We start from the raw sequence: 56264 nt of genomic DNA on the forward strand, positions 1-56264 counted from the left end.
ACCTGTGGGACAAATTCCGTCCACAACAACTGCGCTTCGTGCCGGGGGCTCTACTGGGCGTAGGCCTGGCAACGGTGACGAGCCTGGTGCTGGCCTTGCAGGTCAAACGAGTGGAAGTGCCGGAAAACCTGGCCGACGCCATCGATTGGCTGCGCCCCAGCGACCTGCTCAACCTGGCTGACCCGCAGCTGCTGATCGCCGCATTTGCCGTCGCCTTTATCGCCAGTGCCGAAACGCTGCTGTCCGCCGCAGCGGTCGACCGCATGCACAGCGGCCAGCGTTCGGATTTCGATAAGGAATTGTCCGCTCAAGGCGTAGGCAACATGCTGTGCGGATTGGTCGGCGCCCTGCCGATGACCGGCGTGATTGTCCGCAGTTCGGCCAACGTCCAGGCGGGTGCCACCACGCGCTTGTCAGCGATGTTCCACGGCCTGTGGCTGCTGGGCTTCGTGTTGTTGCTGTCGAGTGTGCTGCAGAGCATCCCGGTGGCGAGCCTGGCGGGCGTGCTGGTGTATACCGGGATCAAGCTGGTGGACGTGAAGGCGTTCAAGGCATTGGGGCGTTATGGCCGCATGCCGATGTTCACCTACGCGGCTACGGCGCTGGCGATCATCTTCACCGACCTGCTGACCGGTGTACTGGTGGGCTTCGGGCTGACGCTGGTCAAGCTGGCCTTCAAGGCCTCACGGCTGAAAATCAGCCTGATCGACTTGCCTCAGGACGGCGAGATGGAGTTGCGACTGATCGGTGCCGCGACGTTCCTGAAAGTGCCGGCGTTGACCCAGGTGCTGTCGACGGTGCCGATGGGAACCACCGTGCATGTGCCGCTCAATAACCTGAGTTATATCGACCATTCGTGCCTGGAGCTGCTGGAGGAATGGGGCCGGGCCAATGCGGCCAAGGGCTCGAAACTGGTGATCGAGGCGCGCGGGTTGAAGCGCCGGTTGGAAGGTCGGATAAGGACCACCACGGGGATAGGTTCGGCGCCCTCAATCGGCTGACGGAGCCGGTTCAAAATGTGGGAGGGAGCAAGCCCCCTCCCACATTTGTTTTGTGTCCAATTTGGGATTAAGTCGGCTGATCCAGCGCCAACTCCACCCCAAGCTGGCGCGACAGGCACGGCCAGCGCTTCCACGCCGCTTCCGTGTCCGGGCTTTTCAACTGTTCGCGGTATGTCTCGACCGACTCCAGCGCAAAGCTCTCTTCGTTAAGCATCTCATCCACAGCCATGTGCACCGCTTCATCCAGCTGGTTGGCGAAGTCTTCACCGATCAATTGGTGGGCGATCAGGTTGGCGACCGTAGTGTCCGCCGGGATCAGCGGCTGGCCGAAATGCTTGATATACAGGTCGTTGACCTCCTCTACCAGGCGATGGGCCAGGTAGGCTTCGTCCAGCAAACCGTCCAGGCCTTCGTGGCCCGCCAGAATTGCCGGCGGCTGCAGGAAGAAGTGCTCGGCAATCTTCAGCACAGGCTTGATCTGGCTTTCGATTCCGGCTTCGCGTGCTACGTCGTTGGCGGCTTCGAGCAAATCCGGGACGAGGTCGATGTACGCGGTGACAAAGCGGGTCATGACAATGTTGCGATCACCGTCAACCAGGGAAATGGCCGAATGCAGGTGCGGCAATTGCTTTTCCAATTGCTGGGCAAGCTGGCCCGTGGTTGCTTCGTGTTGATGGGCACGGGAAATCTGCTCGCGCAATGCGGCGGTGTTCATGAAGGCTCCGGTCAGGCGTAGGAAAAGAGAGAGGATAAGGTAGCTCGGTTATACGAGCACCTAAGACGCATTTGTCATAATTATTTCATGGTTATACGCACACGTTATATCGAATTGCCATCGCTCGTCGGATAAACGATTCCGCCGCCCGTTTTATTGGGCCCGTCTGTCTGTTTTCACTCATTTGCCCCTACACATTGCGGGGTCGCTGCGGCTGTCTATACTCGGATTTGTAGGCAATTGGCTGATGACGCCCGACTGCATGACGCAGCAAGGCTTGGCGGTGGTAAGCAGTTTGGAAGCCGCTCCCTTCGCCGCAGGTGCAAACCGGCGGGATAACAAGAAACATAAAAGGGGAACCCGCAATGACGCGACATCCACACGTTTGGATGGGCTTAGTGTTGTCGTCGGTATTCGGCCAGGCCCACGCCGCCTGGACAACGAATATGGCGCCAGGTGCTACTGAAGTCAGTCACGCTGTGTTTGACCTGCACATGACCATTTTCTGGATTTGTGTAGTGATCGGCATCGTTGTGTTTGGCGCGATGTTCTGGTCGATGATCCTGCACCGCAGGTCCACCGGCCAGGTAGCGGCCAAGTTCCACGAAAGCACCACGGTGGAAATTCTCTGGACCGTGGTGCCGTTGCTGATCCTGGTGGCCATGGCCATTCCCGCGACCAAGACGTTGATCAACATCTACGACAGCAGTGAGTCGGATATCGATATCCAGGTCACCGGCTATCAGTGGAAGTGGCATTACAAATACCTGGGCCAGGACGTGGAGTTCTTCAGCAACCTGGCCACACCCGCCGAGCAAATCCATAACCAGGCCACCAAGGGCGAGCACTACCTTCTCGAAGTCGACCAGCCGCTGGTGTTGCCGGTGGGGGCGAAAGTGCGCTTTCTGGTCACCGCCGCCGACGTGATCCACTCCTGGTGGGTGCCGGCCTTTGCGGTCAAGCGTGACGCCATTCCAGGCTTCGTCAATGAAGCCTGGACCCGAGTCGAGAAACCCGGCATCTATCGCGGCCAGTGCGCCGAGCTATGCGGCAAGGACCACGGGTTCATGCCCATCGTGGTCGAGGTCAAGTCCAGGGCCGACTACGACACCTGGCTCGGCGAGCGCAAGCAAGAGGCGGCCAAGCTCAAGGAACTGACCTCCAAGGAATGGACACTCGACGAACTGGTGGCCCGCGGCGACAAGGTCTACCACACCACCTGCGTGGCCTGTCACCAGGCTGAAGGCCAGGGCCTGCCGCCCATGTTCCCGGCGCTCAAGGGCTCGAAAATCGCCACCGGGCCTGCCGCCGATCACCTGAACCTGGTGTTTCACGGCAAGCCAGGTACCGCGATGGCCGCGTTCGGCAAACAACTCTCGGAAGTCGATATCGCTGCGGTCGTGACCTACGAACGCAATGCCTGGGGCAATAACAAAGGCGACATGGTCACGCCAAAAGACGTGCTGGCCATCAAACAGGCGCAAAGTAAATGACAGCCTTCCTTGCCACCGTCCAGACCCGCCCCGCCCACTCGCTTGCAGGAGAACGGTCATGAGCACTGTGATCGATGACCATGGTCACGCCGACCACGCCCACGGCCCCGCGAAGGGGTTGATGCGCTGGGTGTTGACCACCAACCATAAAGACATCGGCACGATGTACCTGTGGTTTGCCTTCACCATGTTCCTGCTGGGCGGTTCATTCGCCATGGTGATTCGCGCCGAACTGTTCCAGCCCGGCCTGCAGATCGTGCAGCCGGCGTTCTTCAACCAGATGACCACCATGCATGGCCTCATCATGGTGTTCGGTGCGGTGATGCCGGCCTTTGTCGGCCTGGCGAACTGGATGATCCCGTTGATGATCGGTGCACCGGACATGGCCCTGCCGCGCATGAACAACTTCAGTTTCTGGCTGCTGCCGGCGGCGTTCCTGTTGCTGGTCTCGACCCTGTTCAGCCCGGGCGGCGGGCCGAATTTCGGCTGGACGTTCTATGCCCCGCTCTCGACCACCTATGCGCCGGAAAGCGTGACCTTCTTCATCTTTGCCATCCACCTGATGGGCATCAGTTCGATCATGGGTGCGATCAACGTGGTGGCGACCATCCTCAACTTGCGCGCGCCGGGCATGACCCTGATGAAAATGCCGCTGTTCGTGTGGACCTGGCTGATCACCGCGTTCCTGCTGATTGCGGTGATGCCGGTGCTGGCCGGTTGCGTGACCATGATGCTGATGGATATCCACTTCGGCACCAGCTTTTTCAGCGCGTCGGGCGGTGGTGATCCGGTGCTGTTCCAGCACGTGTTCTGGTTTTTTGGCCACCCTGAGGTGTACATCATGATCCTGCCGGCGTTCGGGGCCGTCAGCTCGATCATTCCGACCTTCTCGCGCAAGCCGTTGTTTGGCTACACCTCGATGGTCTACGCCACGGCCAGCATCGCGTTCCTGTCGTTCATCGTGTGGGCGCACCATATGTTCGTGGTCGGTATTCCGCTGGTAGGCGAACTGTTCTTCATGTACGCCACCCTGCTGATCGCGGTGCCCACCGGAGTCAAGGTGTTCAACTGGGTCAGCACCATGTGGCAAGGTTCGCTGACCTTCGAGACGCCGATGCTGTTCGCGGTGGCCTTCGTGATCCTGTTTACCATCGGCGGTTTTTCCGGGCTGATGCTGGCGATCGCGCCGGCGGACTTCCAGTACCACGACACCTACTTCGTGGTGGCGCATTTCCATTACGTGCTGGTGCCCGGCGCGATCTTCGGCATCTTCGCCTCGGCCTACTACTGGCTGCCGAAATGGACCGGCCACATGTACGACGAAACCCTGGGCAAGCTGCACTTCTGGCTGTCCTTCGTGGGCATGAACATGGCGTTCTTCCCGATGCACTTCGTGGGCCTGGCCGGCATGCCGCGCCGGGTGCCGGACTACAACCTGCAGTTCGCCGACTTCAACATGGTCTCGTCGATTGGCGCGTTCATGTTCGGCGCCACGCAGATTTTCTTCCTGTTTATCGTGATCAAGTGCATCCGCGGCGGCCCGCCCGCGCCGGCCAAACCGTGGGATGGCGCCGAAGGCCTGGAGTGGAGCGTGCCCTCGCCCGCGCCGTACCACACCTTCACCACGCCGCCGGAGGTGAAATGAATAAGTCACCCTCGATTCCTTGTGGGAGGGGGCTTGCCCCCGATTGCTATCTCACAGCCAAAGGTAGTGTCGACTGGTACACCGCCATCGGGGGCAAGCCCCCTCCCACATTGATTGTGTCCGCTTTGGGTGGGCGTTATGGCTGACTCCATACCGATCAAACGCCTGGTCACGCGCCTGCTTATCCTGGTGCTGGCGATGTTCGCCTTCGGCTTCGCCCTGGTGCCGATCTATGACGTGATGTGCAAGGCATTCGGCATCAACGGCAAGACCGGCGGGCAGTACGAGGGCGAGCAGGTCGTCGACCCGTCGCGCCAGGTGCGGGTGCAGTTCCTGTCCACCAACGCCATCGATATGGTTTGGGATTTTTATGCCAAGGCCGACGAGGTGGTGGTCAACCCGGGCGCTGTGACCGAGATGCTGTTCGTCGCGTACAACCCGACTGACAAACCGATGACCGCCCAGGCGGTGCCGAGCATTTCCCCGGCCGAAGCGGCGATGTACTTCCACAAGACCGAGTGTTTTTGCTTCACCCAGCAAGTGTTGCAGCCAGGCGAACGTATCGAGATGCCAGTGCGCTTCATCGTCGATCGCGCCATGCCTAAGGATGTGAAGCATTTGACCTTGGCCTACACGCTGTTCGATATCACTGCGCGCCAGCCGCCCGTGGCGGCCCACAGCGGCGGCTAGCTACTGTTTGCCCGCTCAATCAGGAGAGCGAATACATGTCGACTCATGATACGTACTACGTACCAGCGCAAAGCAAATGGCCGATCATTGCCACGATTGGCCTGTTGGTCACCGTGTATGGGCTGGCCGTGTGGTTCAACGATCTCAAGGCGTTGCGCCCGGAATCCCACGGCCCGTGGATCTTCTTCGTCGGTGGCCTGTTGCTGGCCTACATGCTGTTCGGCTGGTTCGGTGCGGTGATCAAGGAAAGCCGCGCCGGCTTGTACAGTGCGCAGATGGACCGTTCGTTTCGCTGGGGCATGACTTGGTTCATCTTTTCCGAAGTGATGTTTTTCATCGCGTTTTTCGGCGCTTTGTTTTACGTGCGTGTCTGGGCAGGACCCTGGCTGGCAGGTGAGGGCCCCAAGGGCATCGCGCATATGCTGTGGCCGAATTTCGAATTCGCCTGGCCATTGCTGAACAACCCGGACCCCACGTTGTACCCGGCACCCAAAGGCACGATCAGCCCCTGGGGCCTGCCGTTGGTAAACACTATCCTGCTGGTGAGTTCCAGCGTGACCATCACCATCGCCCACCATGCCTTGCGCAAAGGGCATCGCGGCGCGCTGAAGATCTGGCTGGCGCTCACCGTGCTACTGGGCCTGGCGTTTCTCGGGTTCCAGGCCGAGGAGTACATCCACGCCTATAGAGAGCTGGGCCTGACGCTGGGTTCGGGCGTATACGGCGCGACGTTCTTCATGCTCACCGGGTTTCACGGTGCCCACGTGACCATCGGCACGATCATTCTGTTTGTGATGCTGATGCGCATCCTGAAGGGGCATTTCAATGCCGAACACCAGTTCGGTTTCGAGGCGGCCAGTTGGTATTGGCACTTCGTGGACGTGGTGTGGATCGGGCTGTTTTTCTTTGTGTATGTGCTGTGAACCGTTCTACCACGGCGCATGCGAGACCAACTGGCCACTGAAAAAGCCCCAGGCGATCAGCCCGACGGTGATGGCGGCCAACACGACACGCACGGTCAGGGCAGTGACGAGGCGGTTGGAACGGCCCTCGTCCTTGACCAGGAAGAACAAGCCACTGAACAGGCTCGCGACGGTCGCGATCAGCATCAGGGCAATGGCGGCTTTGAGCATGGTCTGGCTCCGGGCTTCAGGGGGAGGGGGCAATGAGATTCAGTATAGCCAGTGCCAGGCAGCGCCTGCGGCCCGGCATCGCGCCGACGTTGGTGGTGCTGTTGTTGCTGCCGTTGATGGTCGGCCTGGGGTTCTGGCAACTGTCGCGCGGTCAGGAAAAACAGCGCTTGGTCGACACTTACGCAGAGCGGCGTGCGGCCGCGCCCATGGGCAGCGAGCAGCTTGAAGCCAGTGCCGACCCAGCCTTTCGCCGAGTTCATCTGCGCGGCAATTTCGATGCCGAACACAGTGTGCTGCTCGACAACCGTATGCGCGACGGCAGGGCCGGGGTTGAGCTGTTACAACCCTTCCATGATCAGGCCAGCGGCGTGTGGTTGTTGCTCAATCGTGGTTGGCTGCCTTGGCCGGACCGGCGCACGCCACCGGTGTTCACCACCCCGGATCAACCGGTGAGTCTCGTTGCCTGGGTGTACGTCGCCCCCGGCGAAACCTTCCAATTGCGCGTCGACCCCACAACCGCGCAGTGGCCGCGCCTGTTGACCGCGTTGCATCCCGTCGCGCTGTGGGCTGAATTGCGCCGCAGCGGGTTCGCCTACGAGCTGCGCGCCGAAGCCGGCCCCGGTACCTACGACACCACCTGGCCGGTGGTCGCCATGGGCCCGGAAAAACACCTGGGGTATGCCGTGCAGTGGTTTGCCATGTCATTGGCGCTGCTGGCGCTTTACCTCTACCTCGGATGGCACAACGCAAAGGAGAAGCACCATGGGAGCCGCCATGAATCCACTCAACATGTCTGAGGCGCCGGACCGGCGTAAAGGCCGCTTTCAGCTGATCCTGATCCTGCTGATGGTGGTGGGCCCGATGGTGCTGGCGACCTTTATGTACAAGCTGCAGTTCTGGGTGCCGGACAATCGCAGTTATCACGGTGAAATGATCGGTAACGGCCAGACCCGCGCCGACATCGGCGTGCAGGCCGATGAGGAGCGCTGGCAACTGTTGGTCACCGCGCCTGCCGCCTGCGCCGCCGAGTGCCAGCAACTGGTGTATCTGGCGCGCCAGCTGCAGATCGGCCTAGGTCGCGATGCGTCCCGCGCCAGCCACGCGCTGGCCAGTGCGCAGCCGGTCGCTACCGACTACGACGCCAAGCTCAAGGCCGAGTACCCGCAATTGCAACGCTACTCACTGGACCTGTCGACCTTCAACCGCAATGCCGCCGCGCCGGGGGATGCGCACCTGTGGATCGTCGACCCCCACGGTAATCTGGTGCTGCGCTACGACGCCAAGGTCAACGGCAAGGATTTGCTCAACGACCTGCGCCTGCTGTTGAAACTGTCGAACATCGGATAAGGGCATCATCATGGCCAAGCCTGGATTTCGCCTCGCGTTGTTTGCCACCTTGCTGGCGCTGATCGTCGTGTTGCTGGGCGCCTATACCCGCCTGACCCATGCCGGCCTTGGGTGCCCGGACTGGCCGGGTTGCTACGGCTTTATCAGCGTGCCGCAAAGTGCAGCCCAGTTGGCCCATGCCGAGCTGCATTATCCGGATACGCCGGTGGAGGCCGACAAAGGCTGGGCCGAGATGACTCACCGCTACTTTGCCGGCACCCTCGCCCTGCTGATCGCGCTGCTGGCGGCGCGTGCGTGGAGCCACCGCCGCGACCCCGGCCAGCCGGTGAAATTGCCGCTGTTCGTGTTGATGGTGGTGATCGCCCAGGCGGCGTTCGGCATGTGGACGGTGACGCTCAAGCTGTGGCCGCAAGTCGTGACGGGGCACCTGTTGGGCGGTTTTGCCACCTTGAGCCTGCTGTTCCTGTTGACCCTGCGCTTGTCCGGTGTGTTGCCCGCATTGATCGTGCCCAGGCGCCTGCAATATTGGGCAACGGCGGGGTTGGTGCTGGTGATCGGGCAGATTGCGTTGGGTGGTTGGGTCAGCTCCAACTATGCGGCGGTGGCCTGTGTGGACTTGCCGACGTGTCACGGGCAATGGTGGCCGGCAGCGGACTTTGCCAACGGCTTTCACCTGACCCAGCATATCGGCCCTAACTACCTCGGTGGTCAGCTGGACAGCGATGCGCGCACGGCCATTCACCTCACCCATCGCGTCGGGGCGGTGCTGGTCACGCTGGTGCTGCTGGGCCTGGCCTGGCAACTGCGCGCGGTGGGCATGACGCGCTTGGCGGGCTTGCTGTTGATCGCCCTGGCGGCGCAAATCAGCCTGGGCCTGAGCAATGTGGCGTTCGGCTTGCCGCTGCCGGTGGCGGTGGCTCACAACGCCGGGGGCGCAGCGCTATTGCTGAGCCTGGTACTGGTCAATTATCACGCGCGTACCAGCCTGGTCCGGGTGCGCGTTCCACGTCCGATTGCCTGGCGGTTTATTCCGCGCAAACAGGTATCGGGCCTGATAACCCTTAAAGGAGAGATGCCATGGCGTCCTTGATCGGCGCGGGTCACGGCCAGGCTATCTGGCGCGACTATCTGGAGCTGACCAAGCCGAAGGTGGTGGTGCTGATGCTGATCACCTCGCTGGTGGGCATGTTCCTCGCCACCCGCGCTGGAGTGCCGTGGACGGTGCTGGTTTTCGGCAACCTGGGCATCGCCTTGTGTGCGGGCGCGGCGGCTGCGGTCAACCATGTGGTGGACCGGCGTATTGATGCACTGATGGCGCGTACGCACAAACGACCATTGGCCGAGGGGCGCGTCTCGCCGGCTGCGGCACTGGCCTTTGCGTTGTTGCTGGCGGTGGCGGGCCTGGCGCTGTTGCTGGCCTTTACCAACCCACTGGCGGCATGGCTGACGTTGGCTTCGTTGCTGGGCTATGCGGTGATCTACACTGGCTTTCTCAAGCGTGCGACGCCGCAGAACATCGTCATCGGTGGCCTGGCCGGCGCCGCGCCGCCGCTGTTGGGCTGGGTCGCGGTAACCGGGCATATCAGTGCCGAACCCCTGCTGCTGGTGCTGATCATCTTTGCCTGGACGCCGCCGCACTTCTGGGCGCTGGCCATTCACCGCAAGGAGGAGTACGCCAAGGCTGACATCCCGATGCTGCCGGTCACCCACGGCGAGCATTACACCAAGGTGCATATCCTGCTCTACACCTTTGCCCTGCTGGCGGTGAGCCTGATGCCCTATGTGATCCATATGAGCGGGTTGCTGTACCTGGCCTGTGCGCTGGTATTGGGCGGGCGCTTTCTGCAATGGGCCTGGGTGCTGTACCGTGGCAGCCAGCCGCACGCGGCGATCAACACCTTCAAGTACTCCATCTGGTACCTGCTGCTACTGTTTATCGCCCTGCTCGTCGACCACTACCTACTGTTGAACCTATGACTCGAACTCAGAAAACTGTCTTCATTCTCGTGGCCCTGGTGGCGTTGATCATGGGCCTGACCGTCAATAAGGTGCTATCGGGCAAAGGCCAGGGCGATCCCACCGCGCTGATCGACGCCGGCATTATCCTGCTGCCGCAAAGTCGCCAGCTGCCTGCGGTGAGCATGACCAACCAGGACGGCCAGCCGGTGCTGGTCGATGAGCTGAAAGGCAAGTGGAGCCTGCTGTTCTTCGGCTACACCTTCTGCCCGGATATCTGCCCGACCACCCTCGCCCAACTGCGCCAGATCAAGAGCGAACTGCCCAAGGACGCGGTGGATAAGTTGCAAGTGATCCTGGTCAGCGTCGACCCGAACCGCGACACCCCAGCCCAGCTCAAGCAGTACCTGGGCTATTTCGATCCGCAGTTCCAGGGGCTGACCGGTGCGAATGTGCAGGAGGTGCAGACGGTCTCGAATGCGGTGAGCATTCCGTTCATCCCGGCGGACACCAGCAAGCCCAACTACACCGTCGATCACAGCGGCAACCTGGCGCTGATCGGGCCGGACGGTACCCAGCGTGGGTTCATTCGCGCGCCGTTGAATAACCAGAAGCTGGTGGCGCAGTTGCCGGGGCTGTTGCAGCGTAAATAGCTCACGACACAAAACAAATGTGGGAGGGGGCTTGCCCCCGATAGCAGGGTGTCAGTCGATGAAGAGGTTGACTGACCTGGCGCTATCGGGGGCAAGCCCCCTCCCACATTTTTGATCTCCAGTGTGCTGGATCAGAACGCTGGCTTGATCGCGCCTTTGTACTTCTCTTCGATAAATTGCTTCACTTCAGGTGTGTGCAGGGCGGCTACCAGCTTCTTCACCGCGTCCGAATCCTTGTTGTCTTCACGGGTCACCAGGATGTTCACGTAAGGCGAGTCGCTGCCTTCGATCACCAGGGCGTCCTTGGACGGGTCCAGCTTGGCTTCCAGCGCGTAGTTGGTATTGATCAGCGCCAGGTCGACCTGGGTCAGTACGCGCGGCAGGGTGGCGGCTTCCAGCTCACGGAACTTGAGGTTTTTCGGGTTGGCGGTGATGTCCTTGATGGTCGACAGGATGTTGGTCGGGTCCTTCAGGGTAATCAGGCCGTTGTTGGCCAGCAGCAACAGGGCGCGGCCACCGTTGGTGGCGTCGTTCGGGATCACCACATTGGCGCCGTCCGGCAGCTCGTCCAGCTTCTTGTATTTGCTCGAGTACGCGCCCAGCGGTTCCAGGTGCACGCCGCCGACGCTCACCAGGTGAGTGCCCTTGGCCTTGTTGAATTCATCCAGGTACGGCTGGTGCTGGAAGAAGTTGGCGTCCAGGCGCTTTTCAGCCACCTGTACGTTCGGCTGCACATAGTCGGTGAAGACTTTGATCTGCAGGTCCACGCCTTCTTTGGCCAGCGCAGGTTTCACGAATTCCAGAATTTGCGCATGCGGCACTGGCGAGGCAGCGACCTTGAGGGTCTCGGCGTGGGCGGAAAACGCGGCAACGGCGGCGAAGGCAACCAGTAGTTTTTTCATCCAGCAAGCTCCATGTTCGGGCATCTGCCGGCACCAGGCCGGCCATGGCCGTTATTTTCGAGAAAAGTGCACCACCAGCTTGTCGCCGACGGTTTGCAGAATTTGCACCAGGATCACCAGCATCACCACGGTGACCACCATCACATTGTCCTGGAAACGCTGGTAACCGAAACGGATCGCCAGGTCGCCCAGGCCACCGGCACCGACCACGCCGGCCATCGCCGTGTAGGACACCAGTGTAATCGCCGTTACGGTAATTGCCGCGAAAATGCCGGGGCGTGCTTCGGGCAGTAAGGCGTTGGTGATGATCTGGCGCGTGCTGGCACCCATCGACTGCGTGGCCTCGATGATGCCGCGGTCCACTTCACGCAGGGCGGTTTCCACCAGGCGTGCAAAGAACGGTGTGGCGCCGATAACCAGCGGCGGAATCGCGCCCGCGACGCCCAGCGAGGTGGGCTCGTCCATATAGATGCCAGTGATCAGCTTGGTTAATGGAATCATCACGATCAGCAGGATGATGAACGGCAGCGAACGCAGGATGTTCACGATCAGCGACATAAAGGCGTACAAGCCTTTCTGCTCGAACAGCTGACGTGGGCTGGTCAAGAACAGCAGCACACCCACGGGCAGGCCCAGTACGACCGTGAAGAACAGCGAACCGAACAGCATGGTCATGGTATCGCCGGTGGCGAGCCAGATTTCGGACCAGTCGATGTCGGCGAAGAAATTCAGGAACAGATCCATTAGCGCAGCACCTCCATATGAACGTCAGCGGCGGTGAAGCGCGCAAACGCGGCTTCCATGTCACCGCCAGTGACGGCGAGGGTCAATTGCCCGTAGGGGATGTCTTTGATGCGGTCGATACGACCGGCCAGGATGCTGTAGTCCACCCCCGTTTCACGGGCGACGGTACCCAGCAATGGCGCGTAGGTCGCGTCCCCTTGGAACGTCAGGCGCACGATACGGCCCGGTACGTGGGCGAAGTCATCGTGCTGTTCGCCTTCATCGACCTGTTCGGCTTCCTGGACGAAGCGCTTGGTGGTCGGATGCTTGGGATGCAGGAACACATCAGCCACCGAGCCTTGCTCGACGATCACGCCAGCGTCCATCACGGCCACCTGGTCGCACACGCGGCGAATCACATCCATTTCATGGGTGATCAACACGATGGTCAGCTTCAGCTCACGGTTGATTTCAGCCAGTAATTGCAGGACCGACGCGGTGGTTTGCGGGTCGAGGGCGCTGGTGGCTTCATCGCACAGCAGAATCTTGGGTTTGGTCGCCAGGGCGCGAGCGATGCCGACGCGCTGTTTCTGGCCGCCGGACAATTGCGCCGGATACTTGCGGGCGTGGTCCGACAGGCCAACGCGGGCGAGCAGCTCGGCCACGCGCAGCTCGATTTCCTTGCGCGACAATTCGCCGGCCAGTGTCAGCGGCAGCGCCACGTTGTCTGCAACGGTCTTGGACGCCAGCAGGTTGAAGTGCTGGAAGATCATGCCGACCTGCTGGCGGAAACGGCGCAGGCCGTTGGCGTCCAGTGCGGTGACTTCTTCGCCGTCGACACTGATCTGCCCGCCACTGGGCTCTTCAAGGCGATTGATCAGGCGCAGCAGGGTACTTTTTCCCGCACCCGAGTGGCCAATCAGGCCAAACACCTGGCCGTTTTCGACGCGCAGGCTGGTGGGGTGCAGGGCGGGAATATCCTTACCGGTGACGCGGTAGGTTTTATGGACGTTTTGAAACTCGATCACGTAGCGAACCTTGTGGGGCGCATGGAAAAGGGATCAGCGGTTAGCCGGGCGCGCATTTTAGCCTGTCCATCCAGTGATTCTTAGCATTTATTTCGTATCCATCCTGCGATTTGGCAATAACGAGACCGAAGGTCATAAAAAGGGAACGGCTCATAACGCTGTCAGTCACTACTTAAGCAATGCGATGTTCCGGGTGCCGTGCCCGGGGCTTCATTCAAACGAGCCGGGGACCGCTCTGGCCACTTTGACTAAGGAGTTTTGACTGATGAGTACCAAGAAGCCAGGCACCCCGCCGAAGAGTGAACTCGCGGGTACCGATACCCTGGACCGAGGCAATACCAACACCAAATTGCAGGCGTTGGAAGAATTCCGTTCCGATGCGACCGGCCAAGCCCTGCGCACTAACCAGGGCGTGAAGATCTCCGACAACCAGAACACCTTGAAGGTCGGTGCCCGTGGCCCTTCGCTGCTGGAAGACTTCATCATGCGTGAAAAAATCACGCACTTTGACCATGAACGCATCCCGGAGCGCATCGTGCATGCCCGCGGTACCGGCGCCCATGGTTATTTCCAGAGCTACGGCGACCATTCGGCGCTGACCAAGGCTGGTTTCCTACGTACTCCGGAGCATAAAACGCCGGTATTCGCGCGTTTTTCCACGGTGCAGGGGCCACGCGGTTCCGGTGACACCGTACGTGACGTGCGCGGTTTTGCCGTGAAGTTTTTCACCGACGAAGGCAACTTCGACCTGGTGGGCAACAACATGCCGGTATTCTTCATTCAGGACGCGATCAAGTTTCCTGATTTCGTGCACGCCGTTAAGCCTGAACCGCACAACGAGATCCCTACAGGCGGCTCGGCCCACGATACGTTCTGGGACTTTGTCTCGCTGGTACCGGAGTCGGCCCATATGGTGGTGTGGGCGATGTCTGACCGCGCCATTCCGAAAAGCCTGCGTGCAATGCAGGGTTTCGGCGTGCATACCTTCCGTCTGATCAACACCGAAGGCAAATCGAGCTTTGTGAAGTTTCACTGGCGGCCAAAGGTCGGTACCTGCTCGCTTGTGTGGGACGAAGCGCAAAAGCTGGCCGGTAAAGATACCGATTACCACCGTCGCGACCTATGGGAATCGATTGAAAGCGGCGACTACCCCGAGTGGGAACTGGGCGTTCAGATCGTTGCAGAAGAAGACGAGCATAAGTTCGACTTCGACCTGCTCGACCCGACCAAGATCATCCCCGAAGAGTTGGTGCCGATCACCCCGCTGGGCAAGATGGTGCTTAACCGCAACCCGGACAATTTCTTTGCCGAGGTCGAGCAGGTTGCGTTCTGCCCAGGCCATATCGTACCGGGCATCGACTTCACCAACGACCCGCTGCTGCAAGGTCGTCTGTTTTCCTACACGGATACCCAGATCAGCCGTCTCGGCGGGCCGAACTTCCATGAGATCCCGATCAATCGCCCGGTCGCACCGAACCACAACAACCAGCGCGATGCCCTGCATCGCAGCGTGATCGATAAGGGCCGCGCAGCCTATGAGCCGAACTCCATCGACAGCGGCTGGCCGAAGGAAACGCCTGCGGGTCCGACCGACGGCGGTTTTGAGACCTACTACGAGCGCATCGATGCGAACAAGGTCCGCGAGCGCAGTGAGTCGTTTGGCGACCATTTCTCCCAGGCCACGCTGTTTTTCAACAGCATGAGCCACCACGAGAAAGAGCACATCATCGCCGCCTACAGCTTCGAGTTGGGCAAGGTCGAGCGCGAACATATTCGTGCCCGCCAGGTGAATGAGATCCTGGCTAACATCGACCTGGAACTGGCCAAGCGCGTGGCGCAGAACCTGGGCCTGCCAGCGCCGACCAAAGGCACGGTGCCTGTACGTGAAACATCGTTGAAGCAATCGCCGGCATTGAGCCAGGTGAATTTGCTGTCTGGCGACATCAAGACGCGCAAAGTGGCGATTCTGGCGGCTAACGGCGTAGACGGTGCAGCGATTGATGCACTCAAAGCTGCACTTGAGGCTGAAGGTGCGCACGCCAAGTTGCTGGGGCCGACTTCGGCGCCTGTGACCACTGCCGATGGCAAGTCACTGCCGGTGGATGCGTCGATGGAAGGCATGCCGTCCATTGCGTTTGACGCAGTGTTTATCCCTGGCGGTAAAGAGTCGGTCAAAGCGCTGAGCGGCGACGGTGTGGCGCTGCACTACGTGCTGGAAGCGTACAAGCACTTGAAGGCTATCGCGGTGGCCAGTGACGTGAAGCCTTTGTTGGATCTGCTGAAGCTGGAGGCGGATGCGGGGTTGATCGTGGGTGCGGATGCCAAGGCGTTCAAGGCGTTCTTTGCCGCGATTGCCCAGCATCGGGTCTGGGATCGGGAGCCTAAGGCCAAGGCGATTCCGGCTTAATTATTGGGCTGTTTGTTAAATCGTCATCGGGGGCAAGCCCCCTCCCACACTTGAACGTATTCACAGTTCAAAATGTGGGAGGGGGCTTGCCCCCGATGCTTTTAGTCGGCTTTACGCGGGATCAGCACAACCTGCGCCGGAATGTGTTTCAAAATTTGCCGGTGAATCTTCAGCTCATACCCTGCATCAATGCGCTTCACCCGTTTGGTCAGCAACGTGGCCAACCACGGGTAATCTTCGGTACGTGGCACCTGAATGCTGACGTCGCACTGGTAATTCACCACGTCGGTGGCGATGGCATCCAACTGATGGCGCATGGCTTCGACATCCGCCAGGTTCAACGCCACGGTGGTGCTCGGCGCCGCCGGGTCGATGACCTTGGCGGCGGGCTTGGCTTCGGCGGCTTTCAAGGCGGCCTCGGCCTGATCCAGCTCGGCTTTGCGCGCATGGCTGATGGCGCTGTTGACGCCACCGGTCAGGGCCGGGGCCTTGGGCATCAGTGCGCGGGCACGGCTCAGGGCTGTGGCGGCGGCGTTGACGTCGCCCTTTTGCAGCACGATCTGGCTGCGCTGCAGGTAGGCTTCGGCCAATTGCCGCTGGTAAGCCTCGAGCGCCGGATCGTTGGGCGATTGGGCCTGCAACGTGGCGAGCTGGTCTTCGGCGGTGGCCAATTCGCTGCTGGCCAGGTTTTGCTCCAGTTGCGCGATGGCCGCAGCACGCGGATCCAGCGCTTCGGGGGCGGCGGGCGGTGTGCTTTGACAGGCGCCCAGCAGCAGGGAAAATGCGGCAAGGAGCAGATAACGGAAGGTGAACGGCTTCATTCCTGCGACTCTCTATTTGCGCAAAAAGCGAGCAAGTCTACACCCCTCGACGGGGCAGGACAAAACTCAGCAGAAACAGGGCGGCCGCCGATACTACGATCGACGGCCCGGCCGGTGTGTCCTTGAACCATGACAACGCCAGGCCTCCACACACTGCCAGCATGCCCAACAGGCTTGCGCCGATTGCCATTTGCTCCGGCGAACGAGCATGGCGCTGAGCGGCGGCTGCGGGAATGATCAACAGCGAGGTGATCAACAATACGCCGACAATCTTCATCGCGACAGCGATCACCACCGCGATCAATAACATCAGCGCCAGGCGCAGGGCCGGCACGGGCAAACCTTCCACCGTGGCGAGTTCCTCGTGCACGGTGATCGCCAGCAGCGGGCGCCACAGGCTCACCAGCAGCACCAGCACGGCCGCGCTGCCGCCTAGGATCCATATAAGATCGACAGGGCTGATCGCCAGCAGATCGCCAAACAGGTAGGCCATCAGGTCGATGCGCACTTCATGCATGAAGCTCAGCACCACCAGGCCCAGGGACAAGGTACTTGGCGCCAGGATGCCCAGCAGCGTATCGGAGGCCAGGGGTTGGCGCTGTTGCAGCGTCACCAACAACACCGCCAGCAGCAGGCAGCCGACAGTGACGGCGATGGTCGGGCTCACATCCAGCAGGAAGCCCATGGCCACGCCGAGCAGCGCGGCATGGGACAACGTGTCGCCAAAGTACGCCATGCGCCGCCAGACCACGAACGAGCCCAATGGGCCCGCCACCAGCGCCAAAGCCAAGCCTGCCAGCAGGGCGTAGAGCAGAAAATCAGCCATGCTTGCAGCTATCTCCATGAACATGAGGGTGGGGTGCGGCGGGGTCGTCAACCACGGCGCCGTGCAGATCATGGGCGTGGTCGTGGTGGTGATGGTAGATCGCCAGGCTTTGCGCGTTCTTACCGAACAGCTCGACGAACGCCGGGTCGCCGCTGACCTGCTCCGGGTGGCCGGAACAGCACACGTGACGGTTGAGGCAGACCACCTGGTCGGTGGTGCTCATCACCAGGTGCAAATCGTGAGACACCATCAGCACACCGCAGCCGTGACGGTCGCGCAAGCGGGTGATCAGGCTGTATAGCTCGGCTTGCCCGGCGACGTCGACGCCTTGCACGGGCTCATCGAGCACCAGCAGCTCTGGCTCGCGCAACAGCGCGCGGGCCAGCAGCACGCGCTGCATTTCACCGCCGGAGATGCTCTGCACCGGGCTGTCGATCACCTGTTCGGCGCCGACTTCCTTGAGCGCCGCCTGCGCGCGGGCACGGTCGACCGCCGGTACCAGGCGCAGGAAGCGCAGTACGGAAAGCGGGAGTGTCGGGTCTACGTGCAGCTTCTGCGGCATATAGCCCACGCGCAGTTTGGGCCTGCGCCATACGCTGCCACGGTCGGGCTTGAGCAGGCCCAGCACGGCGCGCACCAGGGTGGTCTTGCCGGCGCCATTGGGGCCGATCAGGGTAACGATCTGCCCCGGCTCCACACTCAATGCGATGTCATCCAGCACGTTTTGCCCGGCGAACGTGACCCCAACCTGCTCCAGGCGGATTAACGCGTTGCTCATCAAGCCCCCTGACAGCCCGAGCACAGGCCGACCACTTCGACCGTTTGCCCTTCGACGCTGAAGCCGACTTCGGCGGCGCTTTTGATGATGGCGTCACTGATGCTCTTTTGTTCAAGCTCGATGGCGGCGTGGCACTGGCGGCAAATCAGGAATTGGCCCTGATGCGCGTGTTCCGGGTGGTTGCAGCCGACAAAGGCATTGAGCGAGGCGATGCGGTGCACCAGGCCGTTTTCCAGCAGGAAATCCAGCGCGCGGTAAACCGTGGGCGGCGCAGCGCGGCGGCCGTCCTGCTCGCTGAGTACGCCGAGGATGTCGTACGCGCCGAGCGGCTTGTGGCTTTGCCACACCAGCTCCAGCACGCGTCGACGCAGCGCGGTCAGGCGCAAACCCTTCTGCGCGCACAGGGTGTCGGCCTCCGACAGCGCGGTGTGAACGCAGTGAGAGTGGTCGTGGGGACGGCTGGCAAGCGGTGTTATAGGCATGAGCGGCGACAGATATTTGATAGAGACGTTATTATGTTACCCGTTCCTACGCCATTGAGTGGTCATCGTGTCCCGACTTTTTCCCGTTTTTGTCGTATTTGTCACCAGTTTGTTCATGGCTGGCGCCGCTCAGGCCGAGGTCAAGGTACTGACCAGCATCAAGCCGCTGCAGCTGATTGCCGCTGCTGTGCAGGACGGTGTAGCGGTTCCGGAGGTGTTGCTGCCACCGGGCGCATCGCCGCATAACTTCGCGTTGCGCCCATCCGACGTACGGCGCGTGCAGTCGGTAGACCTGCTTTATTGGATCGGTCCGGACATGGAAACATTTTTGCCGCGCGTGCTGAAAGGCCGTACGGCGACAACGGTGGCCGTGCAGGACCTGCCGGATATGAAACTGCGCCGGTTCGGCGAAGATAGCCACTCCCACGCCGATGAAGCCGACGAACATGATCACGATCATCGCCCCGGCAGCGTGGATGCACATCTGTGGCTGTCGACGGTGAATGCGCGGGTGATCGCGGCGCGTATGGCGGCTGACCTCAGTGCCGCCGACCCGGCCAACGCCGCGCGTTACCAGAGCAACGCAAAGGCCTTCGAGGATCGCCTGGATGCGCTGGATGTGCGCCTGAAGCAGCGTTTGGCCGGCGTTGAGGGCAAACCTTACTTTGTGTTTCACGAAGCCTTTGATTACTTCGAAGACGCCTACGGCTTGAAGCACGCCGGCGTATTCGCTGTTGCAGCCGAAGTGCAGCCAGGCGCCCAGCATGTGGCGGCGATGCGCACGCGGTTACAGGAAGTGGGCAAGACCTGTGTGTTCAGCGAGCCACCGTTGCGACCAAGGTTGGCGGAGACGCTCGTGGCGGGTTTGCCGGTGAAGCTCGCGGAATTGGACGCGCTGGGTGGCTACACCCCGGCCACGGCCCAGGGTTACGAGCAGGTGCTGGAAAAACTGGGCAATGATCTGGCCGGATGCCTGGAATCGCTCTGACTGCCACTGCAGATCAAATGTGGGAGGGGGCAAGCCCCCTCCCACATTTTTGACCGAGCAGGTCTTTAGAGCGCAAACGGCAGGTGGACGCTGACTTGCTGGCGTTGCGCCAAGCGCTGCTCGAACTCCGCCGGGTCATGAATCAACACATCCTGCCCCGCAAACGACTCGGCTGCGATCAGCCGCGACAGCCAGAACCGCACGCACGCCACGCGCAGCATGGTCGGCCACAGCTCGGCTTCCTTCGCAGTAAACGGCCGCAGCCCCGCGTAAGCCCCAAGCAATGCACGGGCGCGCTGCCCATCGATCACGCCGTCGGCATCCGAACACCAGTCATTCAAGGCGATGGCGACGTCGTACAGCATCGGCCCCGAGCAGGCGTTGTAGAAGTCGATCAGGCCGGTCAGGTGCGTGCCTTCGAACATCGCGTTGTCGCGAAACAGGTCGGCGTGAACGTTGGCGCGCGGCAGGGCAAGGATATGCGCCTTGTGGGCCTGGATCTCGCCCAAGGCGTCCTGCAGAAGCCGCTGTTGCGCGTCGTTCAGGTGCGAAATCAACTGCGCGCCTTCAGTGAGCATCCAATCCAGCCCTCGATCGGTCTTGCGTTCCAGCACCTTGTCGCCCTGGGTCGCCAGATGCAGGTGACCGAGCAAGTCGCCGACTTGGGCGCAATGCTGGGCGTTGGCGTCCTTGATGTGCTTGCCGGCCAGGCGCGGCTGCAGCAGCGCCGGTTTGCCGGCTAGGGTGCGCAGGGCAACGCCGTCGGTGGTGCGCAGGGCATAAGGCACCGGCAGGTCGGCGTCGTGGAGCACGTCGAGCAGTTCGATGAAGAACGGCATCTCCGCAACAGGGCCCCGTTCAACCAGGGTCAGGACGTACTCGCCCTGTTCCAGGCTGATAAAGAAGTTGGTGTTTTCGCTACCGGCGGCAATCCCCTGGAAATCAAGCAGGCGGCCGAGCCCGTAAGGGGCAAGAAAGGTTTCCAGCTCGGGCCGAGCCAGGGGGGTGAACACAGACATGGTTAAAACTGCCGTTACGGGCGCCGCTCAGGGCGGCGCCGTTGAAGTTAGGGAATCATTTCCATTCGAAGATCTTCCATGACGGGATCAGCATATCCGGCTGGTCAGAACGGATGAAGTTCGCGTCGGTTCCGTCAGCGCGTACCAGGAAATACGGTGGCGCACCTTTTGGCGTGACCTTGATGGCGTACAGGAAGCCGTTTTGGCGGTATTCCTGGATAGTCTTGTCGCCTTCCGTGCGAATGGTCACTTCCGGATCGCCCGACGGGGCGTCATCTGCCGCCATGGCAGCCATCGGAGCGAGTGCAATCAAGCCAGTGAACAGCAGGCGATTGAATGTACGCATGATAACCTTGTCCCTTTGTTTTCATTGGTCCGGCTATTCTAGCGCCTGACCCGCCGAAAAGGTTGATCCTGCTCATGAGCCAAGCGCCCCTCGTCCTGGTGGACGGTTCTTCTTATCTGTACCGCGCCTTCCACGCGCTACCACCACTGACCACCTCCAAAGGCCTGCCCACCGGTGCGGTCAAGGGCGTGTTGAACATGCTCAAGAGCCTGCGCAGGCAATACCCGAACAGCCCGTTCGCCGTGGTGTTCGACGCCAAGGGCGGGACCTTTCGCGATGACATGTACGCCGAATACAAGGCCAATCGCCCGAGCATGCCCGATGACATGCGCCTGCAGATCGAGCCTCTGCACCAGAGCGTGATCGCCCTGGGCTTCCCGTTGCTGTGCGTCGAAGGCGTCGAGGCCGATGACGTGATCGGAACACTGGCCCGCAGCAGCGCGGCCGCTGACCGTCCCGTGGTGATCTCCACCGGCGACAAGGACATGGCGCAACTGGTGGACGGGCACATTACCTTGGTCAACACCATGACCGGTAGTTCGATGGACATCGAGGGCGTAAAGGAGAAATTCGGCGTCGCTCCCGAGCAGATCATCGATTACCTGGCGTTGATGGGCGATTCGTCCGACAACATCCCTGGCGTTCCCGGGATTGGCCCGAAGACCGCCTCCGGTTTGCTGGTGGGTGTGAATGGCGGCCTGAAAGAGCTGTATGAACAGCTGGACATTGTGCCGACCCTGCCGATTCGTGGCGCCAAGACGCTGCCGGCGAAGTTGGAAGAGCATAAGGAGATGGCGTTCCTGTCCTATCAGTTGGCGACGATCAAGATCGACGTGCCTCTGGATATCGGCCTGGACGACCTGCACCTGATCGAGCCGGATCGCGAAAAGCTGCTTGAGTTGTACACGCTGCTTGAGTTCAAGAGCTGGTACGAAGAGATCCAGCGCGATACCAAGCGTGTCGAGCTCAAGACCGCAAACGAGGTTGCGCCCGTTGCTGAAGCGTCGGTTGAGGCGGTGATAGCGGTGCCGGTGGAGTCGGTTTACACCACCATCCTGGACCAAGCCACGTTCGATCTGTGGCTGAAGAAGCTCAACGACGCGCCTTTATTTGCCTTCGACACCGAGACCACCGGGATCGACGCCCAACGGGCCCAGTTGGTTGGGCTTTCGTTCGCGGTGCAGCCCCATGAAGCGGCCTATATCCCGCTGACACATGCCTACACTGGCGTGCCGGATCAATTGGACCGTGACACTGTGCTGCTGGCCTTGAAGCCGTTGCTGGAGGATCCGACCAAGCTCAAGGTCGGCCAGCACGCCAAGTTCGACATGAATATCCTGGCCAACTGCGCCATCGGCGGCGACCCTGCGCAGGGCATCACCGTGCGGGGCATCGCCTTCGATACCATGCTCGAATCCTACGTACTGAACTCCACTGCGACCCGCCATGACATGGACAGCCTGGCGAAAAAATACCTGGACCACGACACCGTCAGCTTCCAGGACATCGCCGGCAGGGGCGCCAAGCAGCTGACATTCGACCAGATCGCCCTAGAGCAAGCCGGCCCGTACGCGGCCGAAGATGCCGATGTGACGTTGCGCCTGCACCAGAAGCTGCACGCGCAGCTGGCAGCGATCCCGAGCCTGGCCAGTGTGTTGACGGATATCGAGATGCCGTTGGTGCCGGTGCTGGCACGTATCGAGCGCCAGGGCGCCCTGGTGGACAAGGCACTGCTCGGCGTCCAGAGCATCGAGCTGGGCAACAAGATGGTCGAGCTGGAGCGCCAGGCATTCGAGATCGCCGGCGAGGCGTTCAACCTGGGTTCGCCCAAGCAGCTCGGGGCGATTCTCTACGAGAAACTCGGAATGCCGGTGTTGAAAAAGACCGGCAAGGGCCAGGCATCCACGGCTGAAGAAGTGCTGGCCAAGCTGGCCGAGGATGATTTTCCGCTGCCCAAGGTGCTCATGCAGTACCGCAGCATGAGCAAGCTGAAAAGCACCTATACCGACCGCCTGCCGGAACAGATCAACCCGCGTACCGGCCGTATTCATACGTCTTACCATCAGGCGGTGGCGGCGACCGGGCGTTTGTCCTCCAGCGATCCGAACCTGCAGAACATCCCGGTGCGCACCGCCGAAGGGCGGCGCATTCGCCAGGCGTTTATCGCACCCAAAGGCTACAAGCTGCTGGCAGCGGACTATTCGCAGATCGAGCTGCGGATCATGGCGCACCTGTCGAAGGACGAAGGGTTGATGAACGCCTTTCGCAACGACCTTGACGTGCACACCGCCACGGCCGCCGAGGTATTCAAGGTTGAATTGACCGAGGTCACCTCCAACCAGCGCCGCAGTGCCAAGGCGATCAATTTCGGCCTGATCTACGGCATGGGCGCCCAGAAGCTCGGCAAGGACATTGGCGTCGATACCAAGACCGCCAAGGCTTATATCGATGTGTACTTCGCCCGCTATCCCGGCGTGCGCGAATACATGGAGCGCACCCGCGCCCAGGCGGCGGACCAGGGTTTTGTGGAAACCTTCTTCGGGCGGCGCCTGTACGTGCCGGATATCAACTCCAACAAGCCTCAGGAGCGCGCGGCGGCAGAGCGCACCGCGATCAACGCGCCCATGCAGGGCACGGCGGCAGACATCATCAAGAAAGCCATGGTGAAGGTGGACAACTGGCTGACCGAGTCGGGCCTGGACGCCAAGGTCATCCTCCAGGTGCATGACGAACTGGTACTGGAGGTGCGTGAGGATCTGATCCCGGAGGTCAGCCAGAGAATCCGCGAACACATGAGCGCTGCCGCGCAGTTGGACGTGCCCCTGGTGGTGGACGTGGGCGTTGGCGATAACTGGGACGAGGCCCATTGATTTTGCGGTTGCGCCATCACCGCGCGTGATGGCACGGCGCTTTAGATCGGAAACTGCCGTCAGTTATTTCCAAGAGTTTTTTGAACCCGCCGGAACTTAACCTGTGAACTGTCACTCAGAGTTACTGAATGGGTGGTGAAGCCCTTCAATGCTCCTATGTTGTGTTAAGTGTTGGCAGATATCTGGACCCCGCCCTAGCGGTCCGGAACTTGGACCCCGAACTTCCCTCCCCATACGAAGTCCGGGGTTTTTTTTGCCCGCGCAAAAGTTACTCGGCGATCTCAGCGCCTTTGTCCGCCAATTCCATCCAGCCGGCCAGTACAGTGTAGGCGTCTTCGAGGCCCATGCGCTTTGGCGCGGAGAACAGTTGGATACTGATTGCGTCGCCCCAACCCTTACGGATCTCGGTCTGCACTTTGAGCAGGGTGTTCTTGGCTGCGCCGTAGGTCAGCTTGTCGGCCTTGGTCAGCAGGATATGCATCGGCATGCCGCTGGCGACCGCCCAATCGAGCATTAACAGGTCGAAATCTGTCATTGGATGACGGATGTCCATCATCAGGATCAACCCCTTCAAACTCTCCCGGCCACCCAGGTAAGCCTCTAGGTGACGCTGCCAGTGCAGCTTCAACGGGATAGGGACTTTTGCATAACCGTAGCCCGGCAGGTCGACCAGACGCCGATCATCGTCTAGCTTGAAGAAGTTGAGCAGCTGCGTGCGACCTGGGGTTTTCGAGGTGCGTGCCAGGCTGGCGTGGGTCAGGGTGTTCAGTGCGCTGGACTTACCGGCGTTGGAGCGGCCGGCGAAGGCGACTTCAAAGCCTTCGTCATCGGGGCATTGGTCCACTTTGGCGGCGCTGAGCATGAAGGTGGACTGTTGGCACAGGCCGAGGATGGGATTCTTGAGTTGCATGAGATTTCCGATGTGGGCGGTGCCGAAAAAGGGTGCGGCAAGCGGTGTCGTTTCCGTTTCAGTAGCGCCAGTATATAATGCCGCAGATTTTGTGTGTGCTTTGTCCCAGCGAAGGATGAAGTTCACGGGAGCGAAAGACCTTCATTGCGCATTAGAACGCAAAACGCTCTCAAACCCTGAACAGGTCGATGTATGACCTGATGGTGACTCGCTTCGGTGTCCTGATCGCGCGTTAAAGCGCCCAGGCTACACAGGAACCGCAAGCGCTGTACAACCGAGTTTGCGTGGTCATGCCAGTGCAACGCGTGACCCGGGGTTTCAAGGCAATGCCGCCGCGTGGTTTGTGCAAGGACTGCAGTACTGAGGATTACCAGGCCATCATTGAGTTGATGGTGAGTAAACCCGGTAGATAACTCTTAAACCCTTAGCCGTAGTTGGATTAGCTGATGAACAAACTGATCGTGAGTCTGCTGTTGACCTTGGGCATCACCGGTGCTGCCCATGCTGCAGGCGACGCTGCCGCGGGGCAGGCGAAAGCCGCCGTGTGTGGTGCTTGCCATGGACCGGACGGTAACAGCCCGGCACCGAACTTCCCCAAACTCGCCGGCCAGGGTGAACGTTACCTGACCAAGCAGATGCACGACATCAAGGATGGCAAGCGCGTGGTGCTGGAAATGACCGGCTTGCTGGCCAACTCCAGCGATCAGGACATGGCTGATATCGCGGCGTATTTTGCCAGTCAGAAAGGCAGTGTGGGAGCTGCCGATCCGAAACTGGTCGCCCGTGGCGAGAAGCTGTTTCGTGGCGGTGACCTCGACAAGGGCCTGCCCGCCTGTACCGGCTGCCATTCGCCCAATGGCGCAGGCAATGCCGCCGCAGGCTTCCCGCACCTGAGTGGTCAGCACGCCACTTACATCGCCAAGCAGTTGACCGACTTCCGCAAAGAAGAAGCCGGCCGCGCCAACGATGGCGACGCAATGACCATGCGCACCATCGCCCGTAAACTGAGTGACGAAGACATTGCGGCAATCTCCAGTTACATCCAAGGCTTGCACTGACAGCCTGCAACGTTAACGCTCGATTAATCCATCGATGCAAGCATAAAAAGGGTGGCTACGGCCGCCCTTTTTTGTGGCGGCTGCCGTTACACTAACGAACTCATGTCCGCGTAGACCTGTCACACCTAAAGGTCGCGTGAGGCGACCGTATTTGTCCAGGAGTAAAGCATGCGTAATCTGATCCTCAGCGCCGCCCTCGTCACTGCCAGTCTCTTCGGCATGACCGCACAAGCTGCCGACGTGCCGCTTGAAGCCGGTAAAACCTACGTTGAATTGGCTAACCCGGTGCCGGTTTCGGTACCCGGCAAGATCGAAGTGGTGGAGCTGTTCTGGTACGGTTGCCCGCATTGCTACGCCTTTGAGCCGACCATCAACCCTTGGGCCGAAAAGCTGCCCAAGGACGTGAACTTCAAGCGCATTCCGGCCATGTTCGGTGGCCCATGGGATGCCCACGGCCAACTGTTCCTGACCCTGGAAGCCATGGGTGTGGAGCATAAGGTCCATAACGCGGTATTCAACGCGATCCAGAAAGAAGGCAAGCGCCTGACCAAACCAGACGAAATGGCTGACTTCGTTGCCACCCAAGGCGTTGATAAAGACAAGTTCCTGGCCACCTTCAACTCCTTTGCCATCCAAGGCCAGATCAAACAGGCCAAGGAACTCGCGCAAAAGTATGGCGTGCAGGGCGTACCGACCCTGATCGTCAACGGCAAGTACCGCTTTGACCTGGGCAGTACCGGTGGCCCTGAACAGACGCTCAATGTTGCTGACCAGCTGATCGCCAAAGAGCGCGCAGCCAAGTAAGGGGCTCGCCATGCGCCGCTGGGGTACCGAACGCGTTGTAGGCCTGCATGATCCGCGGGTCAACGAACATCATCTGGAATCCACAGGCCTGCCGGCAGACAGCCGCCTGCGCCTGCTCAGTTTCAATATCCAGGTGGGTAACAGTACCGAGAAATATCGGCACTACCTCACGCGTGGCTGGCAGCACTTGCTGCCGCACAAAGGGCGCACCGGCAATCTGCAAAAAATCGGCGACCTGCTCAGCGACTTCGACCTGGTCGCTCTACAGGAAGCCGACGGCGGGAGCCTGCGCTCCGGCTACATCAACCAGGTGGAACACCTTGCCCAGCTCGGCGCCTTCCCCTACTGGTACCAGCAACTCAATCGCAACCTCGGGCGCCTGGCACAGCACAGCAATGGCGTGCTCAGCCGCTTGAAGCCGACCGTCATCGAGGATCACCCGTTGCCGGGCCCTAAAGGGCGAGGCGCGATCCTTGTGCGTTTTGGCGAAGGTCCGGAAGCGTTGGTGGTGGTGATGATGCATCTGGCCCTCGGCGGGCGTACGCGCAATCTTCAGTTGGCCTACGTGCGCGACTTGATCGGCAACTACAAGCACCAAGTGCTGATGGGTGACATGAATACCCATGCCAACGACCTGCTGCAGAATTCCCCGCTGCGCGACCTCGGCCTGCTGGCGCCGCAAGTCGAGGCCACGTTTCCCAGCTGGCGTCCGCAGCGCTGTCTGGACCATATCCTGCTCAGCCCGAGCCTCACACTGGAAAGTGTGCAGGTGCTGGCGCAGCCCATTTCCGATCACCTGCCGGTCGCGGTAGAGATTCGTCTGCCGGGTTCGCTTACGGCTGATGCATTACCCGCGTTGAGCCCAGGCCCTCGCGGACCTCTTGCATGAGCGACGACGCCCAGCGCTGGAAAGAAAAATACCTTAAAAGCATCGAGCAACAAGACAAGCTCGAACGCCGCTGGGCCGCCCGCCTCGACCTGCTACGCCGAGGGCTGGTGCGCAGCACGCTGGCGGCCGAAGGCACTGACCGCGCTGTCGATCAATGCATGAAGGAAATGCGCGATGTGGTGCGCACCGACGACATGGACGCTGCCCTCGCCGCCCTATTGCCGCGTCTGGAAAAGGCCGTGCTGGATTCCGAGCAGCGCCGCGAAACGCGGGTTGACCAGATCAGTTCCGCCCTCACCGCCCTGGTCGCGCAGTTGCAGAAACTGCCGCTGCCCCGTGAGGTGGCGCGCCCGCTGAAGACCTTCGCCAAACAGCTCGAAGCTCGGGTGGGGCAGGCGCGGGAAATTCCGCTGCTGCTCAGCGAGTTGAGCAACCTGCAAGAGCAGGCGCTGCAAAACCTGGAGCCAGAGGGTGAAACCTCACGCTCCGGGCCCGGTTTGTTGCAACGCTTGTTTGGTGCCAAAGAGGTCTCCAACGACACCTCTGCGCCTGAGCCCGAGGTGCTCCCTGCGGCAAAATCCGTTGCGCCCAAACCTGCCCCGGAGCCTGCGGAACCGGCCCAGTCCGAAGAACTGACACAAGCCTTGCGCGCGTTTGCACCGTTGGCGCAAACAGTGACGGCCGCCGAGCCTGAGGCCGTTGCACCGGTCAAAGAGACAGGGCCTGCCGGCGCAACGTTTGAGTTCGAGGCGCCTGCTCAAACATCAATTGCGGTCACGCCTGACAAAACCCCTGAACCGGTGGCGCCTGAAGCGCCGGCTGAGGAGGCCGCTCCCGAAAGCGCACTTGCTGCCTTTATCGAAGAGCCCCAAGACTCAGTCGACACGCCTGAAGAAACCCTCATCGGCAGCCTTTCCCTCCCGCCCGTATTGGATACCGCAGAGCCTGATCCCGATGCAATGCAATCGGATAGCCTCTACGCCCTGCCCGATTCGCCCGAGCCTTCCTACAGCTCGGTTGCCCAGCACATTGAAAACACCCTGCTCGGCCTGCTGGAAGACCTCTCCCTGCCCGAGCGCCACCGGCCCCAGGCCGAAGCCATGCGCGAGCGCCTTGCCCACGGCTTGAACTGGTACGAACTGCTGCCGATTCTCGATGACCTGGCGGTGCTGATGTTGGCCGTCACCGACAGCGGCCAGCATGAGTTCGAGGCTTACCTTAAACAGCTCAACGAGCGCCTTGAGGCATTCCAGGGCCATCTGCAGGTTGCCAGCGAGGGTCACGCCGACAGCCGCTCTGCTGCGCGCCAGTTGGACACGCAGATTCGCGAGCAAGTGGACGGCCTGCAAAGCAGCGTGCAGGAAGCTGCCGATCTGGACAGCCTCAAGCAACTGCTGGAGAGCCACCTTGAAGGCTTGCTCGGCACCATGGACGAGCACCGCCAGCAGCGCGACCAACGCGAACAGGAAGTGGCCGCGCGCCTCCAGGGCCTGGCGGAGCGGGTGGCGAACATGGAGCAGGAAGCCCAGGGCTATCGTGAGCATTTGGAAATACAGCGCCAGAAGGCGCTGATCGATCCACTCACCGGCCTGCCCAACCGCGCAGCCTGGAGTGAGCGCCTGGATCATGAGGTCAATGCCTGGCACCAGCGTGGCAACAGCTTGTCACTGGCCATGCTGGACCTGGACCACTTCAAGCGCATCAACGACGGCTACGGCCACTTGGCTGGCGATAGGGTACTGAAGATCATTGCCAATGTGCTGCGCAAGCGCCTGCGGCCGACCGATTTTATCGCGCGCTTCGGCGGCGAAGAATTTGTGTTATTGATGCCCGACTCAGCCTTGGCGGATGCCCTAGCCGTGGGTGAAGGGCTGCGGGCGGCCATTGAGGCTTGCCCGTTCCACTTCAAGGGCGTGCCGGTAACCATCACGGTATCCATGGGGGTTGCGCAGTTTCAACCAGGCGAGCGCAGTGACCTGGCGCTCAAGCGCGCAGATGAGGCGCTTTACAGGGCGAAGGCGGCGGGACGTAACCAGGTGCAGGCGGCGTGAAAATGTTTCCTTTTTGTGATTTGGCCGCCCGGGATCTGGCGTTACGTTACACTGTTGCATTATCGTCCTCTACGTATGCCTTCTCCCATGAAATCTCTTCTTATTGCCTCTGTCGTTCTTCTGCTCGCTGGCTGCTCCAGCGGCCCGCGCTTGAACACCAGCCATCCTTCGGTCAACCACGACAACCGTGTGCAGTTCGTTGTGGTGCATTACACCTCGGCCAACCTTGAGCGCTCCCTGGCGTTGTTGACCCATGGTCAGGTCAGCAGCCATTACCTGATCGGCGATGACGCTTCAGGCACCCTCTACAAGCTGGTTGATGAAAGCCAGCGCGCCTGGCACGCGGGGGAAAGTGAATGGATGGGGCGCACCTGGCTCAATTCCAGCTCCATCGGCATCGAGATCGTCAACCCGGGCTATAGCGACACCCCGACCGGTCGGGTGTGGTACCCGTACTCCGAAGCGCAGGTGAAATCACTGGTAGTGCTGCTCAAGGACATCAGCAAGCGTAACGGAATCGCCCCCAAGAACATCATTGGGCACAGCGACATCGCCCCGCTGCGCAAGCTGGACCCTGGCCCGTTGTTCCCTTGGAAGCGTCTGGCCGATGAAGGTCTGGGGATTTGGCCGGATGCCCAGACGGTGGCTCGATTCCAGGCGCAGTACGCCACGCAACTGCCAAGCATCAGTTGGTTCCAGCAAGAACTGGCCCGTCTGGGTTACCAGACCCCGCAAACCGGCGAGTTGGATGTGGCCACGCGTCATGTAATCGCCGCGTTCCAGATGCATTTCCGTTCATCGCTGTTTGACGGAACGCCGGATGCGGAAAGTGCGGCGATCCTGCATGCCTTGAACCAGCGCTGAAATGGCTGGCAAGTTTTGTGGCAAGGCAGCAAGCACCCTCGCCACAAAAGCGCGCGCCTACAGAGGCAAGGCCATATAGAACTGTGTGCCCTGCCCCGGCCGTGAGTACACACCCATGCGGCCGCCGTGCAATTGCACGATCTCCTTGCACAGCGCCAGCCCCAGGCCGGCGCCGCCTTTTTTGCGCCCCACCTGCACGAAAGGTTCGAAGATGCGTCCTTGCTGGCCGTACGCAATGCCTTCGCCGTTGTCCTCGACGCTGATAATTACCCGCTCACCATGACGCCGAGCCTGCAAGCGAATCTGCCCTCTCTCGGCCGTGTGTCGCATGGCGTTACCCAGCAGGTTGTCGAGCACGCGCTCCAGTTGTGCCTGGTCGGCATACAGGCGGGGCAGGTCAGATTGCACCTCCACCATCAGTTCAATACCTTGGGCGCCCGCCGGCTCGGCGAATCGAGCGCGGGCATGCTCGAGCAGGTCAGTCACATCGCATGGCCCGAGCGTGAGTTTCTGCAGGCCGTTCTGATAGCGCGAGAAGTTGAGCAAATCGTTGATCAACTGCATCAATCGCTGCATTTCTTCATTGACCGTATCCAGCAGGTCCGCTTCACGTGATTCCGCCGGGAACTTGGCCCGCTCGCGGAACAGTCCGAAGGCCATATGCATGCCGGTCACCGGTGTTCGCAGCTCGTGGGAGGCGCGCAATACGAACTCGCTGCGCACCCGCTCAAAGGCCCGCTGCTCGGTGACATCATGCAGCACCATCACCGCCCCCAGAATGTGCCCCTGTGTATGGCTGACCGGGGTCAGGCTGTACGTCAGCAGGCGCAACTCGCCTTCGACCTCTACCTCCAGGTCCTCCGGCGCCCGTTCCAGGTTGCCGCCGCGCAGCACCAAGTGCAGCTGTTCATCCATTTCCGGACGACCCAGGGCTTCGCCCAGGCCCTGGCCGAGGCGTTCTTCGTCCCAACCCAGTTGGCGTTGCGCCACAGGGTTGAGGTGCTCGAGATGGCCCTGGCGATCAATCATCAGCAAGCCGTCGTCAATGCTATCGAGTACTGCCTGCAAGCGCTGCTGGCCGGCGAGCAACTCATCGACATTGGTGGCCTGATGTTGGCGCAACGCCTCGGCCATGATGCCGAAGCGACGGGTTAGCTGGTTCATTTCCGCCGCCGAAGATATCGGCAATGTCACTTCGAAATCGCCTTGCCCGATTTTGTCGGCAGCCTTGGCCAGTGCTTCGATTGGCCCGCCGAATCGCCGGGCAATGCCATGCGCGGTCACAAAACCGATGATCAGCACCGCAAGGCCTACCAGCCCCAGTAAGCTGGCAATCAACAGCGCCCGTTCACGGGATCTGTGCTCGCTCGTGCTGATATTTTCCAGCGCCTGTTTGTGGTGAACGATTAGCCCATTGCGCAGAGTATTGAAGGTTTCAGTGAGCTTTTCCTTGCTGCCTGGTACAGGTGGGTTCTGCTGGAATTCGTCAAATGCCTGCAGCAGGTGCTGGTAGTCGTCGCGTGCCTGACTGAAACCGTGGGTCAGTCCGTCACGTTGTTCATGGGCGATGCCCTGGTCCAGAAGGTCGAAGTATTGCTGCTTGGAAGCTTGCAGGGCAGCCGGATCAGGGCGCTTTTCGAGCATCATCATCAGTTGATCGCCCAGGCTTTGGCGCAACTTGAGACCCAGCTCCAGGGTGACGAAGTTGCTGCGAATCAACGATTCCTGGGTCTTGGCCATCTGCATCACGCTGACCAGGCCCAGGACCAGCCCCAGCAGGGCCACGGTGATCAGCGCTGAGATGCTCAGGAATAGTCGAGTACGCAGTTTCATCGCGAGCTTCATGAGGTACAGCTCATAGGTTGTACTGTTTACGTTTGCGATACAGCGTCGACGCATCGATGCCAAGGGTGCGCGCGGCCTGGTCCAGCGTATCGCTGGTGGCGAGGACGGCGCCGATATGGGCTTTCTCCAGCTCGTCCAGGCTCAGTGCCGCACCAATGCGCGGCGCGTTGTTGGTCGGTTGCTCGGCCATGCCAAGGTGGCTGATCTCGACCTTTTCCTGAGGGCAGATGATGCTGGCGCGTTCCACCACGTTGCGCAGTTCCCGGATGTTACCGGGCCAACGGTAGTTGAGCAGCGCTTCGCGTGCCTGATCGCTGAAGCCACGAGCCGGGCGGGCATACTCCTTGACGAAGCGCGCCAGGAACCGGTCGGCCAGGGCGAGGATGTCTTCACTGCGTTCGCGTAGCGGCGGCAGGTGCAGGGTGATGACGTTGAGGCGATACAGCAGGTCTTCACGGAAGCGGCCGTCGCGCACCATGTCTTCCAGGTTCAGGTTGGTGGCGGCGAGGATGCGCACGTCAGCGCGACGGGTAACCGGGTCGCCGACACGCTCGTATTCCTTGTCCTGAATGAAACGCAGCAGTTTTGGCTGCAAGGTGAGCGGAAAATCGCCGATCTCGTCAAGAAACAAGGTGCCGCCGTCCGCCTGGTTAACGCGGCCCAATGTGCTTTCGCTGGCACCGGTAAAGGCGCCGCGGCTGTGGCCGAACAATTCGCTTTCCATCAGTTCTGCGGTCAACGAGGGGCAGTTGATGGTCACGCAGGATTTCTTCGAGCGTTTGCTCCAGCCATGAATGGCCCGCGCCAACTCGCCTTTACCGGTGCCCGACTCGCCGAGAATCAAAATATTGGCATCGGTCCCGGCCACCTGGCGTGCGGTTTCCAATACCACCATCATGGCCGGGCTGTGGGAGTCGAGACCGTCCTTGGATTGGCGTACCGCGCCTTCCAGGGCTTCCAGGCGTGCCGACAGCTGGCGCACTTCCAATTGCTTGGCGGTGGCCAGGCGCAACTGGTCCGGGCTGCAGGGTTTGACCAGGTAATCGGCGGCGCCGGCTTGAATGGCGTCTACCGCAGTGTCCACGGCGGAGTGGGCCGTCACGATCACGACACGCATCCATGGCGCCTGGACACGCATCTGGGCCAATACATCCAGGCCATTGTCCTCGCCCAGGCGCAAATCCAGGAAGCACAGATCGAACACTTGGCGTTGCATCAAGGCATCGGCTTGGGCCGCGCTGTTGGCGGTGGCAACGGTGTAGCCTTCATCTTCCAGGCAATAACGAAAGGTACGGAGGATCGCGGACTCGTCATCCACTAAAAGAATGCGGCCTTGAAGTTCCTTGGCTGATTCCATCTGTCCCGCGCTCCTTAACTATGAATGTTGGTGTTTAGTCCCGGAATAATCGGGCAAGTTGCATGGTTTATTCTGATCGATAAAAGGCAACGTCGCGCAGCTATCTGCATACCTTCCTACACGCCCCGCTAAAGCCCCGCGCTAGTGGCGTTTTCATATCTTCTCGCCGCTTCGGCAATCCTGCAGCTACTTTCGCTCCGTCGACCCGACCACTGGCCATCGTGCATTTCGCACGGCCCTAGGGAGGGCATCGTGCAGGATGCTGGGCGGCGTGCTTTTAAATAATCTATATATTATTGATTTTAAAGAGTTTTATTTTGTAATAAACCTGGCATGCGCTCTGCAATAGGTAATGCATAGAGCATCATGAACGAATAATCAGAATGCGGGAGAAAGCAGTATGACTCGCCAAAGCCTCAGCCAATTGCGTGTATCGCCTCTGCATCTGCAGCAAGGCCTGTTCGCCAGCCTGGCGTTGATGGTCACGCTGATTGCCGGCCAGCAGATGCAGCATTGGCAGCAGAGTCAGCAGCCGACTGCGCAGTTCGAGCGTCCCGTCATGACCCAGACCCACTTCCGTTCCGTCGCCAGCACGGCTGTCGATGTAACCGCCCCGCAACTGAGAGTGGCAGACCAGGATTCCACCCTGAGCGAACTGCCGGTCCAGGAACGCTGGGTGTTCTAAGCAACAAAACGTCGCTCATGCCGAGCGGTCGCATGGCATCACTGCTGTTACCTCTATGAAAGCTTAAGGAGAATCACCATGTTGAGTTGGGCAATCACATTTCTGATCATTGCCATTGTGGCTGCAGTCCTGGGCTTCGGTGGTATCGCGGGCACCGCCACGGGTATCGCCAAGATTCTGTTCGTGGTGTTCCTGGTGATGTTCATCGCTTCGTTCTTCTTTGGTCGTCGCGGCCGAGGCTGAATATGACCACTTTGTCCCTCAAAGCCATCGCCGCTGCCGTGCTGTTGAGCGGCAGTGGCTTGGTGATGGCTGCCAATGACGGCCAATCCCGGGCCAACGAATTGCTCAGCACGGATGCGCAGTACCGTGAAACCTGGCAAGGCGTGGTGAAGAAAGAAGAGCGCCTGCCGGAATGGGTGATGAACCTGTCGGGTACGGCTGAGCAGATGAACGCGGTCGAAGAGGATGGCGACAAGTATCTGGTGGGGCCGCTGTGTGAAACGGCAGATACCTGCCTGAACAAGCGCCTGATTGTCGCCTTCAGCCTCGATAAGGAAGATGCCTACGCGATGTTGGTGGAAGTCCCGGCCGGCCTGCCGGCGGACAAGTCCCCAACACGCCACGCCGATTACCGTTTTCTCGGTAAGCCGGACGAAGGCATGAAGAAGCTGCTGATGGAGCAGCTGAAGAAAGATCCGAATTGGTACTAGGTTCCGTCTCACGGAGCCGGCGTCCATAGAAAGAAGCCAGTTCGCTTCTTTCTGTTTGTATCGCTCGCCAAGGGCGATGCATGACCAGGGGGCCGGGTTGTTCTGATCGATCAGGATCGGCGCGACCTACGGGTACAGGGAGTGCCTGCGCAAGGGCCGGGTCAGGTGAAAAGCTGCGACGCAAGTTCACAAGTCCTCAAGCTTGCTGAACTTGCGGCGGGCTTATGCTGTTCATCGCTAGTCCTTCATGCCACCCATAGCTGAAATTCATCGTTTTTCCTCCCGCCAATCATTACCTTGTGTGTCGGCGCGACCATCTATCGAGAAAACTTTGCTGACGCTATAGGCTGTTTCTTACGCCAGGCTGCGGATTTTCCAAGCATTTTCAGTAAACCCCTCTAGCCATGCGGTATCTCTGTGCATACCGGAATTGGCAGCTTCACGGCAGGTTCACCCGCTTGAATGGCGCATTCGAACTGACCGTTCAGACAATTATTTTCAATAATGTCCATGCCGATTCGGCATAGGGTAGGCGTTTACGGCATTAGACGTCGCTCCCTTGCATGGGAATAGTTGCGGCTTTTTTCGCCTGCCAGTAAGCCATTTCGGCCACGCTGCGGTGACCTTCCATGGAGGCAGATGCACACACTTTTTCGCTTTCGAGCGGTCCAGCTGGCGCATTTGCCTTAAGTTCACTTGAAGTAAGGGTAATGACATGAAGAAGGCAAAGCTAAGCCTCGCCTGGCAGATCCTCATCGGTTTGGTACTGGGGATCGCGATCGGCGCAGTGCTCAACCATTTCAGTGCTGAAAAGGCCTGGTGGATCAGCAACGTGCTGCAGCCGGCGGGCGATATCTTTATCCGCCTGATCAAGATGATTGTCATCCCAATCGTGATTTCCTCGCTGATCGTGGGCATTGCTGGCGTTGGTGACGCGAAAAAGCTCGGTCGCATCGGCGTCAAAACCATCCTCTACTTTGAAGTCGTCACCACCATCGCCATTGTGGTCGGCCTGTTGCTCGCCAACCTGTTCCATCCGGGCGCGGGCATCGACATGAGTACCCTGGGTACCGTCGACATCTCCAAGTACCAGGCGACCGCCGCCGAGGTGCAGCATGAGCATGCGTTCATCGAGACCATTCTCAACCTGATCCCGTCGAACATCTTCGCTGCCGTTGCGCGCGGCGAGATGCTGCCGATCATTTTCTTCTCCGTGCTGTTCGGCCTGGGCTTGTCGAGCCTCAAGCCGGAACTGCGCGAGCCCTTGGTGACCATGTTCCAGGGTGTGTCCGAGAGCATGTTCAAAGTCACTCACATGATCATGAAGTACGCCCCTATCGGTGTATTTGCCCTGATCGCGGTAACGGTCGCCAACTTCGGCTTCGCCTCGCTGCTGCCGTTGGCCAAGCTGGTCATTCTGGTGTACGTCGCGATTCTGTTCTTCGCGTTTGCGGTGCTGGGCATGATCGCCCGCCTGTTTGGTTTTTCGATCCTCAAGCTGATGCGCATCTTCAAGGATGAGCTGGTGCTGGCCTACTCCACCGCCAGCTCTGAAACCGTGCTGCCGCGCGTGATCGAGAAGATGGAAGCCTACGGCGCGCCGAAGGCGATCTGCAGCTTCGTGGTGCCGACGGGTTACTCGTTCAACCTCGACGGTTCGACCTTGTATCAGAGCATTGCCGCGATCTTCATCGCGCAGCTGTACGGCATCGACCTGTCGATCGGCCAGCAACTGATGCTGGTCCTGACCCTGATGGTCACCTCCAAAGGTATTGCCGGTGTGCCGGGTGTGTCCTTCGTTGTGTTGCTGGCGACCCTGGGCAGTGTGGGCATCCCATTGGAAGGCCTGGCGTTTATCGCGGGCGTCGACCGTGTGATGGACATGGCGCGTACCGCGCTGAACGTGATCGGCAACGCTTTGGCCGTGCTGGTTATCTCTCGCTGGGAAGGCATGTACGACGATGCCAAGGGCGAGCGCTACTGGAATTCGCTGCCGCACTGGCGCAGCAAAGAGGCCCTGCCGGCCGGCGAGATCACGCGCGGCTGATCGCGCGAATGCGCTGACACAAACCCCGGATAATTCCGGGGTTTGTCGTTTCTGCCAGCCCCGCTATCATTCGCCCCAACTTTCGGGGGATTTAACTGATGCTCAATGGCCTGTGGCTTGGCTTCTTTGTCGTGGCAATGGTGTCAGCACTGGCGCAATGGCTGGTGGGCGGCAACGCCGGGATTTTCGCGGCGATGGTGGAAAGCATTTTCGCCATGGCCAAATTGTCGGTGGAGGTCATGGTGCTGCTGTTCGGCACCCTGACGCTGTGGCTGGGCTTTCTGCGTATCGCCGAAAAAGCCGGAATCGTCGACTGGCTGGCCAAGGCCCTGGGCCCGCTGTTTCGCCGCCTGATGCCGGAAGTGCCCGCCGGCCACCCGGCCATCGGCCTGATCACCCTCAACTTCGCCGCCAACGGCCTGGGCCTGGACAACGCCGCCACGCCTATCGGCCTGAAAGCCATGAAGGCGCTGCAGGAACTCAACCCTATCCCCAACACGGCAAGCAACGCACAGATCCTGTTTCTGGTGCTCAATGCGTCCTCGCTGACGCTGTTGCCGGTGACCATCTTTATGTACCGCGCCCAGCAAGGCGCTGCCGACCCGACGCTGGTGTTCCTGCCGATCCTGCTGGCCACCAGCGCGTCGACCCTGGTCGGCCTGCTGTCGGTGGCGGTGATGCAGCGCCTGCGCTTGTGGGACCCGGTCGTGCTGGCCTATCTGATTCCCGGCGCGTTGGTCTTGGGTGGCTTCATGGCGCTGCTGGCGACCTTGTCCGCTACCGCACTGGCCGGCTTGTCGTCGATCCTTGGCAACCTCACGCTGTTTGGCTTGATCATGCTGTTCCTGGTGATCGGCGCGTTACGCAAGGTCAAGGTGTATGAGGCCTTCGTCGAAGGCGCCAAGGAAGGCTTCGACGTCGCCAAGAACCTGTTGCCCTATCTGGTGGCGATGCTCTGTGCGGTGGGTGTGTTACGTGCGTCCGGCGCGCTGGACTTCGGCCTGGAAGGGATTCGCCACCTGGTGGCCTGGACCGGCATGGACACCCGCTTTGTCGACGCGCTGCCGACCGCGATGGTCAAGCCGTTCTCCGGCAGCGCGGCGCGGGCGATGCTGATCGAGACCATGCAGACCCAGGGTGTAGACAGCTTCCCGGCATTGGTGGCCGCGACGATCCAGGGCAGTACCGAGACCACGTTTTATGTGTTGGCGGTGTACTTTGGTTCGGTGGGCATCCAGCGCGCACGGCATGCGGTGGGGTGTGCGTTGTTGGCGGAGTTTGCCGGGGTCGTTGCGGCTATTGCGGTGTGTTACTGGTTCTTTGGTTGACACTCAAGACCGCTATCGGGGGCAAGCCCCCTCCCACATTTGAAAGTATTCACAGATCAACATGTGGGAGGGGGCTTGCCCCCGATGAGGCCTTCAGCGTTTCACAGCACCGTTGCCCTGCTGCACAACCCAATCCACTACCTGCTTATTCAGTTGATCCCCGGCTTGCCCAAAAGCAGCCACCACCGCCGGGACCTTGGTATCCCCCACCTTCTGCCTCACCTCAAACCGCCGACTGGCAATGATCCGCTGATCACTGCCGCGCACCAGTCGAGCATCCAGGCGAATCACCACCTCCACGGTCTTGCCGTGATATTCGCTCTGAAACGCCTGTAACTGCCCGCCCAGCTCATAGTCCGCCTGCAGGTTGGTCTCGTCGGTACTCAACAGCGTCACCCGGCCGTCACGCTGGAAGCCATCCAGCAGGCGATTACGCAACAGCACCGGCGCCGGATCGCTCCAGCGTGAGTTGGCATAGCTGCTGATCAAATCGCCATTGGGCACCACCGCAATGCGCGGGCTGTCGAGAAATTCGCTGGTTTGTGGCTTGGTCACGCGCAATGACCAGCTTACTGGCGCGCCTTGGCTGACGGGCTGGGCCGAAGCCAGGCGGTACACGTCGGACGGGTCCGGCTTGGGCAGGATCGAGCACGCGCTCATCAGCGCGAAGGCTGCCAGGGTGATCATTCGGTAAGCAGGCTTCATGGCGTGAACTCCTTGTTCTTGTCACTGCCCAGCAGGTAACCGCTGGGGTTGGCTTCGAGGCGGCGCGAGATGGCGCGCAGCGAACCAAGGGTTTCGCGCAGTTCGCGCACGGCCGGTGCCAGCTCATTGAGGCCCTGCAGGCCGCTGTTCACCGAGTCCTTGTTGTTGGCCAGCAACGTGTTGAGGGTGGCAGTGCTTTGCTCAAGAGACTTCATCGCCTGCTCCGCGCTGCCAAAGGCTCGCTTGCCTTGGTCATTGAGCAAGCCGTTGGCGTTGCGCATCAATACGGTGGTCTGCTCCAACGCACCGCCGGCCTGTTTGCTCACTTGCAGCAATTGCTGCATCACCACTTTGATGTCGCCGCGCTGGTCGGCGATGGCGCCGGTGGTTTGTTGCAGATTGTCCAGGGTTGCGCTCAAGCGTTCGACGTTTTCCCGGGAGAACAGCTGGTTGGCGTTATGCAGCAGCAGGTTGATGCTGGTCATCAGGTCGTTACTGTTATTGAGCAGGCGTGCGATGGGCGATGGCGACGCGATGATTTCCGGCAGGTTGCCATCCTTGCCCTTGAGTTCCGGGCTTTGCGGAGTGCCGCCGCTGAGCTGGATGATCGAGGTGCCGGTAATGCCGGTCAGGGCCAGCTTGGCCTGGGTGTCTTCCTTGATCGGCGTTTGCCCGGCCAGGCGGATGCGCGCCAGCACGCGGCGTGGGTCCTTGGGGTCCAGGCGCAGGCTGGTGACATCGCCCACCTTGATCCCGCTGTACTGCACCGAACTGCCTTGGGACAGGCCGCTGACCGCTTCGTTGAACACCACCTCGTAATCGCGAAAGGCACTGTCGACGCTGGATTTGGCCAGCCACAGGCCGAACAGCATCGCGCCGACCACCACAATTACGCTGAACAATCCGATCATCACATGATGGGCTCGGGTTTCCATGTCATACCTCGTTGAGCGATTGAGCGGCATCCAATGCCGCGCGGCCTCGGGGGCCGTGGAAATATTCGTGAATCCAGGCGTCGTCGGTTTCCGAGACAACATCGATGGCATCGGCCACCAGCACTTTCTTCTGCGCCAGCACCGCCACGCGGTCGGTGATGGTGTACAGCGTGTCGAGGTCGTGGGTCACCAGGAACACACTCAAGCCCAGCGCATCGCGCAGGGTCAGGATCAGTTGGTCGAATTGCGCCGCGCCAATCGGGTCGAGGCCGGCGGTGGGTTCGTCGAGAAACAGGATGTCCGGATCCAGGGCCAGCGCGCGCGCCAGGGCGGCGCGCTTGATCATGCCGCCGGACAGCGACGCCGGGTATTTGTCGGCCGCCGACAACGGCAGCCCGGCCAGGGCCAGCTTGACCGCCGCCAAATGCTCGGCATCCGCACGGCTGAGCCCGGCGTGCTCGATCAACGGCAAGGCAACGTTCTCAGTGACGGTCAGCGAGGAAAACAACGCGCCCTTCTGGAACAGCACGCCGAAGCGCCGTTCCACCAATGAGCGTTCACGCTCGGGCAAGCTCGGCAGGTTCTTGCCGAACACCCGCACTTGCCCCTCGCTGGGCCGGCGCAGGCCGACGATGCTGCGCAGCAACACCGACTTGCCGCTGCCGGAGCCGCCGACCACCGCCAGGATTTCACCCTTGTACAAATCCAGGTCGAGGTTTTCGTGCACGCTTTGGCTGCCAAAGCGGTTGCACAGGCCGCGTACCTCAATCACCGCCTCGGTGGGCGCTCGATGTAGACGACTCACCAGCCCATCTCCATGAAAAACATGGCAGCGACCGCGTCCAGCACGATCACCACGAAAATCGATTGCACCACGCTGGAGGTGGTATGCGCGCCGACTGACTCGGCACTGCCGCTGACCTTGAACCCTTCCATGCAGCCAATTGCGGCGATCAGAAAGGCGAAAATCGGCGCTTTCACCATGCCCACCAGGAAATGCTGCACGCCGATGTCCGATTGCAGCAGCGACAGAAACATCGCTGGCGAAATATCCAGGGCCACCGCACACACCACGCCGCCGCCGATGATCCCTGAAAGCATCGCCAGGAACGTCAGCATCGGCAGCGCCACCAGCAGCGCCAACACCCGTGGCAGCACCAGCAGCTCCACGGGGTCCAGGCCCAAGGTGCGGATCGCGTCGATCTCTTCGTTGGCCTTCATCGAGCCGATCTGTGCGGTAAAGGCACTGGCCGTGCGGCCGGCGATCAGGATGGCGGTGAGCAATACACCGAATTCGCGTAGGAAAGAGAACGCCACCAGGTCCACGGTGAATACCGTCGCGCCAAAGCTCTTGAGCACGGTGGCGCCGAGGAAGGCCACGACAGCGCCGACCAAGAAGGTCAGCAGCGCGACGATCGGCGCGGCGTCGAGACCGGTCTGTTCGATATGCGCCACCATCGGCGTCAGGCGCCAGCGCTTGGGCCGCAAGATGCCGCGCACGAAGGTTTCGAGGATCAGGCCGATGAAGCCCAACAGCTTCATCCCGTCTTGCCACACGGTGTCCACGGCGCGGCCGATGCGCGCCAGCACTTGGATGCCAGTGCTCTCTTCCGGCTCTTTGAGCGGGACGCAAAAATCATTCAGCGAGCGGTAGACGGTCTTGAGCAGTGCGCGGTCGGCGGCGGACAGGCTGCAATCAGTCTGCTCGGCGGAGTGTTCGATGCGGTCGGGCCCGAGCAGCTCCACCAGCAGCGAAGCACCGGCGGTATCCAGGGCGCCGAGGCCGTTAAGGTCGATGCGCGCGCCAGCGTCGTATCGGCCGTCGAGGGTGGCCGATAGCTTCTTCAGGTTTGCGTAGTGGGCAAGCGTCCAGTCGCCGGTAATCCGCAGCAGCGGCGGTGTGCTGGACGTATCGAGTTGGGCCGCGCCGGCTGTCGTGCGAGTGGTCATAAGCTCCGAGCTTGTTTGGCTATCCACAATTCCTACGTAATAGCATGATCGGGCCTACTCTGGGTTGTCCGTTTGTGCTGAGTCGGTGACGTTGAAGCGCAGCACGCCAATGACTTGGCCGTCTTCGGTCAGCACCCGCACCTGCCAGCGGCCTACCGAATCCGGCGGGAAGTTCTGCTTGTGGGTCCAGGCGCGGTAGCCCTCCTTGCGGCCGCCATGGATATCCAGGGCAATGCGGTCGACTTCCTTGCCGTTGAATTTCCACACATGGTAGATCCGCTCATCCAGGCCGCGCGGGGCGTTGATGGCGGTGTAGGCGTACAGCCCGCCGCTGCGCAGTTGGGCGGCGCTGACCTGCTTGAGGTCGTCGCCCGGTGTGCGGTCCTGGAGCTGGGTGCTGATGGCCACTTCGGTCATCCACAGGGTGGCAGGTGGCACCCAGCTTCGCAGCAGCCAGCCGGCGCAGCCGATCGCGGCCGTGACCCCCAGCAGCATCGCCCAGCCCTTGATGCTGCGCAGCGGCAGGCTGACGGCCAGGCTCGGAATCGACAGGGCCATGGCGACGCCCAAGGCCAGCTTGTAACTCTCGGCGGTGGTCAGGTGCAGGATGATCGGCAGTGCGGTCAGCAGTGCGGCGAATAACGTCAGCGTATGCAAGGCGAGGAACAGCGAACGCTTGGGCGCCAGCCACTTGTAGTACAGCGGGTCGATGATCGACACCAGTGCCGCCGCGCCGAGCAGGCCGGTGAACACCGACTGGCCGCTGTTCCAGGCCGTGGTGACGAAAAAGAACGGCAGCACGAAAAACAGACTTTCCTGGTGGATCATCTGGGTGGCATAGCGCAGCAGCGGTTCGGGTATTTCTCGGTTGAACAGCTTGGTGAACAGTTGCGTGAAGCTGTTTTCCAGCATCAGCCACAACCAGCTCACCAGCATGATCACGGCGATCCAGCTGGCCATGCCTTGCTGGCGGTCCACCAGGATGAAGCTGCCCACACCCGATATGAAACCGCCGAGTGCGATCACCCCAGGGTAGCGTTTGATCAGTTCTATAACGCGCTGGATAAGGGGCGGTAAGTTCGGCATGGACGATTCACAATGTGTGTGGGAAAAATCCGAGACAGAATAACGTCTTAGTCCGTTGTTCGGTGCCTCATTACGTGATCCGTTTGCGATAAAACCGTAGCGCCGCCCCAGCCAGGATGATCACTCCCAGCACACCCGCGCTGATCCAGCTCAGGGCGTTATAGCTCAACAGCGGCTTTTCGACGCGCCAGTAGCCCGGCTGCTCCAACACCTGGCGCATGGCCTGATTGGTCTGCGCCAGGGTCACGGCCTTGATGCGTTTGGCCGGGTCGCCGAAGCGGCCATCGGCATATTCGCCGGCCGCGCTCCAATAATAGTCGGCCAACGCGCTGTTGCCCTGCACTGCCCAGGCCTGGCGGGCGATGGCGGCTTGCTGCAGGCGAGCGAACACCGCCGGGTCGAGACCGTCCTTGAGCAGCTGCGCCTTGAGGTCTTGCAATACCTGTTCGGCTTGCTCGAGGTTGTCCCGTTCGAGGTCGGCGTTCAGGCTGAGGAAACCGACGCCGCCGAGCACTTCGCGTTCGGTCCACGGGCCGTAGGACAAGCCGTGCCTGAGCCGCAGCTGGCGGTACAACGCCCAGTCGAGGTAGTCCTTGAGCAGGTCGTAGGTTTCATCATGCTGGTCGTCCAGCACCGGTTCCGGGAACAGCCAGTGCAGCTTGGCGTTGTCGCCGACCCAGCCGTGGATCAGGTCACGCTGGCTGGCAGCGGCATGCTGGATTTGCGGCAGCGGCCGGTGTTCGCTCGGCTCTACCGGGTCGAGTTGGCCATAGGTGCGTTCCAGGTAGGCCGGCAGCAGTTTGTCCAGATCGCCGACGACGATCAGGGTCATATTGTTCGGCGCGTACCAATTTTTGCGCAGCGCCTCCAACTGATCGCGCGTGAGGTGGCTGACCTCGGCGCGTTCGGCGCACTTGAGGCCCAGCTCGACGGCTAACTGGTTGCTGGCGTTGTGGCCGAGGTCCTGGCGGTCGAGAAGGCGTTGCAAGTGTGAATAATGGCCGCCGTCCTCGCGCTCGACTACCTGCTTGGCAGCGTTGATATGGGCGTCGGTCAGTTGAGTGCGGGTGATGATTGCCAGCAGCAGGTCCAGCACCTTGCGCTGATTCTGCGCGGGCGCCTCGATGACGAACGTGGTGTCGGCGTTGCTGGTGTAGGCGTTCCATTCGCCGCCCAGGGCTTGCATGCGGTCTTCGAGGTCACCTTCGCCACCGCCATCGATGCCGCTGAACAACAGGTGTTCGAACAGATGCGGCAGTTCTTTCTGGTCGCAACTGAAATCGTCCAGGCCTACGCCAACCACCAGGCGGATGGCCACATGCCCGCGTTCGGTGCCCGGTTTGAGCAGCAGTTGCAGGCCGTTGGGCAAGGTGTAGCCCTCGACTTGCAGGCGGTCAAAGGCAAAGGTGTGTGCCGAGCCCAGCAGCAGGCAGGCGAGTAACAGGCGACGCATAACAAGCTTCCTGGCGAACGAGGTCCATTGTTAACTGACTTCGCTCGCTGGCGTATGTTCAGGGCGAATGGGTGATGTCGGCAATATCTTCAGCAGAGAGTGCGCCGGTGTCGGACGTTTCCAACACGACATAGGCGCTGCTACAGAACAACGAGTTCAAGCGTTTCATGTCGGCAATCAGCTCCAGGTGCAGGGAACTGGTTTCCAGGCTCTGCACGATTTTACGTTGCAGGCGGCTGACGTGGGCGTGGGCCAGGCGACGTTCCTGGGCGCGAAAGCGGCGTTTCTCACGCAGTAATTGACGGGCGCTTTCCGGATCGCCGCTGAGGAAGACCGACAGGCCCAGGCGCAGGTTGGCGATCAACTGGCTGTGCAGGCCGCTGAGTTCTTCCAGGCCGACCTCGGAAAATTGCCGACGTTGCGAAGTCTTCTGCTGCTGGACTTTGCGCAGCATGCGCTCGATCAAGTCGCCCGCCAGCTTCAGGTTGATGGACAGCTCAATGATTTCTGCCCAGCGTCGGTTGTCCTGTTCACTCAGGTCTTCACGGGGCATTTGCGCCAGGTAAAGTTTGATCGCGCTGTAAAGCGCCTCGACGTCATCGCTGAGACGGCGCATTTCCTGGGTGATGGCGGTTTGGTTGCCGCGCAGCACTTCCTGCATCGAGGTGAGCATGTTGTCGATCAGGTCGCCGAGCCGCAGGGTTTCGCGGGCGGCGTTGGCCAGCGCCAGGCTCGGCGTATTCAGTGAGGCCAGGTCCAGATGGCGCGGCTTGGCTTTGCCATCGGTCTCGGGACGCTCCGGCAGCAGCCATTCGCACAGCCGTGCCATCGGGCCGATGGTGGGCAACAGAATCAGGCAGCGGCTGACGTTATAGAGCAGGTGGAACGTGATGACCATGGCCTGAGTGCTGTAGTCCAGGCCGTCCATCCAGCGTACGAGTGGGTCGAGTACCGGAATGATCAACAACAGGCCGATCAACTTGTACAACAGGCTGCCCAGGGCCACTTGCCGCCCGGCGGTGTTCTGCATGCTGGTGCTGAGAAAGGCCAGGATGCCGCTGCCGATGTTGGCGCCGATCACCAGGCCGATGGCCACGTGCAAACCGATCACGCCGGCACCGGCCAGGGTAGCCGTCAGCAGCACGGCGGCGAGGCTGGAGTAGGAAATCATCGCGAACAGCGCACCGACCAAGGCATCGAGCAGGATGTCACCGGTCAGCGAAGCGAAGATGACTTTGACACCTTGGGCATGGGTAATCGGCCCGGCGGCTTCGACGATCAGTTGCAAGGCGAGAATGATCAGCCCGAGGCCGATCCCGACCCGGCCGAGTTGCCCGGCCCGCGTCTGTTTGCGCGACAGGAAAAAAATCACCCCGAGAAAGATCAGCAGCGGCGACAACCAGGACAGATCCAGGGTGAGTACCCGCGCCATCAACGCGGTACCGACGTCGGCGCCGAGCATGGTGGCCAAGGCGGGCGTCAGGCTCATCAAGCCTTGGCCGACAAAGGACGTCACCAGCATCGCCGTGGCATTGCTGCTCTGCACCATGGCCGTCACCAGGATACCGGCGACAAACGCCAGCCAGCGCTTGGACATGTTCTGCCCGATGACTTGGCGCAGGTTGGAGCCGTAGACCCGCAGGATGCCGGTACGGACGATGTGCGTGCCCCAGATAAGCAGGGTCACGGCGGAAAGCAGATTGAGCAGGGTCAGCATGCTCGGCCCCCCGTGTGGGTGCGCTCCAACAGGAGCGAAGGAAAGTTACCGCGTGCCGTTCTACGTCTTGTACTTAAGCTGTAGTTGGCGAATGGGCTCTGCGCCAGCATCGCATAGCTAAACTCGGGATTGAAACAAAACTGTCATATGTAGGAGCGAGCTTGCTCGCGAAGAACGTCAACGATTACGCGTACTGCCTGGTTTAACGCGTTGTCCTTGGGTTCTTCGCGAGCAAGCTCGCTCCTACAGGTTTATTGACCCGGAACGTCCTTGCGCAGTTTCACCGGGTCCTGCTGTTTCTTCTTTTTCGCGATGGCAGTGCGCATCTTGATGTTCACTGCTTCCACTGCCAGCGAGAACGCCATGGCGAAGTAGACGTAGCCTTTTGGCACGTGCACGTCGAAGGATTCAGCGATCAGCACGGTACCCACTACCAGCAGGAACGACAGCGCCAGTATCTTCAGCGACGGGTGCTTGTCGATGAATTCGCTGATGGTGCCAGCGGCCAGCATCATCACCAGTACGGCAACCACGATAGCGGCAATCATTACCGGCACATGGGAAACCATGCCGACGGCGGTGATGACCGAATCCAGGGAGAACACAATGTCGATGATCGCAATCTGGATGATGGTGTAGATGAATTTGCCGCCGGCGCCTTTAGGCTCGTCGTTGGTTTCATCTTCACCTTCCAGGGCGTGGTACATCTCCTGGGAGCTTTTCCACAACAGGAACAGGCCACCGAAGAACAGGATCAGGTCGCGACCGGAAATGCCCTCGCCGAACACTTCGAACAGGTCGGCGGTCAGTTGCATGACCCAGGTGATCGACAGCAGCAACAGGATGCGCGTGACCATCGCCAGGGCGAGGCCGAAGATCCGGGTGCGTGCCTGCATGTGCTTGGGCATGCGGCTGACCAGGATCGAAATCATGATGATGTTATCGATGCCCAGGACGATCTCGAGGGCCGTCAGGGTGAAGAAGGCAATCCAGATTTCCGGATTGGTCAGCCATTCCATGTGTATTCCTTTGAGCAAGTGTTAGACCGCGCAAGCTGTAGCGCCGCGCGGTAGGTGAGTCGGTACGATTATAGATTGCTGAACAGCGGAAAAATCCCCATCAGCAACGCGGCGAACATTATGCACAGGCATACCAGTACTGCCCACTTGAGGGTGAAGCGCTGGTGATCGCCAAACTCGATACCCGCCAGGGCGACCAGCAGGTAGGTCGAGGGTACCAGTGGGCTCAGCAGATGCACCGGTTGCCCGACGATCGAGGCGCGGGCCATTTCCACGGCGGTTATGCCGTAGTGGCTGGCGGCTTCGGCCAGTACCGGCAGCACGCCATAGTAGAACGCATCGTTGGACATGAAGAAGGTAAACGGCATGCTCGCCAGCGCCGTGATCACCGCCAGGTACGGGCCCATGGCTTCAGGGATGACCGCCAGCAGGCTCTTGGACATGGCGTCGACCATGCCAGTGCCCGACAGGATGCCGGTGAAGATGCCGGCGGCGAAGATCAACCCGACCACCGCCAATACGCTGCCGGCGTGGGCCGCGACGCGGTCTTTCTGTTGTTGCAGGCACGGGTAGTTGACGATCATCGCGATACTGAACGCCACCATGAACAGCACCGGCAGCGGCAACAGGCCGGCGATCAGCGTGCACATCAGGGCAAGGGTCAGCGCGCCGTTGAACCAGATCAGCTTCGGACGGCGGGCATCGGGGAATTGCGACACGCTGATGTCGCTGTGGTCGATCTCGTCGCCCTGCAGGTGCAGTTCACCCAGGCGGGCGCGCTCGCGCTTGCCGTACATGTAGGCAATCACCAGGATCGCCACCACGCCGGCGGCCATGGCCGGGATCATCGGCACGAAGATGTCCGAAGGGTCCACATGCAGCGCACTGGCGGCGCGGGCCGTCGGCCCACCCCAGGGGGTCATGTTCATTACGCCACCGGCAAGAATGATCAGGCCGGCCATGATCCGCGGGCTCATGCCGATGCGCTGGTACAGCGGCAACATGGCGGCGACGCAGATCATGTAAGTGGTGGCGCCGTCACCGTCGAGGGACACCACCAGGGCCAGCACGGCGGTGCCGACCGAGACTTTCAACGGGTCGCCCTTGACCATCTTGAGGATCTTGCGCACGGCCGGGTCGAACAGGCCGGAGTCGATCATCAGGGCAAAGTAGAGGATGGCGAACATCAGCATCACGCCGGTCGGCGCGAGCTTGGTGATGCCTTCGAGCATCATCGGGCCGATCTTCGGCGCGAAGCCGCCGAACAGCGCGAACAGGATAGGCACGATGATCAAGGCGATCAGCGCAGACAGGCGCTTGGTCATGATCAGGAACATGAACGTGATGACCATGGCGAAGCCAAGGAAAGTCAGCATAGGAATACTCCAGGCGTAGCGCGGCTAGGGAATGGCGAACCGGATGGGGTCAGCGCAGAACGAAAGACACGTGGCGTACGGGGGGAGTTGGGGCAAACAGGCGGGTACGGGCGGACATCGGGAATCACCATTGTTGTTGTTAACAGTCGGTCTGTTGCCGACAGTGGGGGTGATCCTAGACGGGTAAGCTTTCAGCCAGCTTTCGCTGAGAAAACAGGAGATATACGGTCGTGAGGCTTATTCAGATAAAAAGTGTGGGAGGGGGCTTGCTCCCGATTGCGGTGGATCAGCCAGCACATGTATCAGCTGACCCCAATGCCATCGGGAGCAAGCCCCCTCCCACAATTGGGTTTTGCGTACCGCTGAATCTTCAGGGCAGTTCGAGGCCACCGGCCGCCTTGTGCAACGCCCGCAGATGTTCGCCCATCTGCTTGAGATTGGCTTCGCAAGCGGCAATCTCGGCAGCACGGGCAGGCTCGAGCAGCGCCCTTACCTCTTTATCCAGTTCGCCGGTCAGCGATTGCAATTGCTTCTGGCGCTCGGCACTTTCCGATTCCAGCCGCTTGGCTTCTGAAGGTTGCGGCAGGCCGTAGCCGCCACTGTCGAGCAGTTCGGCCGGACGGCTGAGGAAGCCGCTGTTGGCGAGAATTTGCTGCAGCGTGTTATTGGCTTTCTCCATGCCGCCGTTTTTCAGCTCCCGGGCATTGAGGTAGCGTTGTTTGACTTCGTCCTGGGCGAGCATCAGTTGTTTGCGATAGCTGGCTTGTTCCAGCAACAGCAACGCGGCGCTGGTGCGCAAGTCGGCCTGGCTGAACCATTGGCGGCGCTCTTGCGCATTCAGCGACAGCCACTCCTCGACTTGGGTCTGCTTGATCGGCAGACGCTTGCGCAGTACATCGAACATCGCCTGGTAGCGCTCGCGGAACGAGTCGAAGTGGTAACCCAGGCGCAACGCCTCGCGCTTGTCGTTCAGCACGCTGGTATCGGCCAACCCACGGGCGCTGAGGACTTCCAGCAAACCGTTGGGGGTGATGTTGTCCAGGCCGGTCAATTGCGGGTTGGCGCTGCCGCTGCGCAACAGCTTCAGGCTTTCTACCGCGCAGTTGTTGGAAATAAAGAAGTAGTTGCCGTCGTAGCTCCAGTGCATCTCGGCGGCATGCTCGACCGTGTCGTTGATTTCCTGGCGGTTGAGTTTCAGCGGCACCGATGCCAAGCCACGCAGTTCGGTCTTGGTGTATTCGTCGATGACCTGGGCCAGCGGCAGCACGAACAGGCGCGACGGGTATTTGCCCACCAGGCCATCCCAGCTCGACAGCTGTACGTCACCGACGAAGGCGCGGTAGGACAACACCAGATGCTGATCCAGGTCCAGCCGGCAATCCGGCCCGCGCGGACGGCCCGGCGCGCAGATCACCAGGCGTAGCATGCTGTGGCCCCAGCGGCTTACCAGATTCTGGTTGGCTTCGGCGAGCAGGTAGTCGATTTCGTACACGCGCTCCGGGTCGATCTGGCCCAGCGGGGTCTTGGCGAAGTCATTGCCGGCGTTCAAAAACGCGTAGGTATTGCCACAGGTGTCCTGCCCCGGCGGTGCCCAGCCGAAGTGTTCCTTGTAATAGCGCGCCAGCGCGGGACGGCGGCAGGCGTAGCTGGGGTCGAGGAGGAAGTACTCCATGTTGACCGCGACGAATTCCAGCGGGCTGGTGGTTTCGTAGATATCCGGGCTGCGCACCACCTGATTATTGTACTGTTCGCGTTCGCCGCGACGGCCGACGTATTGCGGCCAACCGGCGAGGTCCAGCAAGCGTGGGTCATCACTGAGCGTGAAGCGCCGGTCATTCTGGCCACGGCATTGATCGGGCAGGCCAATCAAACCGGTGATGCTGTTCTGGCGGCTGCAGCGCTGGATCAGGGCGCGCTCGTCTTTGGACCACAGGCGCGCACGGTCATAGATGTGGGTCAGTTCATGCAGCACGGTGGCGAGCATTTCCTTGCGCACGGTGCCGTGGGGGCGGTTGGTTTTCTGCGTGGCGGCGCTGCCGTCAGTCAGGCTGGCAAGCAGGTTCTGGTTGAGGTCCAGTTCGGACACCAGGGAGGCCTGGCCATAAGCGTTTTCAGGCATCTTATCGGTCCAGCCGACGTCGATACGGCGGTCCAACTGCTCGATGAAACGCGGCGGCAAGGCGCCCATCGCTTCATCGAGCAGCGCCTGGCTGGCCTGCTGTTCCGCCGGGCTCAAGCCATCGGTCTTGAGCCGCAGCTGCAGGCTGGCCTGGGCTGTACCGGCACACAGCAGCACGGCCCCGGCCAGGAGCCAGGCATTGATTCGCCTCACAGAGCGAGAATAGCTTCGGCGAGCGTCTGGTCACTGGCATCACGGGCTTCTGGCACGCGGGTGCGCAAAGTGTCGAAGGCCGCTTCGAGCTGCGCACCACGGATCTCGCCGTTGGTGGCGACGAAACTGGCGGCATCATCGTGGGCTTCACGCACGATCTTCGAGTCGCGGATGGAGGTGGTGGTGTCCGAGGTGAAATCAATAGTGCGCGCCGAAGCACGGACGATGATGTTACTGGTGGCCTTCAGGGTTTGCGCCTGGGCGACATCGGCCAAAAACAGCAGGCCGAGGGCGGCGATGATCAACGGGCTACGCATGGGGTGACTCCAATACAAAGATGGACATACAAAGATGATTATTGGACGAGAATTGCCTGCGCCAGTTCAAGGTCGCTCGCATGAAGTTTTGGCTGGGTACGGCGCAGGTAATCCAGCGCGGACTCCAAGCGTGCGCCCCGCCATTGGCCGTCAGTGGCAATGAAAGCAGCAGCATCATCCTTGGCAACCCGTACCAACTTGTTGTCGAACGGCGCAGAGGTCACCTTGCTGGTGGCGTACGCGCTGACAACGGTGCTCTGGATGGACACGTCAAAGGCCGAAGCCGGCGGTGCCCAGCAGGCGCAGAACATCACAGGAACAATCAATAGGCGGTATGAAAAAGCCATGGGACTCGACAACTGAAAACGAGCGCCAAGGCTAGCGCAATGACCGGATGAGGGCCAGTGCGACTGGCCCTTCCCCTGGCTTTAGATCGCCAGGATGGCCTGGGCCAATTGAGCGTCGGTGGCGGTGCTCAACTGCGGTGCCTGCTGGCGGATCTGGGCCAGGGCGCTTTCCAGTTTCACACCTCGGATGGCGCCTTCGCTGGCGACAAAACTGGCCGCGTCGTCACGGGCGGCTCGCACCACTTTGTTGTCGCGCAGTGAGGATGTGGCATCAGAGGTGGCGTCGGAGGTGGCTTTCAGTGCGCCAACGATCGAATCGGTGGTGACGATAAAGCTGCTCGCGTTGGCATTGGCAGCAACGGCCAACAGGGCGGCGGTGCACAGCAGGCGAAGACGGGACATGGAGTAACTCCTGTAGATGGCAAATAAAGTGGCACAGAACGGCCACAATGAAACGGACGTTGGCAATTGGGCATCTGACGCCCGCTCTACAAGGTTCGCCACGTAGTGATTGGATATTAGGCCACCGCATGTCCATTCGGAAGTCGTCGTTTAACTGTTATGGTTATATTTTAAAATATAAAAACTGTATTGGTTCGGCAGATCGTCGCTGTATCAATTGCATCGCATCAGAAACAGCAAAGCCCGCCTCCGGTTTCCCGGGGCGGGCTTTGCTTTGACAAATCAGAGTGCTGGCAGTGGACCCGACAGGTCAGGGCCAGCGAGCGCCAATCAGCGCCAGAACGGCTTGCTCAGCTCTTCGTAGCGTTGAGCTTCGCTGATACCAGCATCGGCCAGCAGACGCGAATCCAGGCGAGCCAGTTGGTGGCGGCTGGAGATGCGGCGCTGCCACAACATCAGGTTGGCGAGAACGCGCAGAGGCAGGGAAGCCTGGGTGTTAACAGCTTTTTCTTCGAAGAACAGTTCGGAACTGAGTGTACGTTCCATGATGACATCCTTCCGCTTGTGGCGGGATTAGGTAGTGGTTTAACTGATGCCAATCATCCTCCTCCCGCGCAAGACTCTCTAGATACAGTTCACCTGTATTGTGAGGGGCCAGTTAACTGTTTATAGAGGCTGTACGGTACGAAATGAGGGCAACTGTACCTGTTCGCACTGAAACAGTGCGAAATAAGCATTTTAGAGGAAGGTCGTAGGATATTTCGGTAGGAAATGACCGGTACAGCAGTACAGTTTTTGACGTAACCATCGCTTAAACGACCGGATCGATGAAACTGTTCAGGCATCAACCCGGTTGTGTACCCCTCAAGCCTTGAGCATGTGTCCGGTTTCTTCCAGGTTAATGTGCCAGCTCAGTGCATCACGCAGGATGTGCGGGGTATGCCCGCCAAGCGCGCAGGCAGCCTCGAAGTAACTGTTCAGCGCATCGCGATACGCCGGGTGCACACAGTTGTCGATGATCACTCGGGCCCGCTCCCGTGGCGCCAGGCCACGCAAGTCGGCCAGGCCCACTTCGGTCACCAGGATGTCTACGTCATGTTCGGTGTGGTCCACGTGGCTCACCATCGGTACCACGCTGGAAATCGCGCCGCCTTTGGCAATCGACTTGGTCACGAAGATCGCCAAGTGCGCATTGCGCGCAAAGTCGCCGGAGCCGCCAATGCCGTTCATCATTCGCGTGCCGCAAACGTGGGTGGAATTGACGTTGCCGTAGATATCGAACTCCAGCGCGGTGTTGATACCAATAATGCCCAGGCGACGCACCACTTCAGGATGGTTGGAAATTTCCTGCGGGCGCAGCACCAATTTGTCCTTGTAGTGCTCAAGATTGCCGAACACGTCGGCATTGCGCCGCTCCGACAGGGTAATCGAGCTGCCGGAGGCGAAGCTCAGCTTGCCGGCGTCGATCAAGTCGAACGTCGAGTCCTGCAGCACTTCCGAATACATGGTCAAGTCTTCGAACGGCGAGTCAATCAGGCCACACATCACCGCGTTAGCGATATTGCCGATACCGGCCTGCAGCGGGCCGAGCTTGTTGGTCATGCGGCCGGCGTCTACTTCCTGTTTCAGAAAGTTGATCAGGTGATTGGCGATGCCTTGGGTATCACTGTCGGGTGGCGTTACGGTGGACGCCGAATCGGCCTGGTTGGTGATCACGATGGCGACGATCTTCTCGGGCGGGATAGGAATCGCCGGGCTGCCAATGCGATCGTCGACTTTAACCAGCGGAATCGGCGTGCGGGTTGGCCGATAAGAGGGGATGTAAATATCGTGCAGCCCTTCCAGGTTAGGGTTATGCGCCAGGTTGATCTCGACGATCACTTGCTTGGCAAAAATCGCGAAGCTGGCCGAGTTGCCTACCGACGTGGTGGGTACGATATGCCCAAGCTCGGTGATTGCAACGGCTTCGATTACCGCGATGTCCGGCAACTTGAGCTGGTTATTGCGCAGTTGCTCGACGGTTTCCGACAGGTGCTGGTCGATAAACATCACCTCGCCCGCGTTGATCGCCTTGCGCAGCGTGCTGTCCACTTGAAAGGGCATGCGTCGTGAGAGTACGCCGGCTTCGGTCAATTGCTTGTCCAGGTCGTTGCCCAGGCTGGCGCCGGTCATCAGGGTGATTTTCAGCGGGGAAGTCTTGGCGCGCTCGGCCAGGGCGTGAGGAACGGCCTTGGCTTCACCGGCGCGGGTGAAGCCGCTCATGCCGACGGTCATGCCGTCCTCGATCAGTGCTGCGGCGTCTGCCGCGCTCATGACCTTGTTCAACAACGAAGGCAAGCGGATACGATCACGGTACATGAATGGTCATCTCAGGCTACGGAAGCAAGGTGGGCAGTGTAGTGATTTCAAAAAGTTTCGGCCCGCTACCATGGTCGAATGCCGAGTAGCGATTTAGAGCCTTTGGTCGGGTTTCATATGAGTGTGCAAAGCGGGACGTGCAATGTCCCCGGCTGCATTCCCACGCAGAGCATGGGAACGAAAAAACCCCAGCCTACGTGAGGCCAGGGTTTCGGGTGTTGCGCTGGCGCAGTGTTATTCGACGGCCTTGACCATGTCTTCGATGACCTTCTTGGCATCACCGAAGACCATCATGGTCTTGTCCAGATAGAACAACTCGTTATCCAGGCCCGCGTAGCCGCTGGCCATCGAGCGCTTGTTGACGATGATGGTCTTGGCCTTGAACGCTTCAAGGATCGGCATGCCGGCGATCGGTGAGTTCGGATCGTTCTTGGCGGCCGGGTTGACCACGTCGTTGGCGCCCAGCACCAGTACCACGTCGGCCTGGCCGAACTCGGAGTTGATGTCTTCCATCTCGAACACCTGGTCGTACGGCACTTCGGCTTCGGCGAGCAGTACGTTCATGTGCCCAGGCATACGGCCCGCTACCGGGTGGATCGCATACTTCACTGTTACGCCGCGGTGAGTCAGCTTCTCGGTCAGTTCCTTGAGCGCGTGTTGCGCCCGAGCCACTGCCAGGCCGTAGCCCGGCACGATGATCACGGTGTCGGCGTTGGTCAGCAGGAACGTGGCATCGTCGGCCGAGCCGGATTTCACCGGTCGTGCTTCTTTAGAGCCTGCCGCAGCGGCGGCGTCTGGCGTGTTGCCGAAACCGCCAAGCAGTACATTAAAGAAGGAACGGTTCATCGCCTTGCACATGATGTACGAGAGGATTGCGCCGCTGGAACCCACCAGGGAGCCGGCGATGATCAGCATCGAATTGTTCAGCGAGAAGCCGATGCCCGCCGCTGCCCAGCCGGAGTAGCTGTTGAGCATCGACACGACGACCGGCATGTCGGCGCCGCCGATCGGGATGATGATCAGCACGCCCAGGACAAAGGCCAGGGCCAGCATCACTGCGAAGGCCGTCAGGTTGCCGGTGAACATGAACGCCAGGCCCAGCCCCAGCGTGAGCAGGCCCAGCACCAGGTTGAGCTTGTGCTGGCCGCCGAACTGTACCGGTGCGCCCTGGAACAGGCGGAACTTGTACTTGCCCGACAGCTTGCCGAAGGCGATCACCGAACCGGAGAAGGTGATTGCGCCGATGGCGGCGCCGAGGAACAGCTCCAGGCGGTTGCCTGCGGGAATCGCGTCGCCCAGGTGTTTGACGATGCCCAGCGATTGCGGCTCGACGACAGCTGCGATGGCGATAAACACTGCGGCCAGGCCGATCATGCTGTGCATGAAAGCTACCAGCTCCGGCATCTTGGTCATTTCTACGCGCTTGGCCATGATCGAGCCGGCGGTGCCGCCGATCAGCAGGCCGACGATCACGTAGCCGATACCGGCAGTCGCCAGCTCAGCGCCGAGCTTATAGATGAGGCCGACGGTGGTGATTACCGCCAGCGCCATGCCGAGCATGCCAAACAGGTTGCCGCGCCGCGAAGTGGTCGGGTGCGAGAGGCCTTTGAGGGCTTGGATGAAACAGATCGACGCAATCAGGTAGAGCGTTGTGACGAGGTTCATGCTCATGACTTTGGCGCCTCTTCTTTTACTTTCGGGGCTTTTTTCTTGAACATCTCAAGCATGCGGCGCGTGACCAGAAAGCCACCAAATACGTTGACCGCTGCCAGGGCCACGGCCAGGGTGCCCATCGTCTTGCCCAGCGGCGTCACCGTGAGGGCGGCAGCGAGCATGGCGCCGACGATCACAATGGCCGAAATGGCGTTGGTCACGGCCATCAACGGCGTGTGC

Annotated in this window: 55 protein-coding genes (2 of these 55 cut by a window edge); 24 read left to right on the plus strand and 31 right to left on the minus strand. The window is 60.6% G+C overall.

The features are described 5' to 3' along the window. Positions 1 to 1001: the 3' portion of a SulP family inorganic anion transporter gene (locus C4J89_RS00275; RefSeq protein WP_124360621.1), read on the plus strand. It extends 547 nt beyond the left edge of the window; only the last 1001 of its 1548 coding nucleotides appear in the window; its start codon lies off the left edge, out of view; its stop codon occupies positions 999 to 1001. Between the two features lie 67 nt (positions 1002 to 1068). Here C4J89_RS00275 and C4J89_RS00280 read toward each other — a convergent pair whose 3' ends face one another. Beyond that, positions 1069 to 1716 (minus strand): hypothetical protein, encoded by a 648-nt coding sequence (locus C4J89_RS00280; RefSeq protein ID WP_124369075.1) that lies wholly within the window; start codon positions 1714 to 1716, stop codon positions 1069 to 1071. Between the two features lie 365 nt (positions 1717 to 2081). On the opposite strand from C4J89_RS00280, the gene coxB reads away from it, so the two are divergent. The 4 genes from coxB (at position 2082) to C4J89_RS00300 (ending at position 6467) form a co-directional block, all read left to right on the plus strand. Next, positions 2082 to 3209: a cytochrome c oxidase subunit II gene (coxB, locus tag C4J89_RS00285; RefSeq protein WP_124413436.1), complete on the plus strand. Its 1128-nt coding sequence runs from the start codon at positions 2082 to 2084 to the stop codon at positions 3207 to 3209. Positions 3210 to 3267: 58 nt separating this feature from the next. Continuing rightward, the gene (gene ctaD / locus C4J89_RS00290; protein ID WP_124413437.1) at positions 3268 to 4854 is read left to right on the plus strand and encodes a cytochrome c oxidase subunit I; all 1587 of its coding nucleotides are present in this window, start codon (positions 3268 to 3270) and stop codon (positions 4852 to 4854) included. Between the two features lie 138 nt (positions 4855 to 4992). Next, a complete protein-coding gene (locus C4J89_RS00295) occupies positions 4993 to 5544 on the plus strand; it encodes a cytochrome c oxidase assembly protein (protein WP_124360625.1) in 552 nt (183 codons plus the stop codon). 35 nt (positions 5545 to 5579) lie between these two features. Next, on the plus strand, positions 5580 to 6467 hold the full coding sequence (locus C4J89_RS00300) for a cytochrome c oxidase subunit 3 (protein ID WP_124413438.1): 888 nt from the start codon (positions 5580 to 5582) through the stop codon (positions 6465 to 6467). A gap of 6 nt (positions 6468 to 6473) precedes the next feature. Here the strand turns inward: C4J89_RS00300 and C4J89_RS00305 are convergent, their stop codons facing one another. Continuing rightward, complete coding sequence (locus C4J89_RS00305) at positions 6474 to 6677, minus strand: twin transmembrane helix small protein (protein ID WP_124365282.1); 204 nt, start codon at positions 6675 to 6677, stop codon at positions 6474 to 6476. 32 nt (positions 6678 to 6709) lie between these two features. Between C4J89_RS00305 and C4J89_RS00310 the strand changes: the two genes are divergently transcribed. Genes C4J89_RS00310 through C4J89_RS00330 form a run of 5 tightly spaced genes read left to right on the plus strand, consistent with a single transcriptional unit; the run spans position 6710 to position 10633 of the window. After that, on the plus strand, positions 6710 to 7474 hold the full coding sequence (locus C4J89_RS00310) for an SURF1 family protein (protein ID WP_124413439.1): 765 nt from the start codon (positions 6710 to 6712) through the stop codon (positions 7472 to 7474). Then, complete coding sequence (locus C4J89_RS00315; protein WP_124413440.1) at positions 7440 to 8024, plus strand: hypothetical protein; 585 nt, start codon at positions 7440 to 7442, stop codon at positions 8022 to 8024. Before C4J89_RS00310 ends, C4J89_RS00315 begins: the two co-directional genes overlap by 35 nt. Before the next feature lie 10 nt (positions 8025 to 8034). Next, positions 8035 to 9114 carry a heme A synthase gene (locus C4J89_RS00320; RefSeq protein WP_124360630.1) on the plus strand — a complete coding sequence of 360 codons (1080 nt, stop codon included), beginning with the start codon at positions 8035 to 8037 and terminating at the stop codon, positions 9112 to 9114. Beyond that, positions 9102 to 10001 carry a heme o synthase gene (cyoE, locus tag C4J89_RS00325; RefSeq protein WP_124360631.1) on the plus strand — a complete coding sequence of 300 codons (900 nt, stop codon included), beginning with the start codon at positions 9102 to 9104 and terminating at the stop codon, positions 9999 to 10001. Before C4J89_RS00320 ends, cyoE begins: the two co-directional genes overlap by 13 nt. Continuing rightward, entirely contained in the window at positions 9998 to 10633 is a 636-nt protein-coding gene (locus C4J89_RS00330; RefSeq protein WP_124360632.1) for an SCO family protein, read from the plus strand. The genes cyoE and C4J89_RS00330 overlap by 4 nt, the downstream gene beginning before the upstream one ends. A gap of 131 nt (positions 10634 to 10764) precedes the next feature. On the opposite strand, the gene C4J89_RS00335 is transcribed toward C4J89_RS00330, so the two are convergent. Genes C4J89_RS00335 through C4J89_RS00345 form a run of 3 tightly spaced genes read right to left on the minus strand, consistent with a single transcriptional unit; the run spans position 10765 to position 13286 of the window. Further along, complete coding sequence (locus C4J89_RS00335; protein WP_124360633.1) at positions 10765 to 11535, minus strand: MetQ/NlpA family ABC transporter substrate-binding protein; 771 nt, start codon at positions 11533 to 11535, stop codon at positions 10765 to 10767. Between the two features lie 51 nt (positions 11536 to 11586). Then, the gene (locus C4J89_RS00340; protein ID WP_124360634.1) at positions 11587 to 12279 is read right to left on the minus strand and encodes a methionine ABC transporter permease; all 693 of its coding nucleotides are present in this window, start codon (positions 12277 to 12279) and stop codon (positions 11587 to 11589) included. Further along, positions 12279 to 13286, minus strand: a complete 1008-nt coding sequence (locus C4J89_RS00345) for a methionine ABC transporter ATP-binding protein (protein WP_124413441.1) — start codon at positions 13284 to 13286, stop codon at positions 12279 to 12281. The genes C4J89_RS00340 and C4J89_RS00345 overlap by 1 nt, the downstream gene beginning before the upstream one ends. Before the next feature lie 265 nt (positions 13287 to 13551). On the opposite strand from C4J89_RS00345, the gene katE reads away from it, so the two are divergent. Beyond that, positions 13552 to 15693, plus strand: a complete 2142-nt coding sequence (katE, locus tag C4J89_RS00350) for a catalase HPII (protein ID WP_124413442.1) — start codon at positions 13552 to 13554, stop codon at positions 15691 to 15693. 101 nt (positions 15694 to 15794) lie between these two features. Here the strand turns inward: katE and C4J89_RS00355 are convergent, their stop codons facing one another. The 4 genes from C4J89_RS00355 to zur are packed head-to-tail and all read right to left on the minus strand — an operon-like array spanning position 15795 to position 18600. Then, positions 15795 to 16514 carry a PA5502 family lipoprotein gene (locus tag C4J89_RS00355; RefSeq protein WP_124360637.1) on the minus strand — a complete coding sequence of 240 codons (720 nt, stop codon included), beginning with the start codon at positions 16512 to 16514 and terminating at the stop codon, positions 15795 to 15797. A gap of 37 nt (positions 16515 to 16551) precedes the next feature. Beyond that, a complete protein-coding gene (gene znuB, locus C4J89_RS00360) occupies positions 16552 to 17340 on the minus strand; it encodes a zinc ABC transporter permease subunit ZnuB (RefSeq protein ID WP_124413443.1) in 789 nt (262 codons plus the stop codon). Then, positions 17333 to 18118 carry a zinc ABC transporter ATP-binding protein ZnuC gene (znuC, locus tag C4J89_RS00365; protein ID WP_124369084.1) on the minus strand — a complete coding sequence of 262 codons (786 nt, stop codon included), beginning with the start codon at positions 18116 to 18118 and terminating at the stop codon, positions 17333 to 17335. The genes znuB and znuC overlap by 8 nt, the downstream gene beginning before the upstream one ends. Beyond that, on the minus strand, positions 18118 to 18600 hold the full coding sequence (gene zur / locus C4J89_RS00370) for a zinc uptake transcriptional repressor Zur (protein WP_124365291.1): 483 nt from the start codon (positions 18598 to 18600) through the stop codon (positions 18118 to 18120). The genes znuC and zur overlap by 1 nt, the downstream gene beginning before the upstream one ends. A 58-nt stretch (positions 18601 to 18658) precedes the next feature. Between zur and C4J89_RS00375 the strand changes: the two genes are divergently transcribed. After that, the gene (locus tag C4J89_RS00375) at positions 18659 to 19588 is read left to right on the plus strand and encodes a zinc ABC transporter substrate-binding protein (RefSeq protein WP_124413444.1); all 930 of its coding nucleotides are present in this window, start codon (positions 18659 to 18661) and stop codon (positions 19586 to 19588) included. Positions 19589 to 19653: 65 nt separating this feature from the next. Here C4J89_RS00375 and C4J89_RS00380 read toward each other — a convergent pair whose 3' ends face one another. Then, positions 19654 to 20607, minus strand: coding sequence for a homoserine kinase (locus tag C4J89_RS00380; RefSeq protein ID WP_124360642.1), 954 nt, complete (start codon positions 20605 to 20607; stop codon positions 19654 to 19656). A 55-nt stretch (positions 20608 to 20662) separates the two neighbouring features. Further along, positions 20663 to 20953, minus strand: coding sequence for a DUF2782 domain-containing protein (locus tag C4J89_RS00385; RefSeq protein WP_057725690.1), 291 nt, complete (start codon positions 20951 to 20953; stop codon positions 20663 to 20665). A gap of 74 nt (positions 20954 to 21027) precedes the next feature. On the opposite strand from C4J89_RS00385, the gene polA reads away from it, so the two are divergent. After that, the gene (polA, locus tag C4J89_RS00390; RefSeq protein WP_124413445.1) at positions 21028 to 23823 is read left to right on the plus strand and encodes a DNA polymerase I; all 2796 of its coding nucleotides are present in this window, start codon (positions 21028 to 21030) and stop codon (positions 23821 to 23823) included. Positions 23824 to 24091: 268 nt separating this feature from the next. On the opposite strand, the gene yihA is transcribed toward polA, so the two are convergent. Beyond that, positions 24092 to 24733 (minus strand): ribosome biogenesis GTP-binding protein YihA/YsxC, encoded by a 642-nt coding sequence (gene yihA / locus C4J89_RS00395; protein ID WP_124360645.1) that lies wholly within the window; start codon positions 24731 to 24733, stop codon positions 24092 to 24094. 266 nt (positions 24734 to 24999) lie between these two features. Between yihA and C4J89_RS27040 the strand changes: the two genes are divergently transcribed. From C4J89_RS27040 to C4J89_RS00425, 6 genes are all read left to right on the plus strand, one after another. Continuing rightward, a complete protein-coding gene (locus C4J89_RS27040; protein WP_372237514.1) occupies positions 25000 to 25146 on the plus strand; it encodes a cytochrome C in 147 nt (48 codons plus the stop codon). A 33-nt stretch (positions 25147 to 25179) separates the two neighbouring features. Beyond that, positions 25180 to 25791 carry a cytochrome c gene (locus tag C4J89_RS00405; protein ID WP_124413446.1) on the plus strand — a complete coding sequence of 204 codons (612 nt, stop codon included), beginning with the start codon at positions 25180 to 25182 and terminating at the stop codon, positions 25789 to 25791. A 168-nt stretch (positions 25792 to 25959) separates the two neighbouring features. After that, complete coding sequence (gene dsbA, locus C4J89_RS00410) at positions 25960 to 26595, plus strand: thiol:disulfide interchange protein DsbA (protein WP_124369089.1); 636 nt, start codon at positions 25960 to 25962, stop codon at positions 26593 to 26595. Between the two features lie 10 nt (positions 26596 to 26605). Continuing rightward, entirely contained in the window at positions 26606 to 27484 is an 879-nt protein-coding gene (locus tag C4J89_RS00415; RefSeq protein ID WP_124360648.1) for an endonuclease/exonuclease/phosphatase family protein, read from the plus strand. Beyond that, positions 27481 to 29535 carry a GGDEF domain-containing protein gene (locus C4J89_RS00420; RefSeq protein ID WP_124413447.1) on the plus strand — a complete coding sequence of 685 codons (2055 nt, stop codon included), beginning with the start codon at positions 27481 to 27483 and terminating at the stop codon, positions 29533 to 29535. The genes C4J89_RS00415 and C4J89_RS00420 overlap by 4 nt, the downstream gene beginning before the upstream one ends. An 87-nt stretch (positions 29536 to 29622) precedes the next feature. Next, the gene (locus C4J89_RS00425) at positions 29623 to 30399 is read left to right on the plus strand and encodes an N-acetylmuramoyl-L-alanine amidase (RefSeq protein WP_124413448.1); all 777 of its coding nucleotides are present in this window, start codon (positions 29623 to 29625) and stop codon (positions 30397 to 30399) included. 57 nt (positions 30400 to 30456) lie between these two features. Here C4J89_RS00425 and C4J89_RS00430 read toward each other — a convergent pair whose 3' ends face one another. Both C4J89_RS00430 and algB read right to left on the minus strand, forming a co-directional pair. After that, positions 30457 to 32244 carry a KinB sensor domain-containing domain gene (locus tag C4J89_RS00430; RefSeq protein WP_124408730.1) on the minus strand — a complete coding sequence of 596 codons (1788 nt, stop codon included), beginning with the start codon at positions 32242 to 32244 and terminating at the stop codon, positions 30457 to 30459. Positions 32245 to 32254: 10 nt separating this feature from the next. Then, positions 32255 to 33601, minus strand: a complete 1347-nt coding sequence (gene algB, locus C4J89_RS00435) for a sigma-54-dependent response regulator transcription factor AlgB (RefSeq protein WP_124360652.1) — start codon at positions 33599 to 33601, stop codon at positions 32255 to 32257. A gap of 400 nt (positions 33602 to 34001) precedes the next feature. Between algB and C4J89_RS00440 the strand changes: the two genes are divergently transcribed. The 5 genes from C4J89_RS00440 to C4J89_RS00460 all read left to right on the plus strand — a co-directional run bounded on the left by C4J89_RS00440 (position 34002) and on the right by C4J89_RS00460 (position 38374). After that, the gene (locus C4J89_RS00440; protein ID WP_124360653.1) at positions 34002 to 34286 is read left to right on the plus strand and encodes a hypothetical protein; all 285 of its coding nucleotides are present in this window, start codon (positions 34002 to 34004) and stop codon (positions 34284 to 34286) included. Between the two features lie 78 nt (positions 34287 to 34364). Then, on the plus strand, positions 34365 to 34529 hold the full coding sequence (locus tag C4J89_RS00445; RefSeq protein WP_003170804.1) for a DUF1328 domain-containing protein: 165 nt from the start codon (positions 34365 to 34367) through the stop codon (positions 34527 to 34529). A 2-nt stretch (positions 34530 to 34531) separates the two neighbouring features. Next, complete coding sequence (locus C4J89_RS00450; RefSeq protein ID WP_124369092.1) at positions 34532 to 34999, plus strand: inhibitor of vertebrate lysozyme family protein; 468 nt, start codon at positions 34532 to 34534, stop codon at positions 34997 to 34999. Between the two features lie 715 nt (positions 35000 to 35714). Further along, positions 35715 to 37046: a glutamate/aspartate:proton symporter GltP gene (gltP, locus tag C4J89_RS00455; RefSeq protein WP_124360655.1), complete on the plus strand. Its 1332-nt coding sequence runs from the start codon at positions 35715 to 35717 to the stop codon at positions 37044 to 37046. 98 nt (positions 37047 to 37144) lie between these two features. Then, on the plus strand, positions 37145 to 38374 hold the full coding sequence (locus tag C4J89_RS00460; protein WP_048721443.1) for a nucleoside recognition domain-containing protein: 1230 nt from the start codon (positions 37145 to 37147) through the stop codon (positions 38372 to 38374). Positions 38375 to 38467: 93 nt separating this feature from the next. Here the strand turns inward: C4J89_RS00460 and C4J89_RS00465 are convergent, their stop codons facing one another. The 17 genes from C4J89_RS00465 to C4J89_RS00545 form a co-directional block, all read right to left on the minus strand. Continuing rightward, positions 38468 to 39079: an ABC-type transport auxiliary lipoprotein family protein gene (locus C4J89_RS00465; RefSeq protein ID WP_124413449.1), complete on the minus strand. Its 612-nt coding sequence runs from the start codon at positions 39077 to 39079 to the stop codon at positions 38468 to 38470. Beyond that, a complete protein-coding gene (locus tag C4J89_RS00470) occupies positions 39076 to 40014 on the minus strand; it encodes an MlaD family protein (RefSeq protein ID WP_124413450.1) in 939 nt (312 codons plus the stop codon). Before C4J89_RS00470 ends, C4J89_RS00465 begins: the two co-directional genes overlap by 4 nt. A 1-nt stretch (position 40015) precedes the next feature. Next, on the minus strand, positions 40016 to 40819 hold the full coding sequence (locus C4J89_RS00475; protein ID WP_124413451.1) for an ABC transporter ATP-binding protein: 804 nt from the start codon (positions 40817 to 40819) through the stop codon (positions 40016 to 40018). Further along, positions 40816 to 41964 carry an ABC transporter permease gene (locus C4J89_RS00480; RefSeq protein ID WP_124413452.1) on the minus strand — a complete coding sequence of 383 codons (1149 nt, stop codon included), beginning with the start codon at positions 41962 to 41964 and terminating at the stop codon, positions 40816 to 40818. The genes C4J89_RS00475 and C4J89_RS00480 overlap by 4 nt, the downstream gene beginning before the upstream one ends. A 54-nt stretch (positions 41965 to 42018) precedes the next feature. Beyond that, positions 42019 to 43050 carry a DUF5924 family protein gene (locus C4J89_RS00485; protein WP_124365304.1) on the minus strand — a complete coding sequence of 344 codons (1032 nt, stop codon included), beginning with the start codon at positions 43048 to 43050 and terminating at the stop codon, positions 42019 to 42021. Between the two features lie 70 nt (positions 43051 to 43120). Further along, positions 43121 to 44503 (minus strand): pitrilysin family protein, encoded by a 1383-nt coding sequence (locus tag C4J89_RS00490; protein WP_124413453.1) that lies wholly within the window; start codon positions 44501 to 44503, stop codon positions 43121 to 43123. A gap of 58 nt (positions 44504 to 44561) precedes the next feature. Next, a complete protein-coding gene (locus C4J89_RS00495) occupies positions 44562 to 46220 on the minus strand; it encodes a Na/Pi cotransporter family protein (protein ID WP_124360662.1) in 1659 nt (552 codons plus the stop codon). Between the two features lie 251 nt (positions 46221 to 46471). Beyond that, positions 46472 to 47239, minus strand: coding sequence for a TerC family protein (locus C4J89_RS00500; protein WP_124413454.1), 768 nt, complete (start codon positions 47237 to 47239; stop codon positions 46472 to 46474). 68 nt (positions 47240 to 47307) lie between these two features. Beyond that, on the minus strand, positions 47308 to 48615 hold the full coding sequence (locus C4J89_RS00505) for a CitMHS family transporter (protein WP_124413455.1): 1308 nt from the start codon (positions 48613 to 48615) through the stop codon (positions 47308 to 47310). A gap of 370 nt (positions 48616 to 48985) precedes the next feature. Next, positions 48986 to 50947: a DUF4105 domain-containing protein gene (locus C4J89_RS00510; protein WP_124413456.1), complete on the minus strand. Its 1962-nt coding sequence runs from the start codon at positions 50945 to 50947 to the stop codon at positions 48986 to 48988. Next, entirely contained in the window at positions 50944 to 51264 is a 321-nt protein-coding gene (locus C4J89_RS00515) for a DUF2388 domain-containing protein (protein WP_124365308.1), read from the minus strand. Before C4J89_RS00515 ends, C4J89_RS00510 begins: the two co-directional genes overlap by 4 nt. A 38-nt stretch (positions 51265 to 51302) precedes the next feature. Further along, on the minus strand, positions 51303 to 51611 hold the full coding sequence (locus C4J89_RS00520; RefSeq protein WP_124360666.1) for a DUF2388 domain-containing protein: 309 nt from the start codon (positions 51609 to 51611) through the stop codon (positions 51303 to 51305). 81 nt (positions 51612 to 51692) lie between these two features. Continuing rightward, positions 51693 to 52013: a DUF2388 domain-containing protein gene (locus tag C4J89_RS00525; protein ID WP_124360667.1), complete on the minus strand. Its 321-nt coding sequence runs from the start codon at positions 52011 to 52013 to the stop codon at positions 51693 to 51695. 330 nt (positions 52014 to 52343) lie between these two features. Then, positions 52344 to 52559, minus strand: coding sequence for a DUF1127 domain-containing protein (locus C4J89_RS00530; RefSeq protein WP_003187413.1), 216 nt, complete (start codon positions 52557 to 52559; stop codon positions 52344 to 52346). 318 nt (positions 52560 to 52877) lie between these two features. Next, entirely contained in the window at positions 52878 to 54371 is a 1494-nt protein-coding gene (locus C4J89_RS00535) for an acetyl-CoA hydrolase/transferase family protein (protein ID WP_124360668.1), read from the minus strand. Between the two features lie 234 nt (positions 54372 to 54605). Then, positions 54606 to 56042 (minus strand): NAD(P)(+) transhydrogenase (Re/Si-specific) subunit beta, encoded by a 1437-nt coding sequence (locus C4J89_RS00540; protein WP_124413457.1) that lies wholly within the window; start codon positions 56040 to 56042, stop codon positions 54606 to 54608. Then, positions 56039 to 56264: the 3' portion of an NAD(P) transhydrogenase subunit alpha gene (locus C4J89_RS00545; protein ID WP_124413458.1), read on the minus strand. It continues 98 nt past the right edge of the window; only the last 226 of its 324 coding nucleotides appear in the window; its start codon lies off the right edge, out of view; it ends in the stop codon at positions 56039 to 56041. Before C4J89_RS00545 ends, C4J89_RS00540 begins: the two co-directional genes overlap by 4 nt.

The sequence above is a fragment of the Pseudomonas sp. R4-35-07 genome, from assembly GCF_003852235.1.
GTDB lineage: Bacteria > Pseudomonadota > Gammaproteobacteria > Pseudomonadales > Pseudomonadaceae > Aquipseudomonas.

What these genes read in the sequence shown, in the direction of transcription:
- C4J89_RS00280 (WP_124369075.1), bottom strand. Translation starts at nt 1,716, where the DNA reads ATGAACACCGCCGCATTGCGCGAGCAGATTTCCCGTGCCCATCAACAC.
- coxB (WP_124413436.1), top strand. Translation starts at nt 2,082, where the DNA reads ATGACGCGACATCCACACGTTTGGATGGGCTTAGTGTTGTCGTCGGTA.
- ctaD (WP_124413437.1), top strand. Translation starts at nt 3,268, where the DNA reads ATGAGCACTGTGATCGATGACCATGGTCACGCCGACCACGCCCACGGC.
- C4J89_RS00295 (WP_124360625.1), top strand. Translation starts at nt 4,993, where the DNA reads ATGGCTGACTCCATACCGATCAAACGCCTGGTCACGCGCCTGCTTATC.
- C4J89_RS00300 (WP_124413438.1), top strand. Translation starts at nt 5,580, where the DNA reads ATGTCGACTCATGATACGTACTACGTACCAGCGCAAAGCAAATGGCCG.
- C4J89_RS00305 (WP_124365282.1), bottom strand. Translation starts at nt 6,677, where the DNA reads ATGCTCAAAGCCGCCATTGCCCTGATGCTGATCGCGACCGTCGCGAGC.
- C4J89_RS00310 (WP_124413439.1), top strand. Translation starts at nt 6,710, where the DNA reads ATGAGATTCAGTATAGCCAGTGCCAGGCAGCGCCTGCGGCCCGGCATC.
- C4J89_RS00315 (WP_124413440.1), top strand. Translation starts at nt 7,440, where the DNA reads ATGGGAGCCGCCATGAATCCACTCAACATGTCTGAGGCGCCGGACCGG.
- C4J89_RS00320 (WP_124360630.1), top strand. Translation starts at nt 8,035, where the DNA reads ATGGCCAAGCCTGGATTTCGCCTCGCGTTGTTTGCCACCTTGCTGGCG.
- cyoE (WP_124360631.1), top strand. Translation starts at nt 9,102, where the DNA reads ATGGCGTCCTTGATCGGCGCGGGTCACGGCCAGGCTATCTGGCGCGAC.
- C4J89_RS00330 (WP_124360632.1), top strand. Translation starts at nt 9,998, where the DNA reads ATGACTCGAACTCAGAAAACTGTCTTCATTCTCGTGGCCCTGGTGGCG.
- C4J89_RS00335 (WP_124360633.1), bottom strand. Translation starts at nt 11,535, where the DNA reads ATGAAAAAACTACTGGTTGCCTTCGCCGCCGTTGCCGCGTTTTCCGCC.
- C4J89_RS00340 (WP_124360634.1), bottom strand. Translation starts at nt 12,279, where the DNA reads ATGGATCTGTTCCTGAATTTCTTCGCCGACATCGACTGGTCCGAAATC.
- katE (WP_124413442.1), top strand. Translation starts at nt 13,552, where the DNA reads ATGAGTACCAAGAAGCCAGGCACCCCGCCGAAGAGTGAACTCGCGGGT.
- C4J89_RS00355 (WP_124360637.1), bottom strand. Translation starts at nt 16,514, where the DNA reads ATGAAGCCGTTCACCTTCCGTTATCTGCTCCTTGCCGCATTTTCCCTG.
- znuB (WP_124413443.1), bottom strand. Translation starts at nt 17,340, where the DNA reads ATGGCTGATTTTCTGCTCTACGCCCTGCTGGCAGGCTTGGCTTTGGCG.
- znuC (WP_124369084.1), bottom strand. Translation starts at nt 18,118, where the DNA reads ATGAGCAACGCGTTAATCCGCCTGGAGCAGGTTGGGGTCACGTTCGCC.
- zur (WP_124365291.1), bottom strand. Translation starts at nt 18,600, where the DNA reads ATGCCTATAACACCGCTTGCCAGCCGTCCCCACGACCACTCTCACTGC.
- C4J89_RS00380 (WP_124360642.1), bottom strand. Translation starts at nt 20,607, where the DNA reads ATGTCTGTGTTCACCCCCCTGGCTCGGCCCGAGCTGGAAACCTTTCTT.
- C4J89_RS00385 (WP_057725690.1), bottom strand. Translation starts at nt 20,953, where the DNA reads ATGCGTACATTCAATCGCCTGCTGTTCACTGGCTTGATTGCACTCGCT.
- polA (WP_124413445.1), top strand. Translation starts at nt 21,028, where the DNA reads ATGAGCCAAGCGCCCCTCGTCCTGGTGGACGGTTCTTCTTATCTGTAC.
- yihA (WP_124360645.1), bottom strand. Translation starts at nt 24,733, where the DNA reads ATGCAACTCAAGAATCCCATCCTCGGCCTGTGCCAACAGTCCACCTTC.
- C4J89_RS00405 (WP_124413446.1), top strand. Translation starts at nt 25,180, where the DNA reads ATGAACAAACTGATCGTGAGTCTGCTGTTGACCTTGGGCATCACCGGT.
- dsbA (WP_124369089.1), top strand. Translation starts at nt 25,960, where the DNA reads ATGCGTAATCTGATCCTCAGCGCCGCCCTCGTCACTGCCAGTCTCTTC.
- C4J89_RS00415 (WP_124360648.1), top strand. Translation starts at nt 26,606, where the DNA reads ATGCGCCGCTGGGGTACCGAACGCGTTGTAGGCCTGCATGATCCGCGG.
- C4J89_RS00420 (WP_124413447.1), top strand. Translation starts at nt 27,481, where the DNA reads ATGAGCGACGACGCCCAGCGCTGGAAAGAAAAATACCTTAAAAGCATC.
- C4J89_RS00425 (WP_124413448.1), top strand. Translation starts at nt 29,623, where the DNA reads ATGAAATCTCTTCTTATTGCCTCTGTCGTTCTTCTGCTCGCTGGCTGC.
- C4J89_RS00430 (WP_124408730.1), bottom strand. Translation starts at nt 32,244, where the DNA reads ATGAAGCTCGCGATGAAACTGCGTACTCGACTATTCCTGAGCATCTCA.
- algB (WP_124360652.1), bottom strand. Translation starts at nt 33,601, where the DNA reads ATGGAATCAGCCAAGGAACTTCAAGGCCGCATTCTTTTAGTGGATGAC.
- C4J89_RS00440 (WP_124360653.1), top strand. Translation starts at nt 34,002, where the DNA reads ATGACTCGCCAAAGCCTCAGCCAATTGCGTGTATCGCCTCTGCATCTG.
- C4J89_RS00445 (WP_003170804.1), top strand. Translation starts at nt 34,365, where the DNA reads ATGTTGAGTTGGGCAATCACATTTCTGATCATTGCCATTGTGGCTGCA.
- C4J89_RS00450 (WP_124369092.1), top strand. Translation starts at nt 34,532, where the DNA reads ATGACCACTTTGTCCCTCAAAGCCATCGCCGCTGCCGTGCTGTTGAGC.
- gltP (WP_124360655.1), top strand. Translation starts at nt 35,715, where the DNA reads ATGAAGAAGGCAAAGCTAAGCCTCGCCTGGCAGATCCTCATCGGTTTG.
- C4J89_RS00460 (WP_048721443.1), top strand. Translation starts at nt 37,145, where the DNA reads ATGCTCAATGGCCTGTGGCTTGGCTTCTTTGTCGTGGCAATGGTGTCA.
- C4J89_RS00465 (WP_124413449.1), bottom strand. Translation starts at nt 39,079, where the DNA reads ATGAAGCCTGCTTACCGAATGATCACCCTGGCAGCCTTCGCGCTGATG.
- C4J89_RS00470 (WP_124413450.1), bottom strand. Translation starts at nt 40,014, where the DNA reads ATGGAAACCCGAGCCCATCATGTGATGATCGGATTGTTCAGCGTAATT.
- C4J89_RS00480 (WP_124413452.1), bottom strand. Translation starts at nt 41,964, where the DNA reads ATGACCACTCGCACGACAGCCGGCGCGGCCCAACTCGATACGTCCAGC.
- C4J89_RS00485 (WP_124365304.1), bottom strand. Translation starts at nt 43,050, where the DNA reads ATGCCGAACTTACCGCCCCTTATCCAGCGCGTTATAGAACTGATCAAA.
- C4J89_RS00490 (WP_124413453.1), bottom strand. Translation starts at nt 44,503, where the DNA reads ATGCGTCGCCTGTTACTCGCCTGCCTGCTGCTGGGCTCGGCACACACC.
- C4J89_RS00495 (WP_124360662.1), bottom strand. Translation starts at nt 46,220, where the DNA reads ATGCTGACCCTGCTCAATCTGCTTTCCGCCGTGACCCTGCTTATCTGG.
- C4J89_RS00500 (WP_124413454.1), bottom strand. Translation starts at nt 47,239, where the DNA reads ATGGAATGGCTGACCAATCCGGAAATCTGGATTGCCTTCTTCACCCTG.
- C4J89_RS00505 (WP_124413455.1), bottom strand. Translation starts at nt 48,615, where the DNA reads ATGCTGACTTTCCTTGGCTTCGCCATGGTCATCACGTTCATGTTCCTG.
- C4J89_RS00515 (WP_124365308.1), bottom strand. Translation starts at nt 51,264, where the DNA reads ATGCGTAGCCCGTTGATCATCGCCGCCCTCGGCCTGCTGTTTTTGGCC.
- C4J89_RS00520 (WP_124360666.1), bottom strand. Translation starts at nt 51,611, where the DNA reads ATGGCTTTTTCATACCGCCTATTGATTGTTCCTGTGATGTTCTGCGCC.
- C4J89_RS00525 (WP_124360667.1), bottom strand. Translation starts at nt 52,013, where the DNA reads ATGTCCCGTCTTCGCCTGCTGTGCACCGCCGCCCTGTTGGCCGTTGCT.
- C4J89_RS00530 (WP_003187413.1), bottom strand. Translation starts at nt 52,559, where the DNA reads ATGGAACGTACACTCAGTTCCGAACTGTTCTTCGAAGAAAAAGCTGTT.
- C4J89_RS00535 (WP_124360668.1), bottom strand. Translation starts at nt 54,371, where the DNA reads ATGTACCGTGATCGTATCCGCTTGCCTTCGTTGTTGAACAAGGTCATG.
- C4J89_RS00540 (WP_124413457.1), bottom strand. Translation starts at nt 56,042, where the DNA reads ATGAGCATGAACCTCGTCACAACGCTCTACCTGATTGCGTCGATCTGT.